Source organism: Nocardia shimofusensis NBRC 100134 (assembly GCF_001613125.1).
GTDB classification, from domain to species: domain Bacteria; phylum Actinomycetota; class Actinomycetes; order Mycobacteriales; family Mycobacteriaceae; genus Nocardia; species Nocardia shimofusensis.
In genome coordinates this window covers 1-55,331 of the sequence record NZ_BDBT01000034.1, presented here as the reverse complement: position 1 = coordinate 55,331, position 55,331 = coordinate 1, and the positions used below count along the sequence as shown (strand labels likewise).

61 protein-coding genes and 1 tRNA gene (1 of these 62 running past the window's edge) are annotated in these 55,331 nt (G+C 69.5%); 34 read left to right on the top strand and 28 right to left on the bottom strand.

Annotation, left to right across the window (positions count from 1 at the left end):
* The 3 genes from NS3_RS25150 to NS3_RS25140 all read right to left on the bottom strand — a co-directional run.
* Positions 1–182, bottom strand: partial view of a VOC family protein gene (locus NS3_RS25150; RefSeq protein ID WP_067864530.1) — the 5' portion only. It extends 172 nt beyond the left edge of the window; only the first 182 of its 354 coding nucleotides appear in the window; it begins with the start codon at positions 180–182; the stop codon falls past the left edge of the window.
* 104 nt (positions 183–286) lie between these two features.
* Positions 287–1,096, bottom strand: a complete 810-nt coding sequence (locus NS3_RS25145) for a MerR family transcriptional regulator (protein WP_067864527.1) — start codon at positions 1,094–1,096, stop codon at positions 287–289.
* Between the two features lie 48 nt (positions 1,097–1,144).
* Entirely contained in the window at positions 1,145–1,633 is a 489-nt protein-coding gene (locus tag NS3_RS25140) for a hypothetical protein (RefSeq protein WP_245649799.1), read from the bottom strand.
* 398 nt (positions 1,634–2,031) lie between these two features.
* Between NS3_RS25140 and NS3_RS25135 the strand changes: the two genes are divergently transcribed.
* Both NS3_RS25135 and recR read left to right on the top strand, forming a co-directional pair.
* Positions 2,032–2,364 carry a YbaB/EbfC family nucleoid-associated protein gene (locus NS3_RS25135; RefSeq protein ID WP_067864524.1) on the top strand — a complete coding sequence of 111 codons (333 nt, stop codon included), beginning with the start codon at positions 2,032–2,034 and terminating at the stop codon, positions 2,362–2,364.
* A 15-nt stretch (positions 2,365–2,379) separates the two neighbouring features.
* Positions 2,380–2,988 (top strand): recombination mediator RecR, encoded by a 609-nt coding sequence (gene recR, locus NS3_RS25130; RefSeq protein ID WP_067864521.1) that lies wholly within the window; start codon positions 2,380–2,382, stop codon positions 2,986–2,988.
* Between the two features lie 60 nt (positions 2,989–3,048).
* Here recR and NS3_RS25125 read toward each other — a convergent pair whose 3' ends face one another.
* Together NS3_RS25125 and NS3_RS25120 are read right to left on the bottom strand one after the other, a co-directional pair.
* A complete protein-coding gene (locus NS3_RS25125; protein WP_067864518.1) occupies positions 3,049–3,696 on the bottom strand; it encodes a hypothetical protein in 648 nt (215 codons plus the stop codon).
* 101 nt (positions 3,697–3,797) lie between these two features.
* Positions 3,798–4,004, bottom strand: a complete 207-nt coding sequence (locus NS3_RS25120; protein ID WP_067864515.1) for a hypothetical protein — start codon at positions 4,002–4,004, stop codon at positions 3,798–3,800.
* A 116-nt stretch (positions 4,005–4,120) separates the two neighbouring features.
* Here NS3_RS25120 and NS3_RS25115 point away from each other — a divergent pair, with 116 nt between their 5' ends.
* Together NS3_RS25115 and NS3_RS25110 are read left to right on the top strand one after the other, a co-directional pair.
* Positions 4,121–4,393, top strand: a complete 273-nt coding sequence (locus tag NS3_RS25115) for a type II toxin-antitoxin system Phd/YefM family antitoxin (RefSeq protein ID WP_067864565.1) — start codon at positions 4,121–4,123, stop codon at positions 4,391–4,393.
* Complete coding sequence (locus tag NS3_RS25110) at positions 4,390–4,764, top strand: type II toxin-antitoxin system VapC family toxin (RefSeq protein ID WP_067864512.1); 375 nt, start codon at positions 4,390–4,392, stop codon at positions 4,762–4,764. Before NS3_RS25115 ends, NS3_RS25110 begins: the two co-directional genes overlap by 4 nt.
* 1 nt (position 4,765) lies before the next feature.
* Here NS3_RS25110 and NS3_RS25105 read toward each other — a convergent pair whose 3' ends face one another.
* From NS3_RS25105 to NS3_RS25090, 4 genes are all read right to left on the bottom strand, one after another.
* Positions 4,766–5,476 (bottom strand): type 1 glutamine amidotransferase, encoded by a 711-nt coding sequence (locus NS3_RS25105; RefSeq protein WP_067864509.1) that lies wholly within the window; start codon positions 5,474–5,476, stop codon positions 4,766–4,768.
* 154 nt (positions 5,477–5,630) lie between these two features.
* The gene (locus NS3_RS25100; protein ID WP_067864506.1) at positions 5,631–6,863 is read right to left on the bottom strand and encodes a Mur ligase family protein; all 1,233 of its coding nucleotides are present in this window, start codon (positions 6,861–6,863) and stop codon (positions 5,631–5,633) included.
* A 143-nt stretch (positions 6,864–7,006) separates the two neighbouring features.
* Positions 7,007–8,695: a hydroxysqualene dehydroxylase gene (locus NS3_RS25095; protein ID WP_245649798.1), complete on the bottom strand. Its 1,689-nt coding sequence runs from the start codon at positions 8,693–8,695 to the stop codon at positions 7,007–7,009.
* Between the two features lie 132 nt (positions 8,696–8,827).
* A complete protein-coding gene (locus NS3_RS25090) occupies positions 8,828–9,901 on the bottom strand; it encodes an EamA family transporter (RefSeq protein ID WP_084495903.1) in 1,074 nt (357 codons plus the stop codon).
* A gap of 128 nt (positions 9,902–10,029) precedes the next feature.
* On the opposite strand from NS3_RS25090, the gene NS3_RS25085 reads away from it, so the two are divergent.
* Positions 10,030–10,926 carry a LysR family transcriptional regulator gene (locus tag NS3_RS25085; protein WP_067864500.1) on the top strand — a complete coding sequence of 299 codons (897 nt, stop codon included), beginning with the start codon at positions 10,030–10,032 and terminating at the stop codon, positions 10,924–10,926.
* A gap of 124 nt (positions 10,927–11,050) precedes the next feature.
* Here the strand turns inward: NS3_RS25085 and NS3_RS25080 are convergent, their stop codons facing one another.
* The gene (locus NS3_RS25080) at positions 11,051–12,877 is read right to left on the bottom strand and encodes a MinD/ParA family ATP-binding protein (protein ID WP_067864497.1); all 1,827 of its coding nucleotides are present in this window, start codon (positions 12,875–12,877) and stop codon (positions 11,051–11,053) included.
* Positions 12,878–13,184: 307 nt separating this feature from the next.
* Positions 13,185–15,002, bottom strand: a complete 1,818-nt coding sequence (gene leuA / locus NS3_RS25075) for a 2-isopropylmalate synthase (RefSeq protein WP_067864562.1) — start codon at positions 15,000–15,002, stop codon at positions 13,185–13,187.
* Between the two features lie 212 nt (positions 15,003–15,214).
* Between leuA and NS3_RS25070 the strand changes: the two genes are divergently transcribed.
* The 4 genes from NS3_RS25070 (at position 15,215) to NS3_RS25055 (ending at position 20,553) form a co-directional block, all read left to right on the top strand.
* Positions 15,215–15,982 carry a sulfite exporter TauE/SafE family protein gene (locus tag NS3_RS25070; protein WP_067864494.1) on the top strand — a complete coding sequence of 256 codons (768 nt, stop codon included), beginning with the start codon at positions 15,215–15,217 and terminating at the stop codon, positions 15,980–15,982.
* Between the two features lie 75 nt (positions 15,983–16,057).
* A complete protein-coding gene (locus NS3_RS25065) occupies positions 16,058–17,857 on the top strand; it encodes an alpha/beta hydrolase (protein ID WP_245649797.1) in 1,800 nt (599 codons plus the stop codon).
* Between the two features lie 70 nt (positions 17,858–17,927).
* Positions 17,928–19,568: a GMC oxidoreductase gene (locus NS3_RS25060; protein WP_444980684.1), complete on the top strand. Its 1,641-nt coding sequence runs from the start codon at positions 17,928–17,930 to the stop codon at positions 19,566–19,568.
* 94 nt (positions 19,569–19,662) lie between these two features.
* The gene (locus tag NS3_RS25055) at positions 19,663–20,553 is read left to right on the top strand and encodes an ion transporter (protein ID WP_067864485.1); all 891 of its coding nucleotides are present in this window, start codon (positions 19,663–19,665) and stop codon (positions 20,551–20,553) included.
* A gap of 13 nt (positions 20,554–20,566) precedes the next feature.
* On the opposite strand, the gene NS3_RS25050 is transcribed toward NS3_RS25055, so the two are convergent.
* Positions 20,567–21,022, bottom strand: a complete 456-nt coding sequence (locus NS3_RS25050) for an SRPBCC family protein (RefSeq protein ID WP_067864482.1) — start codon at positions 21,020–21,022, stop codon at positions 20,567–20,569.
* A gap of 395 nt (positions 21,023–21,417) precedes the next feature.
* On the opposite strand from NS3_RS25050, the gene NS3_RS25045 reads away from it, so the two are divergent.
* On the top strand, positions 21,418–22,002 hold the full coding sequence (locus NS3_RS25045; protein ID WP_067864479.1) for a dihydrofolate reductase family protein: 585 nt from the start codon (positions 21,418–21,420) through the stop codon (positions 22,000–22,002).
* Positions 22,003–22,045: 43 nt separating this feature from the next.
* Here the strand turns inward: NS3_RS25045 and NS3_RS25040 are convergent, their stop codons facing one another.
* Complete coding sequence (locus NS3_RS25040) at positions 22,046–22,459, bottom strand: secondary thiamine-phosphate synthase enzyme YjbQ (RefSeq protein ID WP_067864559.1); 414 nt, start codon at positions 22,457–22,459, stop codon at positions 22,046–22,048.
* Between the two features lie 188 nt (positions 22,460–22,647).
* On the opposite strand from NS3_RS25040, the gene NS3_RS25035 reads away from it, so the two are divergent.
* From NS3_RS25035 to NS3_RS25010, 6 genes are all read left to right on the top strand, one after another.
* A complete protein-coding gene (locus NS3_RS25035; RefSeq protein ID WP_067864477.1) occupies positions 22,648–23,631 on the top strand; it encodes an alpha/beta hydrolase in 984 nt (327 codons plus the stop codon).
* Between the two features lie 40 nt (positions 23,632–23,671).
* Positions 23,672–24,505, top strand: coding sequence for an SDR family NAD(P)-dependent oxidoreductase (locus NS3_RS25030; protein WP_067864474.1), 834 nt, complete (start codon positions 23,672–23,674; stop codon positions 24,503–24,505).
* 49 nt (positions 24,506–24,554) lie between these two features.
* Positions 24,555–25,313 (top strand): hypothetical protein, encoded by a 759-nt coding sequence (locus NS3_RS25025; protein WP_067864471.1) that lies wholly within the window; start codon positions 24,555–24,557, stop codon positions 25,311–25,313.
* 112 nt (positions 25,314–25,425) lie between these two features.
* Complete coding sequence (locus NS3_RS25020; RefSeq protein ID WP_067864469.1) at positions 25,426–26,691, top strand: aspartate kinase; 1,266 nt, start codon at positions 25,426–25,428, stop codon at positions 26,689–26,691.
* Positions 26,691–27,725 carry an aspartate-semialdehyde dehydrogenase gene (locus NS3_RS25015; protein WP_157101524.1) on the top strand — a complete coding sequence of 345 codons (1,035 nt, stop codon included), beginning with the start codon at positions 26,691–26,693 and terminating at the stop codon, positions 27,723–27,725. Before NS3_RS25020 ends, NS3_RS25015 begins: the two co-directional genes overlap by 1 nt.
* An 85-nt stretch (positions 27,726–27,810) precedes the next feature.
* On the top strand, positions 27,811–28,722 hold the full coding sequence (locus tag NS3_RS25010) for an aminotransferase class IV (protein ID WP_067864463.1): 912 nt from the start codon (positions 27,811–27,813) through the stop codon (positions 28,720–28,722).
* Between the two features lie 144 nt (positions 28,723–28,866).
* Here the strand turns inward: NS3_RS25010 and NS3_RS25005 are convergent, their stop codons facing one another.
* Both NS3_RS25005 and NS3_RS25000 read right to left on the bottom strand, forming a co-directional pair.
* Entirely contained in the window at positions 28,867–30,219 is a 1,353-nt protein-coding gene (locus tag NS3_RS25005) for a serine hydrolase domain-containing protein (protein ID WP_067864460.1), read from the bottom strand.
* 119 nt (positions 30,220–30,338) lie between these two features.
* Positions 30,339–31,604, bottom strand: coding sequence for an APC family permease (locus NS3_RS25000; RefSeq protein WP_067864457.1), 1,266 nt, complete (start codon positions 31,602–31,604; stop codon positions 30,339–30,341).
* 317 nt (positions 31,605–31,921) lie between these two features.
* On the opposite strand from NS3_RS25000, the gene NS3_RS24995 reads away from it, so the two are divergent.
* The 8 genes from NS3_RS24995 (at position 31,922) to NS3_RS24960 (ending at position 35,914) form a co-directional block, all read left to right on the top strand.
* Positions 31,922–32,353, top strand: coding sequence for a Fur family transcriptional regulator (locus tag NS3_RS24995; protein WP_067864454.1), 432 nt, complete (start codon positions 31,922–31,924; stop codon positions 32,351–32,353).
* A gap of 744 nt (positions 32,354–33,097) precedes the next feature.
* Positions 33,098–33,547: an Asp23/Gls24 family envelope stress response protein gene (locus NS3_RS24990; RefSeq protein ID WP_067864556.1), complete on the top strand. Its 450-nt coding sequence runs from the start codon at positions 33,098–33,100 to the stop codon at positions 33,545–33,547.
* A 1-nt stretch (position 33,548) separates the two neighbouring features.
* Positions 33,549–33,878, top strand: a complete 330-nt coding sequence (locus NS3_RS24985; RefSeq protein ID WP_067864451.1) for an Asp23/Gls24 family envelope stress response protein — start codon at positions 33,549–33,551, stop codon at positions 33,876–33,878.
* A complete protein-coding gene (locus NS3_RS24980) occupies positions 33,875–34,165 on the top strand; it encodes a hypothetical protein (RefSeq protein WP_157101523.1) in 291 nt (96 codons plus the stop codon). The genes NS3_RS24985 and NS3_RS24980 overlap by 4 nt, the downstream gene beginning before the upstream one ends.
* A gap of 47 nt (positions 34,166–34,212) precedes the next feature.
* Positions 34,213–34,392, top strand: coding sequence for a hypothetical protein (locus tag NS3_RS24975; RefSeq protein WP_067864445.1), 180 nt, complete (start codon positions 34,213–34,215; stop codon positions 34,390–34,392).
* Positions 34,385–34,768: an Asp23/Gls24 family envelope stress response protein gene (locus NS3_RS24970; protein WP_067864553.1), complete on the top strand. Its 384-nt coding sequence runs from the start codon at positions 34,385–34,387 to the stop codon at positions 34,766–34,768. Before NS3_RS24975 ends, NS3_RS24970 begins: the two co-directional genes overlap by 8 nt.
* The gene (locus tag NS3_RS24965; RefSeq protein WP_067864442.1) at positions 34,765–35,337 is read left to right on the top strand and encodes a DUF6286 domain-containing protein; all 573 of its coding nucleotides are present in this window, start codon (positions 34,765–34,767) and stop codon (positions 35,335–35,337) included. Before NS3_RS24970 ends, NS3_RS24965 begins: the two co-directional genes overlap by 4 nt.
* Before the next feature lies 1 nt (position 35,338).
* On the top strand, positions 35,339–35,914 hold the full coding sequence (locus NS3_RS24960) for a hypothetical protein (protein ID WP_067864438.1): 576 nt from the start codon (positions 35,339–35,341) through the stop codon (positions 35,912–35,914).
* 107 nt (positions 35,915–36,021) lie between these two features.
* Here the strand turns inward: NS3_RS24960 and NS3_RS24955 are convergent, their stop codons facing one another.
* Together NS3_RS24955 and NS3_RS24950 are read right to left on the bottom strand one after the other, a co-directional pair.
* Complete coding sequence (locus tag NS3_RS24955) at positions 36,022–36,234, bottom strand: DUF4287 domain-containing protein (protein WP_067864434.1); 213 nt, start codon at positions 36,232–36,234, stop codon at positions 36,022–36,024.
* A 91-nt stretch (positions 36,235–36,325) separates the two neighbouring features.
* Positions 36,326–37,294 carry a helix-turn-helix transcriptional regulator gene (locus tag NS3_RS24950; RefSeq protein ID WP_067864432.1) on the bottom strand — a complete coding sequence of 323 codons (969 nt, stop codon included), beginning with the start codon at positions 37,292–37,294 and terminating at the stop codon, positions 36,326–36,328.
* Between the two features lie 179 nt (positions 37,295–37,473).
* Between NS3_RS24950 and NS3_RS24945 the strand changes: the two genes are divergently transcribed.
* Positions 37,474–37,827, top strand: coding sequence for a RidA family protein (locus tag NS3_RS24945; RefSeq protein ID WP_067864550.1), 354 nt, complete (start codon positions 37,474–37,476; stop codon positions 37,825–37,827).
* Between the two features lie 136 nt (positions 37,828–37,963).
* On the opposite strand, the gene NS3_RS24940 is transcribed toward NS3_RS24945, so the two are convergent.
* From NS3_RS24940 to NS3_RS24930, 3 genes are all read right to left on the bottom strand, one after another.
* Positions 37,964–38,037: transfer RNA gene (locus NS3_RS24940), tRNA-Pro, on the bottom strand.
* Between the two features lie 60 nt (positions 38,038–38,097).
* On the bottom strand, positions 38,098–38,844 hold the full coding sequence (locus NS3_RS24935) for a DUF8017 domain-containing protein (protein WP_067864430.1): 747 nt from the start codon (positions 38,842–38,844) through the stop codon (positions 38,098–38,100).
* A 451-nt stretch (positions 38,845–39,295) separates the two neighbouring features.
* Positions 39,296–40,273, bottom strand: coding sequence for a metallophosphoesterase (locus NS3_RS24930; protein WP_067864427.1), 978 nt, complete (start codon positions 40,271–40,273; stop codon positions 39,296–39,298).
* A gap of 179 nt (positions 40,274–40,452) precedes the next feature.
* Between NS3_RS24930 and NS3_RS24925 the strand changes: the two genes are divergently transcribed.
* Entirely contained in the window at positions 40,453–40,917 is a 465-nt protein-coding gene (locus NS3_RS24925) for a GatB/YqeY domain-containing protein (protein ID WP_067864424.1), read from the top strand.
* A 36-nt stretch (positions 40,918–40,953) separates the two neighbouring features.
* Here the strand turns inward: NS3_RS24925 and NS3_RS24920 are convergent, their stop codons facing one another.
* On the bottom strand, positions 40,954–43,311 hold the full coding sequence (locus tag NS3_RS24920) for a penicillin-binding protein (RefSeq protein WP_067864422.1): 2,358 nt from the start codon (positions 43,309–43,311) through the stop codon (positions 40,954–40,956).
* A gap of 375 nt (positions 43,312–43,686) precedes the next feature.
* On the opposite strand from NS3_RS24920, the gene NS3_RS24915 reads away from it, so the two are divergent.
* Positions 43,687–44,010, top strand: a complete 324-nt coding sequence (locus NS3_RS24915) for a WhiB family transcriptional regulator (protein WP_067864419.1) — start codon at positions 43,687–43,689, stop codon at positions 44,008–44,010.
* 101 nt (positions 44,011–44,111) lie between these two features.
* On the opposite strand, the gene bagB is transcribed toward NS3_RS24915, so the two are convergent.
* Positions 44,112–45,224, bottom strand: coding sequence for an ATPase BagB (bagB, locus tag NS3_RS24910; protein WP_067864417.1), 1,113 nt, complete (start codon positions 45,222–45,224; stop codon positions 44,112–44,114).
* Entirely contained in the window at positions 45,221–46,258 is a 1,038-nt protein-coding gene (gene bagA / locus NS3_RS24905) for an ATPase BagA (protein ID WP_067864414.1), read from the bottom strand. The genes bagB and bagA overlap by 4 nt, the downstream gene beginning before the upstream one ends.
* A gap of 106 nt (positions 46,259–46,364) precedes the next feature.
* Here bagA and sp36 point away from each other — a divergent pair, with 106 nt between their 5' ends.
* The 3 genes from sp36 to NS3_RS24895 all read left to right on the top strand — a co-directional run bounded on the left by sp36 (position 46,365) and on the right by NS3_RS24895 (position 47,954).
* Entirely contained in the window at positions 46,365–46,520 is a 156-nt protein-coding gene (gene sp36, locus NS3_RS29320) for a Sp36 family protein (RefSeq protein WP_085998926.1), read from the top strand.
* Positions 46,521–46,539: 19 nt separating this feature from the next.
* On the top strand, positions 46,540–47,013 hold the full coding sequence (locus NS3_RS24900; RefSeq protein ID WP_067864411.1) for a RidA family protein: 474 nt from the start codon (positions 46,540–46,542) through the stop codon (positions 47,011–47,013).
* 149 nt (positions 47,014–47,162) lie between these two features.
* Complete coding sequence (locus NS3_RS24895) at positions 47,163–47,954, top strand: MBL fold metallo-hydrolase (protein WP_067864408.1); 792 nt, start codon at positions 47,163–47,165, stop codon at positions 47,952–47,954.
* Positions 47,955–48,087: 133 nt separating this feature from the next.
* Here NS3_RS24895 and NS3_RS24890 read toward each other — a convergent pair whose 3' ends face one another.
* On the bottom strand, positions 48,088–48,762 hold the full coding sequence (locus tag NS3_RS24890; RefSeq protein ID WP_019044571.1) for a Crp/Fnr family transcriptional regulator: 675 nt from the start codon (positions 48,760–48,762) through the stop codon (positions 48,088–48,090).
* 171 nt (positions 48,763–48,933) lie between these two features.
* Complete coding sequence (locus NS3_RS24885) at positions 48,934–49,161, bottom strand: hypothetical protein (RefSeq protein ID WP_083883645.1); 228 nt, start codon at positions 49,159–49,161, stop codon at positions 48,934–48,936.
* Positions 49,162–49,440: 279 nt separating this feature from the next.
* Between NS3_RS24885 and nth the strand changes: the two genes are divergently transcribed.
* The 4 genes from nth (at position 49,441) to NS3_RS24865 (ending at position 52,866) form a co-directional block, all read left to right on the top strand.
* Positions 49,441–50,121: an endonuclease III gene (gene nth, locus NS3_RS24880; RefSeq protein WP_157101522.1), complete on the top strand. Its 681-nt coding sequence runs from the start codon at positions 49,441–49,443 to the stop codon at positions 50,119–50,121.
* Positions 50,122–50,126: 5 nt separating this feature from the next.
* Positions 50,127–50,747 (top strand): TlpA family protein disulfide reductase, encoded by a 621-nt coding sequence (locus NS3_RS24875; protein WP_067864547.1) that lies wholly within the window; start codon positions 50,127–50,129, stop codon positions 50,745–50,747.
* 209 nt (positions 50,748–50,956) lie between these two features.
* A complete protein-coding gene (locus NS3_RS24870) occupies positions 50,957–51,676 on the top strand; it encodes an NUDIX hydrolase (RefSeq protein WP_067864405.1) in 720 nt (239 codons plus the stop codon).
* Entirely contained in the window at positions 51,673–52,866 is a 1,194-nt protein-coding gene (locus NS3_RS24865; protein ID WP_067864401.1) for a MarP family serine protease, read from the top strand. The genes NS3_RS24870 and NS3_RS24865 overlap by 4 nt, the downstream gene beginning before the upstream one ends.
* Before the next feature lie 79 nt (positions 52,867–52,945).
* On the opposite strand, the gene NS3_RS24860 is transcribed toward NS3_RS24865, so the two are convergent.
* The 3 genes from NS3_RS24860 to NS3_RS24850 form a co-directional block, all read right to left on the bottom strand.
* On the bottom strand, positions 52,946–53,896 hold the full coding sequence (locus tag NS3_RS24860; RefSeq protein ID WP_157101525.1) for an alpha/beta fold hydrolase: 951 nt from the start codon (positions 53,894–53,896) through the stop codon (positions 52,946–52,948).
* The gene (locus NS3_RS24855) at positions 53,893–54,399 is read right to left on the bottom strand and encodes a phage holin family protein (protein WP_067864395.1); all 507 of its coding nucleotides are present in this window, start codon (positions 54,397–54,399) and stop codon (positions 53,893–53,895) included. The genes NS3_RS24860 and NS3_RS24855 overlap by 4 nt, the downstream gene beginning before the upstream one ends.
* A gap of 448 nt (positions 54,400–54,847) precedes the next feature.
* The coding region (locus NS3_RS24850; protein ID WP_157101521.1) for an AMP-binding enzyme at positions 54,848–55,331 on the bottom strand (484 nt) is incomplete at its 5' end.

Sequence of the window (55,331 nt, the reverse complement as noted above, 5' to 3'; positions counted from 1 at the left end):
GGGTTGCGCTCGCCGACCTTCAGAAACATCAGGACAGGCTCCTCGCCGGAGGTGCGGCCGATGGAGGCGAAGAACTCGCTGGCGTCGGGATCGACGGCGCGACCGAGCAGTTCGCTCCAGAAGCGGGCTTGGGCGGCGGCGTCGATGCAGTCGAAGGTGACTGCGGCGATGGACAGGGACATGTCGTTCTCCTCGGGTGTCGTCGAGATGGGGGGCGTCGAGATGGGGATGTCGTCACGATAGAGCTGGCGTAGAGATACCGATGCCGTCGAGACAGGGGTGTCGCTCAGAGGACGGGCCAGCAGATCTCGGTGCGGTAGTCGGCCGGATCGGCGGTGTCGCCGGGGCCGGCGAGATAGATCTCGCGCACGGGCTCGGACAGTGCGCGATCATGTTCGGCGACATGGGTTCCCAGCGCGCCGTAGGTGCGGTCGATCTCGTCGAAGGAGCCGCGGTGCAGGGCGATCGCGGCTCGGTGGGCGGGTAGCTCCACCAGCTCGAGTCCGGCGGCGGCGGGTATCGCCTCGCCGCGGGGCACCGGAACATAGGCGAGTACTTCGGCCGCGTCGTCGGCGAAGTAGTCCAGCGGGTAGGTCGCGCCCGCCGGACCGGCCGGCGCGGATCCCGACCGGGCGATCGCCGCGTAGATACGGGGGTAGGCCGCCGCGCACCATCGGTCGATATCGGGCTTGGCGACGACCTCGCGCACGGCCAGCACCCGTGTCGACGGCAGGGCGCGGTATTCGATGTCCAGCGGCGAAGCCGGGGTGAGCAGGGCGCGCAGCGAGGCCACCACGGTCCTGGTGCGCTGTAGCTGTTCCTCCATGCGTTCCAGGTGCGCGCGCAGGGCGGCGTCGCGAGCGGCGATACCGGGGGCCGTCAGCACGTCCTCGATCTCGGGCAGCGGCATGTCCAGCAAGCGCAGCCTGCGGATCAGCAGCGCCTGCTCGACCTGGTCGGTGCGGTAGCGGCGATAGCCGGACCTCGGGTCGATCTCGGCGGGGGCGAGCAGGCCGATGTCGTGGTAGTACCGCAGCGTTTTGACGCTCAGATGCGAAAGACGGGCGAACTCCCCGATGGCGACGGTCGCGGTCATGGGGACAGCAAACACTCTCCAGCACGGGGAGAGTCAAGCCGGATCCGGTCAGTTCGCGAGCGCGAAGGCCAGCAGCAAGGTGTCCGTACCCGCCTCGCGCCACCACGAATAGCCGAGCCAGACGCCGGGGACGACCTCTCTGATCTCGTCGTAGACCTGTGGCGTGGGGGAGGGGGCGTAGTTCAGAACCCAGGTCGGGTCGCCGTCGGCGATCGAGGGTGCGCGATAGATCTCGGCGGGCCAGGCGTCGGTGCCGTCGGCCAGCCGGTTGGTGAGGCTTCCGCCGTCCGGGCCGGTGGCGAACGTCTTACCGGTCCACACCATCGGCGCCAGATCGCTGCCGTACCCCGGCCGGATGACCCGGCCCCTGGTGTATCCCGACGGCGCCGCGCCCGGGTCCGCGGCCGAGTAGATCGCGGCCTGCTGCTCCGGCGTACACCGGGTGCGCAGCGAAGCCAGGGTGGCGACCTTGTCGGTGGGATCGAGCACGCAGCCGCCGCCGAAGTCGACGGACGCCGGTTGGGCGCCTGCGCTCACGGCGCCGCCGAACAGGAGCGCGCCCGCCGCCAGTGCGAGTGCGCCGCTGCGCAGCCCGGTCCTGGTGCCCCCGGCCCTGGTACCCCCGGTAGTGATGTCCCCGGTAGTGATGTCCCCGGTAGTGATGTCCCCGGTAGTGATGTCCCCGGTAGTGATGTCCCCGGTAGTGATGTCCCCGGTAGTGATGTCCCCGGTAGTGATGTCTCTGTGCTGTGAAGAAAGAACTCGTGTCATGCCTGTCGCTGATCCAAACCTGTAGCCAATCCAGTTCTCGCTCCGGCTTCCCCGCAGACGCGAGTCCAAACCCCCACGGCCCGCCGCGACCGCAAGGCCGCGGCGACTAGGCTGAACATCGACGAACCCCGAAACCTCGACACCCCTGCCAGAGAGGACATGCCGTGCAGCCCGGTGGCCAATTCGACATGCAGCAGTTACTCGCCCAGGCACAGCAGATGCAGGAAGCGGTGATGCAGGCGCAGGCCGAGATCGCGGCCGCCGAAGTGACCGGCCAGGCGGGCAACGGGCTGGTCACCGTCACACTCAAGGCCAGCGGCGAGGTCGTCGCGCTGACCATCGACCCGAAGGTCGTCGACCCCGACGATGTGGAGGGTCTGCAGGATCTGATCATCGGCGCGGTCAACGACGCCTCCGCTCGCGCCCAGCAACTGGCCGCCGAGCGTCTGGGACCGCTGGCGGGTGGCGGCTCGCTGCCCGGCCTGCCCGGTTTCTGATCGAGGACACGTCGGTTGTACGAGGGGCCGGTACAGGATCTGATCGACGAACTGGGCAAACTGCCCGGCGTCGGTCCCAAGAGCGCGCAACGCATCGCCTTCCACCTGCTGCAGGTCGAGCCGCCGGAGATCGACCGGTTGCAGGCCGCGCTGCAGAAGGTGCGCGACGGGGTGCGCTTCTGCGCGGTGTGCGGCACCGTCGCCGACGGAGAACTGTGCAGGCTGTGCGCCGACCCGCGCCGGGACCGCACGATGATCTGCGTGGTCGAAGAACCCAAGGACGTGCAGGCGATCGAGCGGACCAGGGAGTTCCGTGGGCGCTACCACGTGCTCGGCGGCGCGCTCGACCCGCTCAGCGGCATCGGCCCCGACCAATTGCGGATCAGGGAACTGCTGACACGTATCGGCAATCAGGAAGACGGCGTGGACGTCTCCGAGGTCATCATCGCCACCGACCCGAACACCGAGGGCGAGGCGACCGCCACCTATCTCGTGCGGATGCTGCGCGATTTCCCCGGGCTGTCGGTCACCCGCCTGGCGTCGGGGCTGCCGATGGGCGGGGATCTGGAATTCGCCGACGAACTGACGCTGGGGCGGGCGTTGTCCGGGCGGCGCGCGCTCTGAGCGCGCCTTGCTCGCCTCGCCTGTGCCCCCGGCAGTGCCCGGCGACGGCGACCGGCGCGATCAGAAGTCGACTCGCTCCCAGGTCCGTGCCTGCACGCTCGCCTGATCTCCGCGGGCCCAGGCCCAGATGATCGCGGCGACGTCGCGTGGCTCGGTCAGGGTGAGGGCGTAGTGCCGGTCCGGTCCGCCGTCGCGGTACTCGACGGCGAATTCGCCCGGAGCGGTGCGGAAGGTCTGGATGTAGTGCTGCGGAGCCCGCTCGGCGATGAGATACGGGCCGGTCCCGGCGAGCTCGGGCACCCACTGGTGGACGAGAGTCTCTGTCAGATAAGGGAATTCGCCCGCCCCGCCGTGGGTGACGGTGACTTCCGCGCGGTCGGCGGGGTCGATCAGCCAGGCCAGTTGCGGATCGTAGAGGGCGTAACCGCGCGGCGTGCCGACCTCGAACAGCAGAGCGCGCACGTGCCCGATGGCGTCGTAGGGGCAGGCCACGTGCAGCACCGACCCGGTCGCCTTACCGCCAACTTCGGCATCGTCGGCCAGGAAGGAGTCCTCCTCCGGCAGCGCGGCATTGCGCTCCTCGATCACCGCGGCCATGGCGGCGACCGCCTCCGTCTGCGGCAGACCCTGTTGCGCTGTCAGGTAGTCGTCCACCTCGGACGAGGTGCGCGCGACACCGGAGGGCAACAGCACGTGGTCGTAGTTCACCCGGCCAGCCTAGTGACGGGCCGGTCGCCGGTGCGCGCCCGGTTCCGTGGCCTGAGCTCGGCCGCGCGTGTCGCGGTTCGAGAGGTCACGCGGCCTTCGCGTCATGCGCTGCGGCGCTGTCCGCGTTCCTCGGCGCAGGCGCATCCGCCCGCCACATCGGCGCAGTCGACGACGAAGGTGTGCCGAGCCCGGTCGAGGTCCACGCAGTCCGGCTCGGTGCACTCCGCCGACCAGTCCTGATGCACGACCAGCGTCCCGTGACAGTGGTCGACCCCGGTGTCGCATCCCCCGCAACCCGGTGCGCGCATGTGCCCTCCTGACTGGAATATCGGTTCATCGGTCGACTAGATGACAACACATGCCTCCGACACGAAGCGCCACCGGCGCGCTGTGGACTAAGCTCTTAGCTAAGGAGGTGGTTCACGTGAGCAGTGCCGCTGAGCAGTTCGACGACGCTCGACAGTTCAACGTCCATGAGGCCAAAACTCACCTGTCGCGGATCCTGGAGCGGGTCGAGCGCGGTGAGGAGATCGTCATCAGCCGTGCGGGCCATCCGGTCGCCAAGGTGGTCCCGCTGGTTCGCGCAGTGGATCGCCTCGGCGGCGGGTCGCTGCGCGGCCAACTGGTGCTCGACTCCGATTGGGACTCCGAGGAGACCAACGCGGAGATCGCGGCGGATTTCGGACACGCCTCGTGAGCCTGCTGCTGGACACTCATGTCGTCCTTTGGTGGTTCGCGGCCGAACCCCGGCTGTCGGATGAGGTGAAAGCCCGGCTGGACCACGAACCCGACGTCCACCTCAGCGCGGTGACACTCTGGGAGATCGCGATAAAGCAAGCGCTGGGAAAACTCGCCGGCCCCGAGGATCTGCTGGAGCGGATACGAGCGGCCGGATTCGTCGAACTGCCGATCCGACACGATCATGCCGTGGCGGCAGGACGACTGCCCCTCATTCATCGAGACCCGTTCGACCGAATGCTGGTCGCGCAGGCGAACTGCGAGGGTCTGACGCTGGTCACCGCAGACCCCTGGTGTCAGAAGTACGACGTTTCGCTGCTCGCGCCCTGATTCAGGCGCGGAGGCGTTCGCGGCGCAGCTGTTCGACCTCGGGGAGGTCGAGGGGAGACAGGGAGTCGACGCCGAGCGCGCGGGCCAGGAGGAGGTCGGCGAGTTCGGGGTTGCGGGCCAGGGCGGGGCCGTGCATATAGGTGCCGAAGACCGAACCCTGGACGACGCCTTCGAGGCCGTCGCCGACGCCGTTGCCGACACCCCGGGTGACGCGGGCCAGGCCCTCGGCGTCGGGGCCGAGAGTGGTGCCGCCGCGGTGGTTCTCGAAGCCGGTGAGGGGAGCGCGCAGGCCGGGGACGATGGGGGCGGTGACGACCTCGCCGATGGCGCGCTTGTCCTGTGGGGAGGTGGTGACGTCGAGCAGGCCGACGCCGTCGACGCGCTCGCCCGAGGAGGTCTCGTACCAGTTGCCGAGCACCTGGATAGCCGCGCAGATGGCGAGCACGGGGGCGCCCTTGGCGGCGGCCTGCTGCAGGCCGGGGTACTGGCGCAGGTGGCGGGTGGCCAGGCGCTGGGCGGAGTCCTCGGCGCCGCCGAGGGTGTAGATGTCCAGTGATTCCGGGACCGGGTCGGTGAGGTTGATCTCCACGATCTCGGCGTCGTGGCCCCGCATGCGCAGGCGCTGGCGCAGGACGAGCGCGTTGCCGCCGTCGCCGTAGGTGCCCATCACGTCGGGCAGCACCAGCCCGATCCGTACCGTCGACTCGCTCATGATTCGTTCCCCACAGTGCTGTCAGCGGTGCGCACAGTGCCGTTGCTCGTGCGCACAGTGCCGTTGCTCGTGCGCACAGCGCTCTTGCTCCTGGCGCTCTTGCTCTTGGCGCTCTTACTCTTGCTCGCCGTGCCGTCGGCTGTCGCGCGCGTGCTCACCGCGACTCGAGATCCCGGTTCAGGTCGCGGAAGGCCGTGTAGTTGGCCAGTACCTCGACCTGTCCCGGCGGGCAGGAGGCGATGGCGCGCAACGGATCCGCCACCGTGGTGTGCCGCACGCCCGCGTAGGTGAGCCGGACCGCGAGGTCGGTGGCGCGTTCGCCCGCGGCGACCACCTCGAGATCCTCGAAGTGCTCGAAGCGCACGTCCCACAGCCAGGACAGGTCCTCGCCGTCGGGTACCTGGCCGTTCACCGCGATGACCAGCCCGGACGCGGAGCGGTCGATCATCGACAGCGCCTCCTGCCAGCCTGCCGGGTTCTTGGCCAACAGCAGCCGGGCGGAATGCTCGCCGACCTGCACCGTCTTGTAGCGGCCCGCGATCTCGCGCACGGTGCCCGCCGCCACCGCGGCCTTGGCGGGCTCGGCGCCGAGCGCCACCGCCGCCGCGACGGCCTGGGCCGCGTTGCCGCGGTTCGCCCGCCCCGGCAGGGCCAGGTGCAGCGGGTAGCGGGTGCTGTCGGGGCCGACCAGATCTTCGCCCTCCAGCGACCAATCCGGTTCGGGGCGTTGAAAATCCGTGCCCGTGCTGTGCCAGTGCGAGCCTTCCCAGATGATCGGCTCGCCACTGCGCGGGCAACTGGTGGCGTCCATCGCCCAGCCGCTGCCCGCGGCCACCCAGATCACGTTCGGGTGGTCGTAGGCGATGGAGGTCATCAGCACGTCGTCGCAGTTGGCGATGACCACCGCGTCGGGGTGCCGGGTCAGGCCCGCGCGCAGCCTGCGTTCGATCATGTTGATCTCGCCGACCCGGTCGAGCTGGTCGCGGCTGAGATTGAGCAGCACGATCGCCGCGGGTTTCAACGCGTCGGAGACGTGCGGGAGATGCAATTCGTCCACCTCGATGGCGGCCAGCGGCACGCCGGGGTGCTGACTCAGCGCGGCGACGATGCCCGCGTCCATATTGGCGCCGTCGGCCTGGGTGGCGACCGGGCCGAGCGTGCTCAGCGCGGCGGTGGTCATCCTGGTGGTGGTCGACTTGCCGTTGGTGCCGGTGATCAGCACCGTCCGGCGGCCGCGACCGAGCTGGGCCATGATCGTCGGATCGATCTTCAGCGCGATCAGGCCGCCGATCATCGAGCCGTTGCCGCGCCCGGCGCGTCGCGAGGCCCACGACGCCGCCGCCGCGGCCCGCAGGGCGATCCGCCCGCGTATCGAAAAGTCCGCCACGCAGGCGAGTGTATGTGTGAGCGGCGCGATGGGCGCGTCCCGGGTCGGCGCCCGGAGCCGATCGCGTCCCGCGGACGACAGTGCGCACCGGTCATCGGCGCGCCGGCGATCGGCGCTTCCCGTGGCCTGCCGCGAGCGTCTTCTCAGATGTCCAGGGCGTTGGGCAGGCCAGCGGCGTAGCGGTCGGCGTCGATGCGGCGCAGCGGTTCCAGCTCGGCGGCGCGGTACAGGGTGTACATCGCGCACCTCGGCGCGTTCGAGCCGGTCGTCTCGAGCAGGGCGTTCACGGCGGCGCGCGCGGACTCGTTGGCGCCTTCCATGGTCGCCAGATCCACATTGGTGCGCACGTAATCTCCCGCCAGGAACAGGTTTTCGAGCGCGCCGTGCGGTTCCGGGCGCAGGTCCCACGATCCGGCGGTGTTGATGAGCAGCGGGTCGGCGTTGGTGTTGCGGCCGGACTGCGCCTGCCAGACGATCGCCGGGTCGAGGAACCAGGAGTGCAGGTCCGCATCGCGCAGCAGTTCGGCGCGATCGTTCAGATGGGCCTTCATCTGGGCCCATACCTCGCGGGCGATCTCCTCGTGCGTGCACTCCATCGCGGGCTTGCCGTAGAGGATGCCCGGGGTGTGCCAGTCGGAGATGTCCACCGACAGGCAGTCGCGCACGGTGCCGTCGCCGTATTCGGGCAGCTTGCGCGCCCACAGGTGGTTCTGGCTGATCGAGGTCAGCGACCACGGCGAGTCGATGTAGGCGGTGTGGCCGGGGGAGATGTCGGGGCTGGAGCGCAGGTAGTACTGGATGCCGGTCATCCAGTCCACGGTCAGCCGGTGCATGCCCTCGAGTTCGGGGCGCACCGCGAGCACCTCCGGTGACCACAGTTCGCGCGCCTGTTCGGCGGCCAGCGCCACCACGACGTGATCAGCGTCGATGGTGCGGGCCACACCGGACTCGTCGATGATGCGCACCCCGGTGACCCGCCGATCGCGGACCTCGAGGCCGCGCACCTCGGCGCCGAGGGCGAAGCGCACGCCGAGCCCGCGCATGTGCTCGGTCCACGGATCGATCCAGGTGAGATTGGTGTGGCCGTTGAGCACCCGGTCCAGCGCGCCGTCGTTGCCGATGCCGAGCGGGTTGCCGAGGAACTGCTCGCCCATGGTGCCGATGGTGCGCACGCTGGCCATGTGGTCCTTGGCCGCGACCATGATGCTGGTCAGGGTGCGCGAGAGCAGAGCGCGGAATTCGTGCGAGCGCTCGTGGCCGCGCACGAAATCCAGCCAGGACATGTATTCCCACTGCCGCAGTCGCCGGGCGTCGCAACTGGTGTTGAACACCAGCAGCCGGTTGGCGAAGAACAGTCCTTCCTCGGGAGTGATCTTCATCGCGGTCGCCAGTGTGGCGCCCAGGGTTTCGGAGAAGCCCGGCTTGCTCGGATCGGGGGGAGCGCCGAAATCCAGGGCGACCCGGAAATCCTCGCCGTCGCGTCGGGCGAATCGCGCCTCCGGCACCGCGACCAGGTTGTTCCACACCCCGTCCGGGTTCGAGCCGAACGGGATCCGCCGCATGGTGTCGGGGATGTGCTGGTAGAAGCCGGGGAAGAAGCGGAAGCCGTGCTCACCGGGCAGCTCCGGCCGCCCGCCGGTGGCGCTGCCGGGGACCGGGATGCTGCGCGCCTTGCCGCCCAGCGCGCGGCGCTCGTAGACGGTGACCTCGAAACCGCGTTCGGCGAGCTCGTGCGCCGCTGTCAGCCCGGCGACGCCGCCACCGAGGACCGCGACCCGTTTACCGCCCGCCGCCGCGGAGTACCCGGCTCGCCAGCCCGCCCCCACCGTCATCGCGCCTACCGCCGCCGCCCCGCGAAGAACTGTTCTCCGGGATACGGCCCACCGCTGATCCGCCATTCGCAATTCGCTGCCCAGCCTCGTCAACCTGCACCGTCGCACACACTGTAGGGATCGGACCAGGGGCTATCCCACCCGCCCCCGTCGCGACCCGCGACCGCCGACACCGATCACGGGATCGCAGCCCCCGGGCGTCGCGCTGTCGGCGACACTACCGGGCACCGCGGTCACGCGCGCGATTTCGCCCATCCCCTCGGTACTTTCGTCACCGCGGGCCTCCGGTCGTGCGGGGCGCCGCATCCCCGGCGGGGACGCCGAGGCCGACACGGTGACGAAAGCTCCCGCGATCACCACGGCCGCGCCGACCAGCTGTGCCGCGGTGGGGGTCTCGTCGAGGACCAGCCAGGCTGCGGCGATGCCCACCACCGGGACCAGCAACGACAGCGGGGCGACGGTGCCCGCCGGATAGCGGCTCATCAGGTATGTCCACAGCCCGGAGCCGCCGACCGTGCCGAGGGTCACCAGGTAGGCGAGGCCGAGCAGGGCGGCGGGCCCGGTCGGGGCGGCGAGATCGGTCAGGGCGCGCAGGCCGGTCGCCGGGCCCTCGGTCATGGCCGACAAGACGAACAGCGGCACCGGGGGTATCACCGTCATCCACAGGGTCAGAGACAGCGGGTTGACCGGCGGCTCGGACCCGGGCGTGGCGGTCGTCGCCAGCCGTGAGCCGATATTGCCCAACGCCCAGCCGAATCCGCCCGCCAGGGTGAGCAGCATCGGCAGCAGCGCCGCCTCGCCCATCCGGTCCGCACCGATCACCGCGATGCCCGCCGAGGCGACCGCCAAGCCGATCAGCTGACGCGGGCGCAGCCGTTCGCGCAGCAGCAGCGCGCCGAGCACCACGGTGAACGGAGCGGAGGTCTGCAACACCAGCGAGGCCAGGCCGGTCGGCATCCCCGTCCGCATGGCGGTGAACAGGAAGGCGAACTGCAGGATGCCGAATCCGATGCCGTAGAGCAGCAGCCAGCGCAGCGGTACCCGTGGGCGGGGCACGAAGATCAGCACCGGGATCGCCAGCACGGCGAAGCGCAGCGCGGCGAAGAACAGGGCGGGGAAATGGTCGAGTCCCGCCCGGATGGCCAGGAAGTTCAGGCCCCAGAGGACGACGACGGCCGAGCCGAGCATGCGGTCGCGAGTGGTCACCCGGTGATCGTGGGCTGCGCGATTGATCAGAACAATCGAATAATTATTGATAGATAATGTAGCGGAGCTTTATTGATGAGGTGGGAGGGCCGGTGGCCGACGACGGTGTGGCGGGGCTTACCCCGGGCATGTCCCTGGAACGGCTCCGGGTGTTGCGAGCGTTCGCCGATCGGGGCACCGTGGCGGGTGCTGCGGCCGCGTTGTCCATGACATCCTCGGCGGTCTCGCAGCAATTGAAGGTGCTGGCCAGGGAGGCCGGCGTCGGCCTGCTCGAACCGGACGGCAGGCGGGTGCGGCTCACCGACGCCGGTCACGCCCTGGTGGTGCGTGCCGATGAAGTGCTCGCCGCGATGGACCGGGCCGTCGCCGAGATGGCGCGCTATCGGGAGTCCCCGCGCGGCCGGGTGCGTGTCGCGTTGTTCCCCTCCGGCGCGGCCCTGCTGCTGCCGCTGGTCCTGCCCGCGCTGGCCGGCGGCGAGGTCGATGTCGTCGCCCGAGACGAGGACGTGCCGCCGGGCGAGGTGCCGGGACTGCTCGCCGATTACGACATCGTGCTCACCCACCGCGACGAACGCTCCCGCCCGTTGACCGGGCCGCGGGTCGCGAGCCGGTTCCTCATGCGCGAACCCATCGACGTGGTGGTCGCGCCCGGCCACCGGCTCGCCGGTCAGCGTGCGGTCGCCCCGGCCGAGCTGGCCGACGAGAGCTGGCTGAGCGTCCGCGGCGGCTTCCCGGTCGACGATGTTCTGGAATCCATCGCCACCGTCACCGGGGTTCAGCCGCGAATCGCACAGCGCATCAACGACTTCCGGGCGATCGAGGCGCTGGTCGCGGTCGGGTACGGCGTCGCGTTGATGCCGCGGTTCGCGGTCACGCATCCGGCGCTGGTGGTGCTGCGGCTGTCCGGGGTCCGGGCGGCCCGCCACTACGACCTGGTCACGCGGCCACGCGCGCAGACACAGCCCGCCGTGGCGACCGTCCTCGCAGCCTTCGAGCGGGCGGCCCGCCGGATCACCGCCGAGTGAGCCCACCGGCGCTGTCCCCGGCCGGGCGGCGGCGCCGGATCGGGCCATCGACGCACGTCCGCGCTCGCGTTGTCGGCGGCGATCCGTCGGCGAGGCCGCGGTACCGCTCGGTCGCCGATGCTGCTCAGTGCTGCGGCGGCGGACCGGGGTACTGGTAGGGCTGCTGCTGATAGTGCTGCGCACCCGTGTAACCGAAGTCGTCGGCCACCATGGCGGCCAGCTCCAGCAGGGCGCGCCGGGTCGGCTTGCTCACCAGTTCCAGGTCGATCTCGGCGCCCTCGGCCAAGTGGTCGTCGAACGGGACGACCTGCACCGCGCGGGTGCGGTCCAGGAAGAGTTTGCGCAGCTGGTCCAGGTCGACGGTGGAAGCGCCGCGCCGGGAAGCGTTGACCACCACCACGGTTCGCTCGACGAGCTTGCCGTAGCCGTGGTGCTCGAGCCAGTCCAGGGTGGCCGAGGCGCTGCGTGCGCCGTCGATGGCCGGGGAGGTCACCAGCACCAGTGAGCTGGCCATGTCGAGTACACCCGCCATCGCCGAGTGCATCAGACCGGTACCGCAGTCGGTGAGGATGATGTTGTAGAACGACTGCAGGATGTTGATGGCCTTGCGGTAGTCGGCCTCGCTGAAGGCCTCCGATACCGCCGGATCTTGTTCGGAGGCGAGCACTTCCAGCCGGCTCGGCGCCTGCGACGTGTGCGCGCGCACGTCCGAGTACCGCGAGATGTGTTGGTCTTCGAGCAGATTGCGCACCGTGGAACGGGTCTGGCGTGGCACCCGGTGGGCCAGGGTGCCCAGGTCGGGATTGGCGTCGATGGCGATGACCCGGTCACCGCGCAGCGAGGCGAAGGTCGAGCCGAGGCCCACGGTGGTGGTGGTCTTGCCGACGCCGCCCTTGAGCGACAGGATCGCGATCCGATAGTCGCCGCGCACCGGCTGATTGACGCGCTCGACCAGATCGCGGTGCACGATGTCGGCCGCGGACTCACCGGGATTGATCATGCCGCCGGAGGCCTTGTGCATGGCGCGCCGCCAGCCGCTGCGCGGGGCGCGACGGGCGCGCTTGAGCAGGTTCAGGTCGTTGACCGAACTGCCGGGCGCGGGCATCTGGCCGTAACCCTGCGGTCCGGCGGGCTGCTGCCCGAACTGGCCGGGCTGCCCGAATTGTTGCGGCCGGCCCACGTTTTGGGGTCCGCCGGGCTGCTGTCCGAACTGGTCGGGCTGCCCGAACTGCTGCGGGGGCGGGCCGGGCTGCGGCTGACCGAGCGGCGGCGGTCCGGGCTGGGGCTGCGGCTGACCGGGCAGGCCGAACTGCTGGTTCTGATCGAATTGCTGCTGGGCGGGGTCGAATTGCTGCGGCTGCTGTGGCTGCTCGAACTGCGGGGGCTGCTCGAACTGCTGGGGAGCCTGTCCGAACTGTGGTTGCTGGAACTGCTGCGGCCCGTTCTGCCACGGTGGGGCGGGGGCGGTGTCCGGGGCGAAACCGGGTGGCGCGAAACCCTGCTGGGGCGGCATGGGTGCGGAAGGCGGCGGCGGGGGAGCCCAGCTGTAGATGGGATCGCCGTTACCGTCCGGGGCCGCGCCGTTCGGGGCGGCAGCGTGTGCATCGGGAACAGGGTAGGGCGCTCCCGGCGGCGGAGGCGCGAAGCCGCCGGACTCCGGGCCGGTCGCCTGCGCGAATTGCCCACTGCCGTAGGCGTCGAACTGTTCGGGGGCGGGCGCGTCGGGGCCGGGCGCGACCGCGTGACCACCGGTGTTCGCGGGAGCGCTCTGCTCGACGGGGTCGGCCGGACGCGACGCGGCCGAGAAGTCGCCGCGCTCCGCGGAATCCGAATCGGGGCCCGCCTGCTCGTGTTCGCCCTGCGCCGTCGGCGATGCGGAGGCCTCGGCCGTGTCCGCCGAATGGCCTTGGAGCCAGGGCGGAGAGGTCGGATTGTGGTCGTTGTCTGTCACAGGTTCCCCCATCTGCTCTTCGAAATCGAGCAGAGAGCTCGGCGCTTGCGTGCGAATCAACGCTAGCAGGTGGGAGCGGTTGCTCGCAGAGCATGCCCTGGTCGCCGGTCAGCCGTCCTGGCCTGCTGGTTTCCAGATTGCGGGCACACGAACAGCGGGCTGCGGGCAGGTAGCGCGGCGGAGCGCCGCACGCGGTGAGATCTCTTGTGCCGCTGCCCCATCGGCCCCGGAAAGGGGACGGAGACCGATTTCCGTGGAAACGGCGACGGCCGGGATCGGTGTGATCCCGGCCGTCGTGCGGAATGCCTCAGCTGGCCCGGTTGACCGCCGAGACCACCGCGCGCAGCGAGGCGGTGGTGATGGAGGTGGCGATACCGACGCCCCAGACCACCTTGTCGCCGATCGCGCACTCCACGTACGCGGCCGCCTGGGCGTCGTCACCAGCGGACATGGCGTGCTCGGAGTAGTCCAGCACCCGTACGTCGAAGCCGACGCCGGCGATCGCGTCGACGAACGCGGCCAGCGGGCCGTTGCCCTGACCGGTGACTTCCTGCTCGACGCCGTCGACCTTGACCACCGCGGTGATCGAGTCGACGCCGCCGTCGGTCTCCGAGGCGGTCACCTTCTGCCGGATGCGCTCCAGCGGACGGATCGGGGCCAGGTACTCCTCGTGGAAGACGTCCCACATCTCCTTCGGGGTGACCTCGCCGCCCTCGCCGTCGGTGATCCGCTGCACCGACTGGGAGAATTCGATCTGCAGCCTGCGCGGCAACACCAGACCGTGATCGGTCTTCATGATGTAGGCGACGCCGCCCTTGCCCGACTGCGAGTTCACCCGGATGACGGCCTCGTAGGTGCGTCCCACGTCCTTCGGGTCGATCGGCAGGTAGGGCACCTCCCAGACGATGTCGTCGACGTCGGCGTCGCGCGCGTCGGCGGTCGCCTTCATCGCGTCCAGGCCCTTGTTGATGGCGTCCTGGTGGCTGCCGGAGAACGCGGTGTAGACCAGGTCGCCGCCGTAGGGGTGGCGCTCGTGCACGGGCAGCTGGTTGCAGTACTCGACCGTGCGGCGGATTTCGTCGATGTCGGAGAAGTTGATCTGCGGGTCGATGCCGCGGGAGAACATGTTCATGCCCAGGGTCACCAGGCAGACGTTGCCGGTGCGCTCACCGTTGCCGAACAGGCAGCCCTCGATGCGGTCGGCGCCCGCCTGGTAGCCCAGCTCGGCGGCGGCCACCGCGGTGCCCCGGTCGTTGTGCGGGTGCAGCGACAGCACGATCGACTCGCGGCGGGCCAGGTTGCGGCTCATCCATTCGATCGAGTCGGCGTAGACGTTGGGGGTGGCCATCTCGACGGTCGCGGGCAGGTTGATGATCAGCGGCTTGTCCGGCGTCGGGGCGATGATCTCGGAGACCGCGTCGCAGACCTCCAGCGCGTAGTCCAGTTCGGTGCCGGTGTAGGACTCCGGGCTGTACTCGTAGCGCCAATTGGTGTCGGGGTAGCGCTTCTCGACCTCCAGGCACAGCGTCGCCGCGTCGGTGGCGATCTTCTTCACCTGTTCGCGATCGGCGCGGAAGACCACGCGGCGCTGCAGGATGGAGGTGGAGTTGTAGAAGTGCACGATCACATTGGGCGCGCCCGCGCAGGCCTCGAAGGTGCGCTCGATCAGTTCCTGGCGCGACTGGGTCAGCACCTGGATGGTCACGTCGTCGGGGATCGCGCCGTCCTCGATGATCTCGCGGACGAAGTCGAAATCGGTCTGACTGGCCGAGGGGAAGCCGACCTCGATCTCCTTGTAGCCCATCCGCACCAGCAGGTCGAACATGCGGCGCTTGCGGGCCGGGCTCATCGGGTCGATCAGGGCCTGGTTGCCGTCGCGCAGGTCCACCGCACACCAGCCCGGTGCGCGGTCGATGATCTTGTCCGGCCAGGTGCGTTCGAAGGGAGCCGGCCCTGCGCCGATTGCCGGGCTACCGCCGGGGACCTCTTCGGCGAAAGGCCGGTACCGGTAGGCCGGCATCGAGGAGTTCTTCTGCGCGTTCCATGCGGGTTGATCGGCAGGAGCCGGCTTCGAGGGCGCGGTGATGGTGCGCGAGCCGGATACGAAGGCGTCAGCGGGGGACATGCAATTCTCCAGGGTGTGGTGGAATCCCAATGGTGGGTCGACCGGCGCGGCGAAACCCCGCGACGGGAGCCGGTCCGATCAGAACCCGTCGCGGCGGCCGAGAAGAAGAGCCCGCTGCATGATGGTGCCAGTTTAGCGCCTCAGCGCGCGGGCGGGTGAGCCCGGGTGCCGATGGCCGTGGATGAACTCGCGGGCCGATAGCCTCCCTGATCATGACCTGGCTCGAACAACTGGCGATCCTGGCGGCCGGTGTGGCCGCCGGTGGCATCAACACCATCGTCGGGTCGGGCACCCTGATCACCTTCCCGGTGCTGCTGGCCTTCGGGCTGCCCCCGGTCACCGCGAATGTGTCCAACACCGTCGGTCTCGTGCCCGGTTCGGTCAGCGGCGTGATCGGGTACCGGCGCGAGCTCAGCGGTCAGCGCGACCGGTTGCTGCGGCTGGGCGCGGCCTCTCTGCTCGGCGGCATCACCGGCGCTGTGCTGTTGCTGTGGCTGCCCTCGGAGGCCTTCGACGCGATCGTGCCGGTGCTGATCATCATCGCGCTGGTCCTGGTGGTGGTGCAGCCGCGGCTGGCCGCCTGGGTGAAGCGGCGGCGCGAGGAGGGGACCGACGCGGCTCCCGAGCACGGCGGGTTGATCCTGTGGATCGCGGTCTACGGCACCGGCATCTACGGGGGTTACTTCGGCGCGGCCCAGGGCGTGTTGCTGCTCGGCCTGCTCGGCGTGCTGGTGCACGAGGACATCCAGCGGCTCAACGCCGTGAAGAACGTGCTGGCACTGCTGGTCAACGCGATCGCGGCAGCCGTCTTCATCATGGTCGCCGAGGTGAACTGGCAGGTGGTCGCGCTGATCGCGGCCGGAGCGATCGTCGGCGGGCAGCTGGGCGCGCGGGTCGGGCGGAAGATGCCCCCTAACGTGCTGCGCGCGGTCATCGTCGTGGTGGGCACCATCGCGGTCGTGCGACTGTTGATCACATGAGCTCGACACGACACGAACCGGATCTCCTCATCGAGGATGACGCCATCGGCGGCTGTCGCAGCGCAGGATGTGCACGTGCGTAGGTGGAAGATCGCGCTGGTGGCTCTGGCCGTGCTGGCCGGGCCCGCGCTGGCGGCCGGATGCGCGCAGTCCGCGCGCGAGCTCACGGTGCCCGCCACGCTGGCTGCGCACGCCGACGCGGCGCCGACGCCACAACTGGACTGGACCGACTGCGCGGACGAGCGGCTCGCGGGGTACCGCTGCGCGGTCGCGACCGTCCCGCTGGACTACAGCAGGCTCGACGGGCCGACGATCGAGATCGCGGTGGTAAAGCAGTCCGCGACCGAACCGGACCGTCGCGTCGGCACGCTCTTCGCGGCCGCGGGCGGGCCGGGTGATTCCGGCTTGGACTGGGCGCGGCGCGGACCCATGTTCGCCGGGGAGATCAGCCGCCGCTTCGACATCGTCACCTTCGACCAGCGCGGCGTCGGGGCCAGCACGCCGGTGCGCTGTTTCGCCGACGCCGCCGAGCAGGAGCGGTTCTGGGAGACCCTGGTGCTGCCGCCGCTCACCGAGGAGCAGCAGCGCGCGGCCGCCGAGGCGAGCCGGGCCTACGCCGAGGGATGCGCCCGGCACAGCGGGGAACTGCTGCCACATCTGACCACCGTCGACGCGGCCCGCGACCTGGACCTGCTGCGCCGGGCCGTCGGCGAGGACCAGCTCACCTTCACCGGTGGCTCCTACGCCTCCTACCTCGGTCAGGTCTACGGCGTGCTGTTCGGCGACCGGGTGCGCGCGCTGCACCTGAGCTCGCTGATCGATCCGCGGGCCTACAGCGTCGACACCAGGACGCAGGTCGCCTCCACGGCGGCGGGCACGCACGAGGTGTTCGAGGAGTTCCTGCGGTTGTGCGCGCAGGCAGGCCGCGACGGGTGCGCGTTCGTGGCGGGCGGCGAGCGCGGCGACCTGACCGGCAACCCGGCGCCGTCCGGCGCGCAGAATCCCGGCTCCGAACAGTCCGGCACCGTGCAGCCGAGTCCGGACCAGCCGGCTACCGGACAGCCTGGCGGCGACGTGCCGGGCGGCGACGTGCCGGGCGGCGCATCGCCCAGCACCGAGAAGGCCGGAGGTTCCGGGGGCGCCCGGGTGACCACCACCCTCGAGACGCCGGTGCCCGACGAAGAGATCGACCGGCTGCGCGAGCGCGATGCCGCGCTGTTCGATCGGCTGCGCGAGGGCCCGATCGTCGTCGGCGCGGGCGAGCGCGCGGTCGCGGTCGACTACGCGCAGGCGGTGCGGGCGCACGCGCTGCTGCTCTACGACGCCGAGCAGGGCTGGCCCGCGCTGGCCGGGCTCCTCGCCGAGCTGGAGCGAGGTCAGGCAGGTGACCCGGAGATCGCGCGGCAGGCCCTGGCCGTCGACGTCACCGATCCGGACTTCCTGGACTCCTTCCTCGCGATCACCTGTGCCGACACCGCGCTGCCCCGCGATCCGGATCGCTGGCCGGAACTGGCCGCCCAGACCCCGCAGAACTCCCCGCCGTTCGACGATTTCTGGCTCTACGCCCGCCAGCCGTGCGGCGCGTGGACCACCGCCGAAGACGATCCGCGCCGCGGCGTGACGCCATGGACGCTCATCTCGGAGAAGCCCGCGCTACTGGTCAGCAATGAGTTCGACCCGGTGACTCCGCTGGCCTTCGCCGAGCGGGCACAGCAGGAACTGGTCAACGCCAGACTGGTTGTCGTCGAAGAGGGCTACGGTCACCGGCCCGCCGGAGACTGCGTGCGCAATCTGCGCGAGCGCTACCTGATCGACCTGCGGCTGCCCGCGCCCGGGGCCACCTGCTCGACCCAACAGCTGCCTTTCAGCAACTGAGCCCCCGGTCACACCCCGGATTTCCCGGTTCCGCCGCGCCATGGGGCGCGTTATCCTGCCTCCGCCATGCGTGATTGATGGAGGTGGCCTGGTGCGCAGACGCGCCCTGTTCGAGGCGGCGGGTCTCGCGGCGTTGTTCGCCGGAGCGAGTTCGATTTCGGGGGTACCGCACGCCGCGGCGATACCCGGCTGGCACGACCTGTTCCGGGAGTGGGTGCCGGAGATCTTCGGCCGGCTGCCCGAGCCGCCGAGCCATTCCACCGCCCTGGTCATCGGCTCCGGGTTCGGCGCGGCGGTCACCGCGTTGCGCCTGGCCGAAGCCGGGGTCCAGACCTGCGTGCTCGAACGCGGCTCGCGCTGGCCCAACGATCCGTGGCGCGAGATCTTCACCGGCGACGACCTGCCCGACGGCCGCGGCTTCTGGCATCGCACCAGCTTCACCGGCGTCACCAAGGTGCCGATGACCTTCTCGTCCTTCGGCGGCGTGCTCGACTGCACCGAGTACCCGGGCATCGACGTATGGCGCGCGGCGGCGGTCGGCGGCGGCTCGGTGATCTTCAGCGGCGTGATGATCGCCCCGCAGCGCGCGATGTTCGACGAGGTGTTCCGCGGCGTCGTCGACTACGGCGAACTCGACCGCGTCTACTACCCACGGGTCCGGCAGATGCTGCGGCTCGACCCGATGCCCGCCGACATCTACCGATCCGCGCCGTTCGCGCATTCGCGTGCCTGGGATCAGCAGGTGCGCGCGGCAGGCTACGAGCCCCAGCCCAACGACTCGATCTTCGACTGGAACATCGTGCGCGCCGAACTGTCCGGAGGGGTGCGCCCCTCCGCGACGGTGGCCCGCAGCAACCTCGGAAACTCCAACGGGGCGAAGTTCGACCTGAACCAGAACTACCTGAAGTACGCCGAGGCCACCGGCAAGGCCGCGGTCTATCCGGGGCAGCGGGTCGACGCGATCGCCCGCGAATCCGGCGGCCGGTACGCGGTCACCGTCACCACCCTCGACCCCACCGGCGCCGAACTCGGTACCCGCACGCTGACCTGCGACAAGCTCTTCCTCGGCGCGGGGTCGATCGGCACCTCCGAACTCCTGGTCCGGGCGCGGGCCACCGGGGCGCTGCCCGATCTCGGCGAACATATCGGCGAGGGCTGGGGCACCAACGGCGATGTGGTGCTGGCCAGGGGCGCGAGCAGCCTGGACGGGTTCGGCCAGGGCGTGCCCAGCGCGAGCCGGATCTTCGACGACTCGGACGTGCCGCTGACCCTGGAGAACTGGTACATCCCCGGCATCCCGGTGGAGACCGGCGCGCTGGCCTCCCTCGGCATGGTGCTCGATTCGGCGCGCACCCGGTTCCGCTACGACTCGGCCACCGGCGAGGTCGGCCTGAGCTGGAACCCCGCCGACCGGGAACGGGTGACCGAGGCCGCGCGGGCCGTGGACGAGCGGATCGCCGCGCAGTCCGGCTCGCTGCTGGGTTTCCGCTCGCTGGGCTACGACGCCAACGGCCTGTTCACCGCGCATCCACTCGGCGGCGCGGTGCTGGGCAAGGCGACCGACGAGTACGGGCGGGTGCACGGCCACCCCGGTCTGTATGTGGTGGACGGGGCGATGATCCCCGGCAGCACCGGCACCGTGAATCCCTCGCTGACCATCGCCGCCCTCGCCGAACGCAATATCGAGCGAATCCTGCGCGACGGCCGCTGAACGGGCGAATGTGCTTCCGGCGGGCGCGGGTTCGCCCGTTGCGAGCAGGTGGTCCGGTTACCCTCGTTCGGGACCGGCGTCGAAGGGAACATCCGTGGTAGCGAGCACCAATTCGGGATACGGGGCCGCGCCGGAGCTGGAGCCGCCGGAGTCCGGGGAGTACCCGCGTAAGCCGCCCGCGCTGGCGACCGACTTCGCGATGCTCGGACTGGCGCTGGTCTCGGTGGCGCTGGTGGTGTGGATCAGCTTCTTCGACGTCCCCGAGGACACCTACCGCGCCGTCGTGATGGTGGACTACGCGATCTGCGCGATCTTCGCGGTGGAGTTCCTGTGGCGCTGGCACCGGGCGGGCTGGCCGTGGACCTTCCCGCTGATCTACTGGTACGAAGTGCTCGGCATGATCCCGGTGACCAGCCCGGTCTTCCGCAGTCTGCGGTTGCTGCGCATCGTGGTGATCCTGGTGCGCCTGGCCAGGGTCGCCGACCGGGCCTTCGGCGACCGGGTGACCGCGGTGGTGGTCGGGCGTTTCGTGCGCACCATCGTGGAGGTCATCAAGCGCCCGATGACCATCGCCGTGCTCGACGAGGTGGCCCGCGTTCTACGCACCGGGCACTACACCCGCAATATCGCGGCCGCGCTGGAGGAGAACCGCGCGGAGATGGACGAGATGATCCTCGAGTTCATCAAGAAGGATCCGCACGCGGGCAAGGTCCGCTACATCCCGTTCCACGACGACATCATCCGCCTGATCGCCGACACCACGTTCCGCATCGTCTTCCAGGTGCTGGCCGACCCGCGCACCGACGAGCTGGTCTCGGACATGATCAGGGAGAACGTCGACCAGATCCGCGGCGCGGTGCGCGACGGAGTGCAGGTCGTGCCCGCGGCGTACGGCCCCACGGCGCATCACGAGTCGGTGGCTCACAACCTCGGAAACTGCGATCCGGACGAATGCTCCGACGACCGGATACCGCCGGTCCGATAATTATGCGATTTCGCTATATCGAGTGGTATTGCTCGGATCCCGGGAAGCTCTCGGCGAATTCCGCGAAATTCTGCGCCGCCGTCTCGTGCCAGCGCTGCACGGTGCGCTTCATCAGCAGGCCGGGCAACGGCATTCGGGACTGCAATTCCATGTGGTACCAGACCTGGGTGCCCTCGCGATTCGCGGCCACCTCGAACCAGCCGCCGCCGCCGATCCCGCGCGAGCTGTCGACCACCTGCCAGGAGGCGCGGTTGCCGGTCCACTCGTATTCGAGGACCTGCAGATCGGAGCTGCCGAGCACATCGGCTGTGACGTAGACCCGGTGCGGCCTGCCGTCCTCGTGTCGAGTCGCGACCCGGGCGTCGACATACATCGACCATTCCGGGAGCATTTCTATCGCCGCCACCATGTCCAGTACTTGCTCGGGTCCGGCGTCGACCGTGAAGCGGATATCGGTTTTCGTGCGCATAACGGGTACCTCCGCCCCCCGGTGGATCGATCTGGGCCGATTCTGCACAGCGCCGTTCCGATCCGTCAACCACGGGTTTTGTGCCGATTCGAGGCTACTGGCAAGTAGTGCGATGAACCCGATTTCGCGAAAAGCTGCCGTCGGGTAGCCGTAACTGCCGATAGAAGCGCCGGACGGCTTCGTGGGTGATCAATTTCGCTACGGCGGCGGGTCCCGCATTCCGGTGATGTTTATCACAGTTTGATCACAGGATGATCAATCCGAAGTGATTGCGCCCATCGATTCGCGAATCGGCCCGCGCGGTAGGGGTGCGCATGGACGACTCTTGACGCCACTTCGATTGTAGTACTATGGTGAGACCACTTCAATTGTAGTGCAACTGAACGGTGGTCGGTATGCGAAAGCTCATCTACTTCGTCGGTATGTCGCTGGACGGCTACATCGCGGGCCCCGCCGACGAGGTCGACTTCCTTCCGGTCGCCGACGATTTCCGGGAGTGGCTGTGCCAGGACTACCCGGACACGCTGCCCACTCATGTCCGGCCGCACTTCGGCCTCGCGGCGGACGCCGCGAACCGGCACTTCGACACCGTGGTGATGGGTCGCAACACCTACCTGCCCGCGCTCTCGCTCGGCATCGTCAACCCGTACGCGCACCTGCGGCAGTATGTCGTGTCCAGCAGCCTCGAGCCGGTGGGCGATCCCGCGGTCGAGATCGTCTCCGGTGACCCGGTCGGCCTGGTGCGCCGGCTCGCCGCCGAACCCGGTCCCGAGGGGCTCGATATCTGGCTCGCCGGCGGTGGCAAGCTGGCCGCGCAACTGCTCGGCGAAATCGACGAGCTCGTCGTCAAGAGCTATCCGGTGGTGGCGGGCGGCGGCATCCCGGCCTTCGCCGACGGCTTCGATCCGACCGCCTTCACGCCCACCGCGCGCAGGCAGTTCGCCGACGGCACGCAGGTCAGCTGGTTCACCCGCGGCTGAGGCCGGATCGGCCGGGGGTCCGGGCCGGATCGGCCGGGCGCGCTCAGGAGGGGTCGGCGAGAAAGGACAGTCGCACCTGGCGGTCGGGATTGTCGACATTGAGGTCGACCAGGGCGATCGACTGCCAGGTGCCCAGTGTCAGGCGGCCGTCGAGCACCGGCACCGTCGCGTACGGCGCGATCATCGCGGGCATGACGTGTGAGCGGCCGTGCCCGCGCGAGCCGTGCGCATGGCGCCAGCGGTCGTCGGCGGGCAACAGGTCGCGCAGGGCCGCCAGCAGGTCGTCGTCGCTGCGCGCGCCGAGCTCCATCACCGCGATGCCCGCGGTGGCGTGTGGGACGAACACGTGCAGCAAGCCGTCGCCACCGATGTCGGCGGCGAACTTCGCGCACTCGGGGGTCAGATCGCGCACGACTTCGGACCGGCCGGTGTGCACGTCGATCACGATGCTCTTCATGGGCACCATGCTCGTCGCGCGCGCCGGGTCCATCAAGCGGCCGATCGGTGCGCCGACCGGCGCCGACGGGTATTGACATCACCTGATGCAACATGAATCATACGATTCATATGATGGTCCGTCCCGGGCCCGCCGCGGCCCGCGACGCTCGCCGTGCGGCGCCAGGGCGCAGCCGGAGAGGCGAAGCAATGACGCTCACCCCCGAACCCCGCCACCACCCGGAGGGTGGCCGGCCCAGTCGGCGGTCCGTGGTCGCGACGCGCCTGGTGCGCGGCTTGGTGCGCCCGGCGCTGCGCCATGTGCCCATCACCCCGCCGGTGCTGCGGGTCGCCCCGCTGATCGACCTCGCCGCCCGGCTGCTGCCGGTGCAGACCGGGATCGACGTCGAGACCGTCCGCGACGGGCAGGTCCACTGCGAGATCGTCCGGGCCGACGGCGTGGGGGAGGGCTACGCTCGCGGCTCGGTTCTCTACTTCCACGGCGGTGGCTTCGTCGCGGGTGGGTTCCACACCCACCGCCGCCTGGCCGCCGCGCTGTCGGAGCGGACCGGTCTGCCGGTCGTCCAGGCGCGCTACCGCTACCTGCCCGACGCGACGGTGCCGGAGTCGGTGAGTGACTGCCTGGCCGCCTATCGCTGGCTGCTCGGCCAGGGCATCGCCCCGGAGTCGGTGGTGTTCGCGGGCGACTCGGCGGGCGGTTTCCTCTCACTGAGCACCGCGCTCGGGTCCGCCACCGCCGACCTGCCGTCACCGGGCGCGGTGGTCGCGGTCAGCCCTTGGCTCGATCTGGACATGGCGGACAAGCTTGCCCACCGCAATGCCGCCACCGAGCCGTTCCTGCCTGCCGCCGCCTTCGCCCGGATCGCCGAACTCGGCGGCCACCTCGACGGGCACCTCGACCCCGCGCTGTCGCCGGTCAACGGTGACCTCGCCACTCTGCCGCCGACCTTGCTGCTGGCCTGCGACGACGAGTTCCTGCGGCTGGACTCCGAGGTCATGGCGTCCCGGCTGGCCGCCGCGGGCGTGCCGCACGAACTGCACATCTGGCGCGGGCAGATCCACGCGTTCCCGGTGGTGTTCCCCTTCCTGCCCGAGAGCAGGGAGGTCACCGAGGTGATCGCCCGATTCGTCCGCGAGCACGTGCGCGCCGCGGTCGCGACGCCGGCGGCCTGAGCGCCCGACCGCATCCGGCATCGACCCACCAGGGGGACCCATGTCAGACCACTACCGAAACCACGTCGCCGTCGTCACCGGCGCGGCCTCCGGAATGGGCCGTGAACTCGCCGTCGAGCTGGCCAGGCGCGGCGCGCGTCTGGCGCTGTGCGATGTCGACGCCGCCGGGCTCGCCGAGACCGCCGCGCGCTGCCGGGTGCAGCGCGCCGAGGTGCTGACCGAAATCGTCGACGTCTCGCAGTACGAGCAGGTGCAGCGCTTCGCCGACGCCGTGATCGAGCGCTACGGCGTGGTGAACGACCTGTTCGACAACGCGGGCGTCGGTTTCGTCGGCACCGTCGAACGGAGCGAGCTGAAAGACATCGTCCGGGTCGTCGATATCGACTTCTGGGGTGTGGTGCACGGCGTCAAGGCGTTCCTGCCGCATCTGATCGCCTCCGGGGCGGGGCGGATCGCCAACACCTCCAGCGTGTTCGGGCTGTTCTCCGCGCCCAGCCAGAGCGCCTACAACGCCGCGAAGTTCGCGGTACGCGGCTTCACCGAATCGCTGCGCCAGGAAATGCTGATCGCCGGGCATCCGGTCAGCGTGAGCGTCGTGTATCCCGGCGGCATCCGCACCGCCATCGCCGCCAACGCCACCGGGGTGGACAGCGCCGAGCTCGCCGACCTGGCCGCGCTGTTCGAGCGCAATGCGATGACCAGTCCCGAACGCGCGGCGCGGGTGATCCTCGACGGCACCGCCGCGGGCAAACCCAAGATCCTCGTCGGACCCGACGCCAAGGTCGGCGATCTCATTGTGCGTGTCCTGGGCGCCTCCTATATGCGCCTGCTCGCCAAGGCGAGCGCTCGGTTGTTCAGCGCGGGCCCCCGATAGCGCTCGACCGGCGACCACAGCCCCACCGACCCCACAACGAGGGAGCGTCATGTTCACCGAGGAGAAGTTCCAGCAGGCGCTGCGCACGCCGCGTCTGTCCCGTCCGGTCCCGGAATTCCTCAACGCCAACCGGGGCGTGCCGGTCCGTGCCATCCCCGAGCACGAACTACAGGCCACCACCAAGGCCTGGTTCGACGACTTCGAGCGCAAGATCGAGTTCTACCGCAAGCTCGACGTGGATCTGTCCTGGCTGATGGAATGGGCCAAGAAGTACTGGTGGAGCTGGATCGACCGGGACATGAGCTACAACCACGAGCTCTACGCCGCCGACATGCGTTACACCGACGTCACCACCTTCGGGCGCACGATCGTCGGCATCGAGGACTTCGTCACCTACAACATGGCCTTCTTCGACGCCATCCCGGACTGGCGCTACGACCCGCTGCCCGGCCAGATCTACATCGACGTCACCCCGGAGGGCCGGGTCCGCACGGTTATCCGCTACATCGGCAGCGGGCACTGGAGCGGCCCCCTGCGGCTGTACCCCTACGACGAGACCGCGCCGGTCCTCCACGGCACCGGCCGGTTCATCCAGTGCAGCGCCGTCGACCGCTACCACTTCGACGCGAACGGCCTGATGGAAGAGGGGGAGACTCTCTACGACTTCCTCGACGCCACTCAGCGCGCCGGAGTGCTCCCGCGCGACGACAGCTGGCAGTTCAAAGCGCTGTTCGCCGCCTCCAAACTGCCCGCCCTCGCCGAGGACGTGCGCGCGCGGCTACCCCTGCCCGGGTGGGGCAAACACTGATCGCCCCAGCGTGGCGAGGGTCACGCTGGAGGAGGTAGCCACCGGTACGGGCGGTTCCGGCCGGTAGTCTGGTCTGCTGTCAGCAGCCGCAAGCGATCTGGGAGGACCTGCCGTGGCTCTCGTTGTTCAGAAGTACGGAGGATCGTCGGTGGCCACCGCCGAACGCATCCGGCGCGTCGCTGAACGGATCGTCGAGACCAAGAAGCAGGGGCACGATGTGGTCGTCGTCTGCTCCGCGATGGGCGACACCACCGACGAACTCCTCGACCTGGCCGAGCAGGTGGCCCCCGCGCCGCCCGCCCGCGAGATGGACATGCTGCTCACCTCCGGTGAGCGCATCTCCAACGCGTTGGTCGCCATGGCGATCCACAGCCTCGGCGCGCAGGCCCGCTCCTTCACCGGCTCCCAAGCCGGCGTCATCACCACCGGGGCGCACGGCAACGCCAAGATCATCGACGTCACCCCGGGCAGGCTGCGCGAGGCGCTCGACGAGGGCACCATCGTGCTGGTCGCCGGTTTCCAGGGTGTCAGCCAGGACAGCAAGGACGTGACCACGCTCGGCCGCGGTGGCTCCGACACCACCGCCGTCGCGCTGGCCGCCGCGCTCGAGGCCGACGTCTGCGAGATCTACACCGACGTCGACGGCGTGTTCACCGCCGATCCGCGCATCGTCCCCGACGCGCAGCGCCTCGAACAGGTCTCCTACGAGGAGATGCTCGAGATGGCGGCCTGTGGTTCCAAAGTTCTGATGTTGCGCTGCGTGGAATACGCGCGCCGCTACAACGTGCCCGTGCATGTCCGCTCGTCCTACACCGACAAGCCGGGCACCTATGTCTATGGATCGATGGAGGACATCCCCTTGGAGAAAGCAATCCTCACCGGTGTCGCGCACGATCGCAGCGAAGCCAAGGTGACCGTCGTCGGCCTGCCGGACGAGCCGGGCTATGCCGCCAAGGTGTTCCGCGCCGTCGCCGACGCCGAGGTCAACATCGACATGGTGCTGCAGAACATCTCCAAGGTGGAGACCGGCAAGACCGACATCACCTTCACCCTGCCCAAGACCGACGGCGCCCGCGCGGTGGAGCTGCTCACCAAGCGGCAGAGCGAGATCGGCTTCTCCCAGGTCCTCTACGACGACCTGATCGGCAAGGTCTCCCTGGTGGGCGCGGGCATGAAGAGCCATCCCGGCGTCACGGCCACGTTCTGTGAGGCGCTGGCCGAGGCCGGTATCAACATCGATCTCATCTCCACCTCCGAGATCCGTATCTCGGTCCTGGTCAAGGACACCGAGCTCGACGACGCCGTGAAGGTGCTGCACCGCGCCTTCGATCTCGGCGGTGACGAGGTGGCCGTGGTGCACGCGGGAACGGGGCGATAATCATGGTTCGTGTAGGAGTGGTCGGCGCGACCGGTCAGGTCGGCGCCGTCATGCGCAAGCTGCTCGAAGAGCGCGACTTCCCGGCCGACGAACTGCGGTTCTTCGCCTCGGCGCGCTCGGCGGGCAAGACCCTGCCCTGGCGCGGCGGCGAGATCGTGGTGGAGGACACCGAGACCGCCGATCCGACCGGCCTGGACATCGCGCTGTTCTCCGCGGGCGCGACCATGTCCCGGGTGCAGGCCCCGCGCTTCGCGGCCGCGGGCGTCACGGTCATCGACAATTCCTCGGCCTGGCGCAAGGATCCCGAGGTGCCGCTGGTGGTCTCCGAGGTGAACCCGGAGGCGACCCGCAACCTGGTCAAGGGCATCATCGCCAACCCGAACTGCACCACCATGGCGGCCATGCCGGTGCTCAAGCCGCTGCACGACGCGGCGGGTTTGCAGCGCCTGATCATCTCCAGCTACCAGGCGGTCTCCGGTAGCGGCCTGGCCGGTGTGGAAGAGCTGGCCTCCCAGGTGCGCGCCGTGGCGGACCAGGCCGAGAAGCTGGTGCACGACGGCAGCGCCGTGCAGTTCCCCGCGCCGAACAAGTACGTCGCGCCGATCGCCTTCGACGTCATTCCGCTGGCGGGCTCACTCGTCGACGACGGCAGCGGCGAGACCGACGAGGACCAGAAGCTGCGCAACGAGAGCCGCAAGATCCTCGGCCTGCCCGATCTGGCCGTGAGCGGCACCTGCGTGCGCGTCCCGGTCTTCACCGGCCACTCGCTGTCGATCAACGCCGAGTTCGCCGATCCGCTGTCGGTCGAGCGCGCCAAGGAACTGCTGTCCAAGGCTCCCGGCGTGAAGCTGGTCGACGTGCCGACTCCGCTGCAGGCGGCGGGCATCGACGAGTCGCTGGTCGGGCGCATCCGCCAGGATCCGGGCGTCCCCGACGGCCGCGGCCTCGCGCTGTTCGTCTCCGGCGACAACCTGCGAAAGGGCGCCGCGCTGAACACCATCCAGATCGCCGAAGTGCTGCTCAGCCAGCGCTGAGGTCACCGGAACCGGATACCGACGGGTGCGCCCGGCGCGAGAAAAGGGGTTCTCTCGCGCCGGGCGCTCCTGTTAGCCTGCGCCGGTGGCGAATCCTCATGCTCAGGTCTTCCTCGGTGATCGGCTCGTAGCGGCCGAAGACGCACACCTCGGGGTGGCTTCCTCGGCGGTGCTCTACGGCCTCAGCGTGTACACGGTGTTCCCCGTGCACGTGGACGGCTCGGCCCGTACCGCGTTCCGGCTCGACGATCACTTCCGGCGGCTCGAGGAGTCCTGCAAGATCATCGGCATCGACCGGTTCGCCGCGGAGTGGGATTACCCGCGGTTCGTCGCGACGGTGCGCGAATTGATCGCCGCCAACGCGCCCGCCACCGAGGTGTTCGTGCGTGCGACGGTCCACGTCTCGGCCTCGATTCCCGGCACGCGGGTGCGCGGTTGCGAGATCACCGTGAGCATGTTCGTCTACGACGCGGTGCCGATCGTCCCGCAGGACGGCATGCGCCTGAAATCCTCGCCGTGGCGTCGCATTCCGGACAACGCGATTCCCTCGCGCGCGAAAGTCAACGGCGCCTATGTGAATTCGGTGCTGGCGAAACAGGACGCGATCGACAGCGGTTACGACGACTGTATTTTCCTCGACGGCAACGGGCACGTCTGCGAACTCAGCGCCGCCAATATCTTCCTGGTCCGCGGTGGCACTCTCATCACCCCGGACGTTTCCTGCGACATTCTCGACGGCATCAATCGCCGTACCATTCTCACCCTCGCCGCCGAGGACGGGATCCCGGTCGTGGAACGCACCGTCGACCTGACCGAGTTGTACATCGCCGACGAGGTTTTCGTCACCGGAACCTCTGCCGGGGTGGCCCCGGTGATCGAGGTGGACGGCCGGATCGTCGCCGACGGGAAACCCGGTCCCCTCGCCGGAGCGTTGCGCAAGGCGCACGCCGCCGCGTTGCGCACCGACGACGTGCACGGCTGGATCACCGCGCTCTGACCCGCCCCCACGCCGACCGGCCGTCCGCGCCTGCTCGGTCGAGCTCTGACCGACGTACGCAGACGGCTCGGGCCGGAGCCAGGGGAACCGGGGTCGGTGCTACCCCACCGGTGAATCGACCCGGCCGGGACGGCCGGGATAGGATCAGCGGATGCCGGGCGTGCGCGGATCGGTGCCGAGACAGGCCAGCAGGAAGCACCCCGGCGGGGCGTCGGCGAACGGCGCGGCCAGCCGATAGTGCAGGCAGGAGAAGACATTACAGCCCGGATAGGCGGCCGGGCCGAGACCGAAGACGGCGATCAGCAGATCGGTGTCGACATACCGGCCCGGATCCGTGCGTAGCGGCGGCTCCTGGTACGGGGCGGGGTCGCCGAGCGGCCGCCCGGGCATGGCAGCGGCCAGCATGCGGAAGAATTCGTGCGACAATTCGCCGAAGTTCTGCAACACGCCCTGCGCACCGTACCGGCTGACATTGCCGAACACGCCCGTCCACATCACCACCAGATCGAGGCTCGGTACCACGAAGATGTTCTGCAGGCCGAGGCCCGAGGTCGAATAAGTGTCCGACGGCAGGAAATTCGGGATCTCCGCACAGCCGTTGCCGGTCCAGAAGAGGTAGCCGTAACAGGGGTTGGCGCGGGAAGGGGAACGTGCCTCGCGCAGGTAGTCGGCCGAGACGATCTGCCGGTCGCCCCACCGCCCGTCCGCGGCGATCAGCAGGCCGAGTTCGGCGAAGTCGTCCGGTGGGATCATCAGATGCGCGTACCCGTAGGTATTGCCCGAGCGGTCTTTGGCCCAGTAGTAGTCGCCGCGTTCGATGCCGAGCGGATCGAACAACTCGCGTTGTGCGAACTGCTGCAACGGTTCCCCCAGCGCGAGTTCGATGACATAGGCGAGCAGGTCGACATTGCGCTGGCTGTAGCTGAACACCGTGCCGGGCGCGTTGACCAGCGGCACGCCGAGCGCCTGCACCGCGCTGTTCGGGTCGATGGGGACAGCGCCGGTGATGCCCTCGGTCACCACGGCGGCCTTCATGCCCGAGGTTTCGGTGAGCAGATTGTGCACGGTGATCGCCCGATGTGCGGCGTCGCCCAGTCCGGCGGGCAGGTAGCGGTCGATGGGGGCGTGCAGGTCGAGGGCGCCGCGGTCGATGGCCATGCCCGCCAGCAACGAGACGACGCTCTTGGTGGAACTCCAGACATTCCACGGGACGCGGCCGGTCTCGGTGTTGTTCGGTCCCTCGCCGATCAGGCAGTTGTTCCGGAAGATCTGTACATTGAACCGATTTCGCCCGGCGGCGAAACGCAATGCCGCGTCCAGTCCTTCGGCGTCGAACCCGGCGGCCTCGGGGGTCGCCCGTTGTGGCTCCCGGCCGGAATCGACGGCACAGTGGGCGAGCGGTTGCGCCTGTGCGGCACCGGAAACCGCTCCGGACATCACCGCCGTCCCCACCACCAAAGCCATCGTCGCCACCGCGGCGGGCCATCTTCGCCCCATGGGCCATGAGGCTACCGGCCCGCGGGCCCGGCGCGCGCCGTCTCGGCGGCGTCATGCCCCGGCGGCCGAGACGGCGTGCCGCTCCCGGCCCCGGCACCGCCGCGGGTGTCCGCCGCACCTCAGCTCGCGCGGGCCGAACGCCGGCGGGGGCCGCGCAGCGCGTACCACCCCGCACCCAGGGCGAGCACCGCGAGACCGGCCAGCACCGAGTGCAGCGGCAAGGCGAACGCCACCACCACGCACCCACTCGCGCCGGCGAACGGAATCCAGCGCGGTGGACGGCCCTCCTCCGGACGCAGCGTGCTCGCCGAGAGATTCGCGACCAGGTAATAGGCCAGCACCGTGAACGAGGAGAACCCGATGGCCGCGCGCAGATCGAACAGCAGCACGGCCACCGAAACCACCGCGCCGACCACGATCTCCGCGCGATGCGGCACCCCGAATCGCGGGTGCACCGCCGAGAGCGCCGCGGGCAGATGCGCGTCGCGCGCCATCGCCAGAGTCGTCCGGGAGACGCCGAGCAGCAGCGCGAGCAACGAGCCGCCCGCCGCCAGTACGGCCGCGATCCTCACCAGCGGCGCCAGCCACGGCGCACCCGCCGCGGTGACCACCTGCGCCAGCGGGTCGGCGGCCGCGGCGAGCCCGGCCGAACCGAGCGTCAGCAATGCCGCGCTCGCCACCAGGGCGTACACCACCAGCGCCAGGCCGAGGGCGATCAGGATCGCGCGCGGAATCGTGCGCTCCGGCGCCCGGACCTCCTCACCGAGCGTGGCGATCCGCGCGTAACCGGCGAAGGCGAAGAACAACAGTCCGGCCGCCTCGAGCACGCCGCCCGGCCCGATCCGCTCCGGCAGCCGGGCCGCGCTCGCGTGCTCACCGGCGAAACCCGCCGCCACGACAGCCAGCAGCACGGCCAGTGTCGTGCCCACCAGAATCCGGGTGGCGAACGCGGATCTCTGCACCCCGGTGTAGTTCAGCGCGGTGATCGCCACGACCGTGGCGACCGCGACGTATCTCGCGTACTCCGGCCAGGCGTAGTACCCGACGGTCAAGGCCATCGCCGCGCAGGAGGCCGTTTTGCCGACCACGAACCCCCAGCCCGCCAGGTATCCCCAGAACGGTCCGAGCCGTTCCCGGCCGTAGACATACGCGCCGCCGGAGACGGGATAGCGGGCGGCCAGCCGGGCGGTGGAGGTCGCGTTGCAGTAGGCCAGCAGCGCCGCCACCGCCAGGGCGAGCAGCAGCCACCGGCCCGCCGCGCCCGCCGCCGGGGCGAGCGCGGCGAAGATGCCCGCGCCGACCATCGAGCCGAGACCGATGGTCACCGAGTCGGTGAGGCCGAGTCTGCGGTGCAGCGCCTCGCCTGAACCGGATGCCGAAGTCATAGGTGCATCCTGGCCTGCGATGCGGGCCGGGGCGTGCCGAACAAGCGAACAGCGGTGGTCGGAACGGAAGAAGCGCCGCCAGGTCCGGGGGGTAGACCTGGCGGCGCTTCGGGTGTCGGCGCCCCACAAGCGCCTCTCGGCGAGTGGTCGCACGCAGCGACGAAAAGGGGTGAGGCCCGGGGCTGTCCGGACGCCGACAGCCTCTACAACCAGCGGGTCCGCGGCGACATTCCGGCGCGGGGTCGTGTCCTATCTCACCCGGCGATATCGGCCACCTTTACTTGATCGACTCCAATTGTTTGCCGAACTATGGAGTCATGCACACCGACACCGTCGAACCCCGCGAGTGGCTGCGCGCCGCCGGCCTGCGCGTGACCGCTCCGCGTATCGCGGTGCTCGAAGCCGTCGTCGCGCGCCCCCATTCCGATGCCGACACCATCGCCGCCGACGTGCGCGCGGCCATCGGATCGGTGTCCACCCAAGGCATCTACGACGTGCTGCACGCCTGTGTCGGCGCCGGCCTGCTGCGCCGGATCGAGCCCGCGGGCTCGCCGGCGCTGTTCGAGGCCCGCATCGGTGACAACCACCACCACCTGGTCTGCCGCCGCTGCAACGCGGTCACGGACGTGGATTGCGCGATCGGCCCCGCCCCCTGCCTCGACCCGGCGGACACCCACGGCTATGCCGTCGACGAAGCCGAAGTCGTGTTCTGGGGTCTGTGCCCGCGGTGCCGAGCCGCGCAGAACTGACGATCATCTTTCGATACACGGCCGACGAAACACTACGGGCGAGTGCGCATCCGCACTCGCCCGTTTTTCCTTTCTAGAGCAGGCCCCACCAGTACAGAAGGCTGGCCAGCAGCCATACCACCACGGTTTGCATTGTCACTCCCATCGTCATCGCGCACTCAGATCATCGCCCGCGTAGCCACCTCTTGTTAGCAGAACGCCGACTGCCTGCCCATATCGGCCGTACAAGGTCTTCTTAAGTGCCTGTCAAGAAGCAGGTCGCATTGTCATACCCAACACCGGGTCCCCCGGAACCGGTGCCGAGGTCACAAGACCTCCACACACCACCACCGGGGTGGGAACCGAGGCACGACCTGTCTTTTCGAGGGGTGGCAGGTCGTGGCCTCGGCGGTGCAACCGGCCGGGTCGGTCCACGAGGGGTGACCGACCCGGCCGGTCCATTTCACCGGTGATGGCGCTTCCCGGAGCTCGCGGCGATCCGCCGCTGCCGACGGTAACCACGCCGCCGCGCCGAACCCACCGCCACCGGGCGGGCCGGTTCACGAGGGGTAGCCGGCCCGCCCACGAGGATTCGGGGCTGTCCGCGCAACCGTGACCATCCGCGCCGCGAAATGTGGTTGATCCGGAATTTTTCGGCAATTACCCGACTGTGTGTCGCATGCCCCTCGAATCGAGGCGTTCGGAGCACTCGCGGTCCACCGACGGAATCTGTGCATCAACCGCAACGAGGAAATGAGGACACTGATGACGACGCCCCAGCCGACCAAGTCCACAGCCGCCGGCGGCGACTCCGAAAAGTCGCTCCTGGTCAGCTCGCAGGGCACGACCACCGTCGCCGATACGGTCGTGTCCAAGATCGCAGGCATCGCGACGCGCGAGGTCAGTGGTGTCTATGCCCTCGGCGGCGGGGCGCAGCGCATGGTGGGTGCCCTGCGCGAACGCATCCCCGGCGCCAGCGTGAACCAGTCGCAGGGCGTCTCGGTGGAAGTGGGGGAGAAGCAGACCGCGATCGATGTCGACATCGTCGCCGAGTACGGGGTGTCGATCACCGATCTCGCCTCGGGGATCCGTCGCAATGTGATCGCGGCGATCGAACGGATGACCGGGCTCCAGGTCACCGAGGTCAACATCGTCGTTCACGACGTGCACCTGCCGCAGGACGAGTCCGAGCCCGCGCCCCCTCGGGTGCAGTGACATGTCTGCCCCTGCGCATCCGGTGGCCGACCGGGACGGCGCGGACGGGCGTGCGGATCGCATCGCCGCGGCCGTCGTCGCGGTCCCCGGCGTCGCCGCCCTGCACCCGGGGTTGTTCGGTGAGGTCGCCACGTATCTACCCGGTCGTCGCGTCGCCGGGGTCCGGGTCAGGGAGCACGGCGTGGACATCCACGTCAGCGTCCGGTTCGGGGTTCCGATCCGGCAGGTGGCGGAGCGGATACGGACTGCGGTCGGCGCGATCGAATCGGGCCCGATCGCCGTCACCGTGGAGGACGTGGTGCCCCCCGCGGACAGCGACGACGGCGCGTGATGTCGCCGCGGTGGGAGCAGTACTGCAGTCGCGCCGCCGCCCGCAGAGCGGCGGCTCAGCTGCTGCACCCCGACCGTGGCGGTGATCCTGCCGAGTTCGTCGCCGCGCTGGCAGCGATCGACCGGGCGTTTCCCGACGATTCGTCCGCGCGGCAGGCAGGGGAGACGAGGACTGTGGTCGTGGTGCGCCGCGCCGCCGCGGGCACATGGAGGCAGCGCGTCCACCGCTTTCGCGTCCGGACCGGGCGCACCGTGCGCGTGCGGAGACGGCGCTACATCGCACTGTGAACGCCGTTGCGTGTGTGGATCCCCTGCTCGGCACTACGGAGGTAGAAATGACAACTTCGTCCCTCGGCCTGATGGCGGGCCTGCTGCTCGGTGTCGCCGCTGCCGCAGGCGGTTTCGGCGGATTTCTGATCGCGCTGCTGCTCGGCGCGATCGGCTACGTGATCGGTGCGCAGCGCGATGGTGAGATCGACCTGTCGGCCGCGTTCCGTGGTCGCGACCGTGGTTAGCCCGGTTCCCGGCTCGCTCGCCGAGGAGGACGGTGCGGGCGGCCGTGGCAACTTGGAGATCCGGGATCGGGCCGTCAAGCGGCTGGCCGAACGCGCCGCTCTCGACACTCCTGGAGTCCAGGCGCACGCGGGCGGTCTCGACAAGATCACCGGACGCGATCTGCCGAGATCGCGGGCAGTGACCTCGGCCGACCGGGTCCGGGTGTGGCTGGAGATCGCCGTCGTGTGGCCGGCCCCGGTGGCCACGGTCGCTCGTCAGGTACAGCGCAACGTCACGGCCGCGCTGGGCGACTACGCCGGACTGCGGGTCGACGGCGTGGACGTCGCGGTGGCACAGGTGCTCGCCGACGAATCGCCGACGAGGAGTATCGAATGACCGGTCACATCTCCAGCATCGAACCTGGCCAGGCCGCGCGTCCGGGCCGCCGCCCGCTGGCGGCGCCTGCTGTCGGCTACGCGGGCGCGCTGCTGGCGATCGCGCTGCTCGCCGCCGCCGCGGTCGCCTTGCGCGATGCCGTGATCTCCGCGGGCTGGCTGAGCGGCACCCGCTGGATCGATTCCGCGATCGAATGGCTCGACGGCTTGTCCTTCGCCGCCTGGATGATTCCGGTGGGCATCGCCGCAGTCCTGGTCGGGCTGTGGTTGCTGATCCTCGCCGTGCTGCCCCGGCGTCCAACCGCCGCGCGAGCCGACGCCGAGTCCTCGGTATGGATCGAGTACGACGACCTCGCGCGGGCGGCCACGCACCTGGCCGCGACGGTGCCCGGCGTGCTCCACGTCCGGTCGAAGGCGAAGCGGCGCAGGATCAGGGTCGTAGCCGAGGTGACCGACCCCGGGAGTCGATCGATGGCCGAAAGCATCGAGAACTCGGTGCGTACCGGATTGTCGGAGATCCTCACGGATGTGCCCGCGATCCGGACTCGAACACGGACGGGAGGGCACTGAGATGACTCGTCTGGCCGGTGCGCTCGACCGATTCGCCGCGTTCGTCGCCGGTGTGGCTCTCCTCGGTCTCGGCATAGCGCTGCTGTTGTGGAACACCGATGTGGTGGAGCAGGTTCCGGAAACGGTGACCGCGCCGGGGTTGATGTCCGCGACGGACACGGCGTGGTGGCCGTGGGCTCTGGCGGGTGCCGGCCTGGTGTGCGCGCTGCTCGCCATCCGATGGCTGTTCAGCCACACACCCGCCTCGTCGGCCGGAACTCTGCGGCTCGCCGATCCGGACGGGCTGGGCCGAGTGTCCATCGACCTGGGCTCGCTCGCCGCCGCTGCCGCCGCCCACCTCGCCGCGCGGCCCGACGTCTCTTCGGCGAAGGGCAAAGCCGTGGTCGAACGCGGCGTGCGGACGATCGAACTGACCGTCAAGGCCCGATCCGTCGAAGACCTGGCAACACTCGTGGCAGCCGCGAACGAGGTGAGCTCCGAACTGGCCCGCAGCCTCGAAGACCGATCGGTCGCCGTTCGCTCCCTCCTCGGACTCGAACGCGGCCGCGGCGGCAAGTCGGCCCGGCACCTCCGATAGGCCGTCGCCGCGGCCTCGTGGCCGGACCGACCGACCCGGGTCGGCGGCCTCTGATGTGCGACCTCTCGTGTCTGCGACCCCACGTCCGGATCTCGTTCCCCGCCCGCTCAGTCGGCAGCGCGCTCAGCGAGAGTATGGGCGACGAGGGCGTTGGCGTGACCGTGCCCGAGGCCGTGTTCGGCTTTCAGCCAGTTCACCAGTTCCATGTGCTTGGTCAGAGGTGAGGCCTCGATGAGGGCCTGCCACTCGGCGATCGGGCGACCGTACTTCTTCTCGATGGAGGGGAAGTAACTGGCCGGGCCCTTGGCGGTAGCGGTCATGGCGATCGTCCTGTCTGTCCTGGTGTTGTTCGGCTTCGCAGGTTGGACGGCGGGACAGCACCGAAATCATCGGTGCCGCAGATGAGCTGCGTCACTCGCGGTAGCGATCGGCGATCGCGGTGGCGCGCTCGCGCAGGGAAGTGCGCAACGACAGCGGGGCAAGTGCTTCGGCATCCGTGCCGAGCTGCCACAACGCCCATTCGGCATGACGCGAATCCTGAAAGGTCACCTCCAGCCGCAGTCGGCCCTCGGCGTCGAGTTCCTCGGTGCGGATGTCCAGCGCGGTGCTCACCAACTCCTCCCGGCGCGCCGGGTTCACCCGTACCAGCACGGCGATCTGATCGCCGCCCCTGCGGAACCGCGTACTGCGTTCCTGCCAGGCCAGATCAAGATCGACCCGTTCCGAACGCTGCGCAGGCTCGGGCAGTACCTCCGCCGCCAACACCCGCGACAGCCGGTAGGTACGGTCCGCGCCGGATCGCGTGGCCAGCAGGTAGCCCTGGTCGCGGACGATGACCAAGCCGATCGGATCCACCGTGCGCCACTTCGGGTCTCGGTCGACAGCCGCATAGTGGATGCGCAGCTTGTTTCCGGCGAGCACCGCCCGTCGGATCTCGGCCGATATGGTGCCGGGCACTTCCTCGGCGACCAGCCGACGCGACAGCAGATCGGTCTCCGGGTCGATGAGCAATCGCTCGGCCACGCCGGCCGCGGTGTCCCGATAGCTCGCGGGCAGCGCGTCGACCACCTTGAGCATCGCCGAGGCGAGCGCCGAGCCGAGACCGAATGCCTGTGCGCCGCGCCGAGATCCGGCGACCAGCAGCGCCAGCGCCTCGTCGTGGTTCAGCCCGGTGAGCTCGGTCCGAAACCCGGGCAGCAAAGCGAACCCGCCGTGCCGCCCACGTTCGGCGTAGACCGGGACGCCGGCCACCGACAGCGCCTCGATGTCGCGCAACACGGTGCGGGTGGACACCTCCAGCTCGTCGGCCAGCTCGGCCGCGGTCAGCCGACCGCGCTGGCGCAGCAGCAGCACCAGCGACACCAACCGGTCGGCGCGCATCCAGAAAACTTTAGCGAAATACACGACACAAGATGTCGTGAATCCCGGTGAAGCTGACCACTACGGCGTCACCGACAAGCGGCCGATGGGCCGGGAGACGTCCGTACTTCGACGAACCGAATGGAGCTGATGTGGTAGCGCAACGAACCGTGGTCAACCCGGTCACGTGGTCGGTGGACATGGGATTCAACCAGGGCGAACTCGTCTCCGGCCAGACCCGGACCCTGTACTGCTCGGGTCAGACCGCGATGAGCGTCGACGGCAAGCCCCAGCACGCCGGCGACATGGCGGCGCAGTTGGCGCTGAGCCTCGACAACGTGGAGGCCGTGCTCGGCGAGGCCGGCATGTCGTTGGCGAACCTGGTACGGCTCAACGTCTACACGACCGACGTCGAACTGCTTTTCCAGCACTACGGCGTACTGGCGTCGCGATTGGGCGCTGCCGGGGTGGCGCCGGCCACCACGATGCTCGGTGTCACACGGTTGGCGATCCCCGGCCAGATGGTCGAGTTGGAGGGCACCGCCGTCGACTGATGTCGCCGCGCAGCCTCCGGCTCTGCTCGTATCGAAAGATCGGCATCGTACGAACCTTCGATTCCGAGCCGCCGGATGAACAGAGGCCCTGACCGGACAACCGGTCAGGGCCTCTATCGTGTCTCAACCACACGAGTCGGGGTGACAGGATTTGAACCTGCGACCTCTTCGTCCCGAACGAAGCGCGCTACCAAGCTGCGCCACACCCCGTGGAGTGAACCTGAAGTAGCTTACAACAGGGCGGGCTCAGTCGTTAAACCGGCAGGTCGATCACGGTTTATAGGGGCGGATGCTGGCGAAGATGCGGCGGGCGGTGGCGGGGTCGACGGCTCTGGGGACCCCGGTGTCGGCGGCGATGACCATGACGAGACTGCCGGTGTCGGCACTCGTGGCGAAGGTGTAGACGGAGAATTCCGGGGCGCAGCCGGGGGCGGGGTCGGTGATGCGGCCGCGGGCCTCGACGAAGGTGCCGTGCTGGCCGCCGTCGAGGGACGTCAGTGGCTCGGTGGCGGCGGGGACGGCCTCGATGGCGTAGGCGACGCGGGCGGTCCTGGTGGCGGTGTCGAGGGCCGCGGCGGTGGCGTCGGTGTCGGGGGAGCCGGTGAGGAAGGAGACGGTGCGGGTGGAGCCGGGGCAGTAGTCCTTGCCTTCGGAGGCGTAGCCCTTGCCGCCGATGGTGTCGGGGGAGTTGCCGAAGCCGCCGGAAAAGCCGGGGGAGGCGATGGTCCAGTCGGCGGGGACGTCGTAGGCGGCGTCGCTGTCGGGAGCGACGACGGCGCGGTAGCCGGGGACGAGGGCGGCGGCGGAGATGACGGGCTCTTCCGGCTCCTCGGCGCGGGAGTGGGCGGACTGGGTCAGGGCACTCACCATGCCGGGGGTGTCGTCGGCGGCGGAATCCGAACCGTTGGCCGAGATCGCGACAGCGGCTCCGGCGACGAGCGCCACGGCCGCCACGCCTGCGCCGACCCAGCGGTATCCGCCCGAGTCGGGGCTGTAGAGGGCTCGGGCGACTTCCATGTCGTCGAAGGCGGAGGGGGTAGCCGAAGAGGTTGCGCCGTAACCGGGTCGGTGTGGACTCGAAAGGGCGTGAACCGTCTCGGGGCGGCGCGCATCGAGACCGCTCGGGCCCACCGGACCGGGAGCGATCCGGTGGGCATCGACGTCACTCGGCGTGAGCGAACCAGGTGCAGGCGCGGACGAGGCAGGCGCCGTCGACGCGCCGGGCGGGCCGAAGGCCGAAGTCGCTTGCTGCGGTGGGTGATCGGTGTGCGCGACCGCCGACCCCGTGTGCGTGTTCCGAGTGAATCCAGTGCTCATCGTCGTCCCCTCCTACGACCGACGTTCGTTCCCGGCACGCGACCCTACCGACGAGTCCGGCTGGATGCCTACTCGCCACCCCGGTATTCGGATCGTCGTGCCGCGGATCGAAGCGCGAAACCGCTACGCGCGGTTCCCCTTTCGCGCTTGTTCAGCTCGCCACGGACTGCGAGGAAGCGCGCCCCTCGCTGGTCTCGGCGATCGGGCGCTTCGGCGGCGCGGCGACCAGGGTGAGCAGGGTGGCCTCGGGGCGGCAGCAGAACCGGTACGGGGCCCACGGCGAGGTGCCGATGCCCGCGGAGACGTGCAGCTGGGTGTGGGCGCCCCAGCGCGATGGGCCCTTCACCCGCGACCTGTCGATGCCACAGTTGGTCACCAGCGCGCCGTAGCCCGGCAGCGCCAGCTGGCCGCCGTGGGTGTGACCGGCCAGCACCAAGTCGTAGCCGTCCTCGGCGAAGCGGTCGAGCACCCGGGGCTCGGGGGAGTGGGTGAGGCCGATGCTGAGGTCGGCCAGCGGGTTGGGGGCGCCCGCGATGGTCTCGTAGCGGTCGCGGCGCAGGTGCGGATCGTCGACGCCCGCGGTGGCGATGCGGATGCCCGCCACCTCCAGGTCACGGCGCACGTGGGTCAGATCCATCCAGCCGCGCTCGGAGAACGCCGCGCGCAGATCCTTCCACGGCAGCGGCGCGCCGTACACGCGGCGGTGATCGTTCTTGAAGTACTTCAGTGGGTTCTTCGGCACCGGCGCGAAGTAGTCGTTGCTGCCGAAGACGAAAAGGCCGGGGCGGGCGAGCAATCCACCGAGGGACTGCACAACCGCGGGCACCGCCTTCTGATGCGAGAGATTGTCGCCGGTGTTGACGACCAGATCGGGCTCGAGTCGATCCAGTTCGCGCAGCCACTGCTGCTTGAGCTTCTGGCCGGGCATCATGTGCAGATCGCTGATGTGCAGCACACGCAGGCTCGATGATCCGGGCGGCAGGACCGGCATGGTCGCCTCGCGCAGCACGAACGCGTTGCGTTCGATCAGCGAGGCGTAGCCGATCCCGGCCACGGCGGCCCCGGTAGCTCCCAACGCGGTACGGCGGACCAACGCGGTTCGGCGGACAGAGGTCGAGATCACGGGCATTTGCCCAGCATAGGTGAGCCCGATGAAGATCGCTGAGTGTGTTTACGCACACGCTCGGCGAAAAAGGGCATATCCCCCGCGTGTCACCGCCCGCGGGCGCGAACCCCCAGGCAGGCCGGGCGACGGCGCGGACGAAAACTCAGCGGATGCCCGGTCGGCGAGCGACTACCGTGAGCCCCATGTCGGAACTCAAAGAGCGCCTGCGCGCGGACATGACCGCGTCGATGAAAGCCAAGGACACCCTCCGTCTGGCGACCCTGCGCATGCTGCTGGCCGCCATCCAGAACGCCGAAGTCGCCGGAACGCAGGCGCGCGAACTCTCCGATGCGGAGGTCGTCGCCGTCCTGCAGAAGGAGGCGAAGAAGCGCAACGAGTCGGCCGAGGTCTACACCCAGGCCGGGCGCGGGGAGCTGGCGGCCAACGAGCACGCCGAGGCGCACATCATCGACGAGTATCTGCCCACCCAGTTGACCGAAGCCGAGGTGGCCGATCTCGCCGACACCGCCATCGCCCAGGTCGCCGAGGAGCTCGGAGAGCGGCCCGGCATGCGGCAGATGGGTCAGGTCATGAAGATCGCGACCGCGCTTGCCGAGGGCAAGGCCGACGGCTCGCGGATCTCCGCGGCCGTCAAAGCCCGCCTCTGAGGAGTTGCTCCCCTGCCCGCCCCGGCGGAGGCGGTATTACCTGGGCCACCACGGTGGCAGTGGGAAGTTCGGCAGCGCCGGCGGCGGTCCGGGAGCCGCCGGGGCGGGCGCGCTCGGTGTCGGCACCTGCCGCTGGGTTCCGTCGCTGATGTAGATCGTCACGACCGAGCCGGGGATGGCCGAACCGTTCGGCGCCATGCTGGTCACGCTGCCCTTGGGCGGCGGACCGGCTCCGTCGACGGCCGAGACCTGGAAGCCCGCCGAAGTCAGGGCGCGGGTCGCGTCGGCCTGCGACATTCCCACCACATCGGGGACCTGGGCGTTGTTCGCTCCGCGCACGTATTTGTCGTCCAGTGGCGGCAGCACCGGCGGCGGGAACTCGCCGACGACCGCCTTCATGGCGGAGAACCAGGTGCGGGCGGGCTCGTTGCCGCCGAACAGGTTGCCGCTGCCGCAGCTGCGCAGCGGGAACGAGCAGATCTCGCTCGGGGTCGGGCTGTCGCCGTAGATATAGGTCGCGGCGGCCAGCGAGTTGGTGAAACCGAGGAACGCCGAGGAGCGGTGGCTCTCGGTGGTGCCGGTCTTACCGGCGACCGGCAGGTTCCAGCCGGTCGCCTGCGCCGCGCCCGCCGCGGTGCCGGAGGTGTCGTCCTTGCTCATCGCGTTGGCCAGGGTGTTGGCCAGGCCCGGCTCGACGACCTGCTCGCAGGCCTGCTCGGTCAGCGGCACCGGCTTGCCGTACCGGTCGACGACCTCGGCGATCGGCGAGGGTGGGCACCAGCGGCCGCCGGAGGCCAGTGTCGCGGCCACGTTGGACAGCTCGAGCGGATTGATCGCGACCGGCCCGAGGGTGAACGAGCCGAGGTTCTGCTGCTTGACCATCTCGGCCACACTCTGGTTGCCGTACCCGGAAGTGGCCGGCTTGGTGAACGAGCGCATACCCAGCCGGATCGCCATGTCGACGGTCGGCGTGACGCCGACATCCTGGATCAGTTTGACGAAGGTGGTGTTCGGCGAGGTGGCCAGCGCCTCGGTCACCGACATGGGCGATCGGTAGTTGCCCGCGTTCTCGACGCAATAGGTGGCGGGCGGGCAGCCGCGCGCGCCGCCGTCGCCCATGCCCCTGGCCTCGTAGCGGCCGGGCACATCGAGCTGGGAGTTGATGCCCATGCCCTTCTCCATCGCCGCCGCGGTGGTGAAGAGCTTGAACACCGAGCCCGCGCCGTTGCCGACCATGGAGAACGGCTGCGGTTGCACGGTCTCGTGGGCGTCCTGGTCCAGGCCGTAGGTCCGGCTACTGGCCATCGCCAGCACCGGATGCCGATCCTGGCCGGGCGCGACCACCGACATCACCTCGGCGACATGCGGCACATCCGGCTTGGCGTGATCGTTGATCGCGCGCTTGACCGAATCCTGCACGCTCGGATCGAGGGTGGTCCGGATCAGGAAGCCGCCCTTGTCGATCTGCTCGCGACCGATGCCCGCATCGGCCAGATACTGCAGCGCGTAGTCGCAGAAGAAACCGCGGTCGTTGGCCGCGATGCAGCCGCGGGGGAGCCCCTTGGGTTCGGGCAGCACACCCAGCGGCTGGGACATGGCCGCGCGGAACTCCTCGGCGCGGTCAGGGATGTTCTGCACCATCGTCTGGAGCACGGTGTTGCGGCGTTCGCGCACGCCCTGCTCGTTGGTGTAGGGGTTGAGCTTGGAGCTGGACTGCACCATGCCGGCGAGCATGGCCGACTGCGCCACGTTCAGGTCGGCGGCGTCGATGCCGAAGTAGGTCTGCGCGGCGTCCTGGATGCCGTAGGAGGAGTTGCCGAACGGGACCAGGTTCAGATACCTGGTCAGGATCTCGTCCTTGGTCAGTTCCTTGTCCAGGGTCAGCGCCATCCGGATCTCGCGGATCTTGCGCGCGGGAGTGGTCTCGATGGCGGCGCGGCGCTCGGCGTCGGTCTTGGCGACCACGAGCAGCTGGAAGTTCTTCACGTACTGCTGATCGAGGGTCGAGGCGCCCTGCTGGACCTCGCCGCTGCTGGTGTTGGTCAGGAAGGCGCGCACGGTGCCCTGCCAGTCGACGCCGTCGTGGTCGGCGAAGCGCCTGTCCTCGATCGAGATGATCGCCAGCTTCATGTTGTTGGAGATCCGCTCGCTGGGAACCTCGAAGCGCCGCTGCTCGTAGAGCCAGGCGATCGGGTTGCCGTCGGCGTCGACCATCGTCGAGACCGCGGGGACGGTGCCCTCGACCAACTCGGCGGAGACGTTGTCCACCGCGTCGGCGGCGCGATTGGAGACGAATCCGAAACCACCGGCGAGAGGGAACAACAGTCCCGCCACTAGCACGGCGGCCAGCACGCAGCTTCCGGCGAGCTTGGCGAGCGTATGTGTGATCGGCACGTTCGACACGGTGCCAAGACTACGGGGTGCCCCCGACGGGCCTGTGAGTGTGTTTGCCCCGCTTCGAAGTATTCGTCCGCAATACGGCGAGTCCGCGTGTTCTCCGGGCATGTCCGGCGTGTCGCTCCCGCGTGTCCAAATCCTCAACCGACCGACTGGTCTTGTTTGAGCAGATGCATGGACGGGCGTACCAAAAGATCACGCCGCGGTCTTGCGCTCGAGCCATACCTTTACCTAGATTGAGACCCAGTGTGATGGAGCTAACACTCAAAGTGGAATGTGGTTCAGTCCGCAGCAAAGGGACGGGTAGCTGCGACTGACACGCGATTCTGGAGCGCCGTTTACCGGTGTTCGGACTGCAAAGGGGCACACCAAATGCAAATGACAACCCCCATCGCTCGATTGGACGTGGAGCAGGCCGAAGCACGTATCGCCTGGGTTTCCCAGGCCCGATGCAAGGAAGTCGATCCCGATCAGTTGTTCGTCCGCGGCGCGGCGCAGCGCAAGGCGGCCACCATCTGCAGGCACTGCCCGGTGCTCATGCAGTGCGGAGCCGACGCTCTGGACAATCGAGTGGAATTCGGTGTGTGGGGCGGCATGACCGAACGGCAGCGGCGCGCGCTGCTCAAGCAGCACCCGGAGGTGACCTCCTGGGCCGATTTCTTCCAGGCCCAGCGCCAGCATCAAGTGGCCATGTGAGCCGCAGGCGGTAGAGCCACACGGAAAGATCCACACAAAGACACCTCGAGCCCGCGAGCCGATCGCGGGCTCGACGGCGTCCGGGGTGGCGATGCGCACGGCTAGACGGTCGCGGACGCGCCGGTGAGCTGGTCGGCGACCGCGCGCAGGGCGTCGAGATCGGCGACCTCGAACGGCAGTGCCGTCACCGCCGCGATGCTCACCCGCGGATGCGCGCCGGTGAACCGCACCAGCAGATGACGCTCTCGTTTGGCCATGGCGACCCGATCGGCGTGGATGCGCAGGATCGCCGTGGTCAGTGGATCCTCGTCGGCCAAGTGGTCGGCGGCGGTGAGCGCGTGATCGCCGGGCAGCGTGCTCAGTACCGGATGCGTCCGGTTGAGCACCAGGCCGGCCAGCGGCATGCGTTCGGTGGAGAGCCGGTCGACGAAGAACGACGCCTCGCGCAGCGCGTCCGGTTCGGGTGCGGCCACCACCAGGAAGTGTGTGCCGGGAGTGGAGAGCATGGCGTAGGTGCGGTTCGCGCGCTCCTGGAAGCCGCCGAACATCGTCTCCAGCGACTGCAGGAAGTTCGAGGCATCCTTGAGCATCTGCCCGCCGACGATCGTGGACACACCGCGCATGGCCAGGCTCATCGCGCCGGTGACGAACCGGCCGACCCCGCGCCCCGGCGCCATGATCAGCCGGATCATCTTGCCGTTGAGGAAGGTGCCCAGTCGCTTGGGCGCGTCGAGGAAGTCCAGCGCGTTGCGCGAGGGCGGGGTGTCCACGACGATGAGGTCCCATTCGCGCCGGGACGCGAGCTGGCCGAGCTTCTCCATCGCCATGTATTCCTGCGTCCCGCCGAAGGACGAGGCCACGGTCTGATAGATCGGGTTGGCGAAGATCTGCTCGGCCTTGTCCGGGCTGGTGTGCTCGAGCACCATGTCGTCGAAGGTGCGCCGCATGTTCAGCATCATCGCGTGCAGTTCGCCCTTGGCCTCCGGCCCGAGCTTCACCCGCTGCGGCGCGTTGTCCAGGTCGGCCACGCCGAGCGACTGGGCCAGTCTGCGGGCCGGGTCGATGGTCAGCACGACCACCTTGCGGCCCCGCTCGGCGGCGCGCAACGCGATGGCCGCGGCGGTGGTGGTCTTGCCGACACCGCCGGAGCCGCAGCAGACGATGACGCGGGCGGTGGGATCGGCGATGATCCCGGAGATGTCGAGGGTGTTCATCGCACTCCCTGCGCGCTCAGGTGTTCGGCGAGTTCGTAGAGCGCGCCGAGATCGATACCGTCGGTGAGGGCGGGCAGATGCATCTGCGTGACGCCGAGTTCGTTCAATTCGGCGGCGCTGGCGTCCTGTGCCCGCAGCCGGATCGCGTGCTCCACGGTCTCGGTGATCAGGCCGTCGAGATCGTCGTCGGTGACGGTGATGCCCGCGCGGTCGAGGCCCGCGCGGATCGCGTCGCGGTCCAGGTCGCCCTCGGCGGCCCGGTCGCGCAGGTCGGTCGGCAGGTGCCCCTCGCTCGCGCGATTGACGACGACCGCGCCGATGCGCAGATCGTTGGCGGTGAGCTCGGCGATCGCATCGGCGGTCTCCTGCACCGGCAGCGCCTCGAGCAGGGTGACCAGGTGGATCATCGTCTGATCCGAATGCAGCAGCGCCGACACGCCTTCGGCCTGGGCGGCGATCGGCCCGCCCTTGGCGATCTCGGCCATCGCCTTGGTGACGTCGAGGAAGCTGTTGATCCGGCCGGTCGGCGGAGCGTCCACCACGATCTCGTCGTAGACCGGCCTGCCCGCCTTGTCCACGCGGACCGCGCACTCCTTGATCTTGCCGGTGAGGATCACATCACGCAGACCGGGCGCGATGGTGGTGACGAACTCGATGGCGCCCATCCGGCGCATCGCCCGGCCCGCGAAGCCCAGGTTGTAGAACATGTCGAGGTATTCCAGGAAGGCGTGCTCGATGTCGAGCGACAGGGCCACCACCTCGCCGCCGCCGTCGGCGGTCGCGATCTTGGTCTCGGTGGGCGGCAGCGGCGGCAGGTCGAACAGCTGGGCGATGGACTGCCTGCTCTCCACCTCGACGAGCAGCACCCTGCGCCCCCCGGCGGCCAGCGCCAGTGCCAGCGCCGCGGCGACCGTGGACTTGCCGGTCCCGCCCTTGCCGGAGACGTAGTGCAGACGGGCCTGTTCGGCCCGCTTCGGCCACCCCTTGTCCGGCTTCGGCTCGGCCGAAACGGGATCAGCAGTTGGTACTCCCACGCTCGCGAGCCTATAACTCGCGGGCAGCGTGTGGCGTGAGGACGGCTGCGACGGCCCGGAATCGCCCGGCCCGCACGGCCGTCCCACGGGTCAATACACTCGGCCCATGACGACATGGGAATACGCCACCGTGCCCTTGCTGACGCACGCCACCAAGCAGATCCTCGACCAGTGGGGAGCCGACGGGTGGGAGTTGGTGACGGTGCTGCCCGGCCCCACCGGTGAGCAGCACGTCGCGTACCTGAAGCGCCCGAAGGCCTAGGCGACGGGAGGTGACGGCGATGACGGAACCGGCGACTCGCTGGCAGGAGAACCTGGAGCGGCTCGGCGTGCGGCTGCCCGCGGTGGCGGCGCCGGTCGCGGCCTATATTCCGGCGGTGCGCACCGGCTCGCTGGTCTACACCTCGGGGCAGTTGCCGTTCGTGGACGGCGAGTTGTCCGCGATCGGCAAGGTCGGCACCGAGGTCACGGCCGAGACCGCGAAGGAGGCCGCTCGGTTGTGCGCGCTGAACGCGCTGGCCGCGGTGCACGACCTGATCTCGCTGGACGAGGTGGTGCGGATCGTGAAGGTGGTCGGCTTCGTGGCCTCCGCGCCGGGTTTCACCGATCAGCCGATCGTGATCAACGGCGCCTCGGAATTGCTCGGCGAGGTGTTCGGCGAAGCGGGCGTGCACGCCCGGTCCGCGGTCGGTGTGGCCGAGTTGCCGAAGAACGCGCCGGTCGAGGTGGAGCTGATCGTCGAGGTCCGCGGCTGAGTTCTGGACGTGACCGAGGGCGTTCTCCGGCGGCGCCGAGGTGCGCCGTGCGGTTGCTCGCGGCAGGGCCGGATTCCGGCCCTGCCGCGGCGGTGCCTGCGGGACTAGCGTGGATCGTGCCCGACGGCATGTGAACAGAGGTGAGAGCGATGGCGGCGACACATCCCGCGTACGGACAGGTGCGCCAGGTGACGCCGTCGGCGGCGGTGCTGCTGGCGGACAATCCAGGGCGGATGACCCTGGACGGGACGAACACCTGGCTGCTGCGCGCGCCGGGCGCGTCGGGGTACGTGGTGGTCGATCCGGGCCCGAAGGACAAGAAGCACAGCGAGGCGATCGCCGCCGCGACCGATGGCGATATCGTGCTGACGCTGGTCACCCACCACCATCACGACCACACCGCCGGTCTCGATCGGCTGGTGAAGCTGACCGGTACGCCGGTGGCCGCCGCGCACTCCGGCTACCTCGCCGGCTGGGAAGCCCCGCTCGCCGACGGCGAGGTGCTCGAAGCGGCGGGCCTGAGGATTCGCGCGCTGGCAACCCCGGGGCACACCGCCGATTCGATGAGCTTCGTGCTCGACGACGCCGTGCTGACCGGCGACACCATCCTGGGCGCGGGCACCACGGTGCTGGAGTCGCGGTCCGGCGCGCTGGCCGATTATCTCGGCTCGCTGGACCGGCTGCTCGAGGCCGGGGCGGGCCGAGCGCTGCTGCCCGCGCACGGTACCGAGCACGCCGATCTGGAGCCGGTCGCCCGGTACTACGTCAAGCATCGGCACGAGCGGTTGGACCAGGTGCGCGCGGCGCTGCGCGAGCTCGGTGAGAACGCGGGCGCGATGTCGGTGGTCCGCAAGGTGTATGCCGATGTGGACAAGCGGCTGTGGCCCGCGGCCCGCAGTTCGGTGCAGGCGCAGCTGGACTACCTGCGTTCCCATGGCTAGGTCCGCGCTTCAGAGCTAGGTCCGCGTCAACCCAGCCGACCATCTCGGCACGGACACGCGAAGGCCCGGCCGGACCCCCAGAGCATGGGTCCGGCCGGGCCTTCGCGTGTGCGACCGAGAACTGTGGCCCGGGTCAGCGGGCGCGGCGGGCGAGGCGCTCGGAGTCGGAGATGAGCACGCTCTTGCCCTCGAGGCGCAGCCAGCCGCGATGCGCGAAGTCGGCCAGCGCCTTGTTCACGGTCTCACGGGAGGCGCCGACGAGCTGGGCGATCTCTTCCTGGGTCAGGTCGTGGGTGACCCGGAGGGCGCCCGCTTCCTGGGTGCCGAAACGCTGAGCGAGCTGCAGCAGCGCTTTGGCCACGCGACCGGGAACGTCGGTGAAGATCAGGTCGGCGAGGTTGTTGTTGGTACGCCGGAGACGGCGGGCCAACACGCGTAGCAACTGCTCGGCGATCTCGGGGCGCTGATCGATCCACGCCTTGAGCGCGTCACGGTCCATGGTGACCGCGCGGACCTCGGTGACCGTGGTCGCGGTCGAGGTACGCGGACCCGGGTCGAAGATCGACAGCTCGCCGAACATGTCCGACGGCCCCATGATGGTGAGCAGGTTCTCCCGGCCGTCCGGGGAACGGCGGCCGATCTTCACCTTGCCCGAGGTGATGATGTACAGCCGGTCACCGGGTTCGCCTTCGTTGAAGATGACGTGACCGCGCGGAAAGTCCACGGGCTGCAGCTGTTTGGCGAGTGCCGCCACCGCGGTGGGCTCTACGCCTTGGAAGATGCCTGCTCTGGCGAGGGCCTCGTCCACGAATGTGCTCCTTTGGGAAATGGCTCTAGTCCTGGACCGAAGCGAATCGGCCGAAAGCGCAGTCTACGCGGACGTGCGCCTGGGTAGTGACAGACACCACGTTACAAGTGAGTTCCGTGAACGGACGAGGCGGAGGCGAAAGCGACGCGCGCCGACACGCGCGAAGCGACGTCAGCTCGCGCGAGCGACGTCGAGGTCGCCGCGCGCGGAGCCGCGCTTGCGCATCTTGGCGACGGCGGCGGGCACGCCGAGCTCGGTCAGTTCGTCGACCTCGGCGTTGCTCGCCTTGTCCAGGTATTGCTGAACCTCCGGGTCCGGTTCGAGAAGTTTGCGGAGCCGATTCTCGAGCCGCTCCATACCGAGGGCGAAGATCATCAACGCCATCGGGAAGAGCACCACAGCGAGTCCTTGCATAGCGTGGAGTAAACACGGTGAAGGTCTCGGATGGAACACGTGGGCCGACGGGAAGGGATCTGTGTCACCCCGATTCCGTATGGTGAACCCGTGCGTGTCTCCCCGTCGTCCACCGTCGCCACAGGGTCTCCGGCCGCCGGTTCGCCGGGCGTCACCCCCTCGGTCCCGGATGTCGAATCGCCCGCTCCCGGGGCACCGCGCAAGCGCGGATCCCGCTCGCGACAAGGGGAAACGCGGCTGGGGTTGGTGCGCAGAGCGCGCCGGATGAATCGTGTTCTGGCCGAAGCCTTCCCGGGCGCGCACTGTGAACTCGACTTCACCACGCCGCTCGAATTGGCGGTCGCGACAATCCTTTCCGCGCAATGCACCGACGAGCGCGTGAATCTGACCACACCGGCGTTGTTCGCCCGGTATCGCACCGCCCGCGACTACGCCGAGGCGAACCGAGCCGAACTCGAGGAATTCATCCGGCCGACCGGTTTCTTCCGGAACAAGACCTCGTCGCTGATCGGGCTGGGGCAGGCGTTGACGGAAAAATACGACGGTGAACTGCCTCACACCCTCGAAGAATTGGTGAAATTGCCCGGAATCGGGCGGAAAACGGCCAATGTCATCCTCGGTAACGCCTTCGGCGTGCCCGGGATCACGGTGGACACCCATTTCGGCCGGTTGGTTCGTCGCTGGGGCTGGACGAGCGAGGAGGATCCGGTCAAGGTCGAGCACATCGTCGGCGAACTCGTCGAACGCAAGGAGTGGACGATGCTCTCGCACCGGGTGATCTTCCACGGCCGCCGCGTGTGCCATTCCCGCAAGCCCGCGTGCGGCGCGTGCGTGCTCGCCGCGGACTGCCCGTCCTTCGGCCTCGGCCCGACCGACCCGGCCGCGGCCGCCGCACTGGTCAAGGGCCCTGAGCGTGATCACCTGCTGCGGATGGCGGGGCTGTGAGCCGGTTGTCGGTGTCCGCGCGGCTGGCGCTCGCGGCCCTGATCACGGTCGTCGCGCTGGCAGTCGCGCTGTGGCCGCGTGAGGGCGGTCGGGACTCGGCCGAGCGGACGGCTCCGTCCGACGGCGCCATCCCCGCTCAGCTTCGCGAAGAGGCGGCGTCGGCCCCGTGCCCGCGACCTGCCGACGGTGGCGTGGGCCAGGGGCCGCTGGCCGGTCTCACACCGGTCTGTCTGGCCGACGGCGTCCCGGTCGACTTGGCCGCCGCGCTGGCGGGCAAACCCGCGCTGCTCAATCTGTGGGCGTACTGGTGTGGGCCGTGCGCGCAGGAACTGCCGCATCTGCAAGACTTCGCGGACCGGGCGGGCGCGGCGATCACCGTGCTCACGGTGCACAGCGACCCCGACGAAGCGAAGGCGTTGTCCCGGCTGGCCGGTCTGGACGTGCGATTGCCGGGCGTGCTGGACCCGGACGCGCGGGTGCGCAGCGCGGTCGGGGCGCCCGCGGTGCTGCCGATCTCGGTGCTGCTGCGCGCCGACGGCTCCGTCGCCGAGGTGGTGGTGCGGACGTTCACCGGCGTGGACGACATCGCGAACACCGTGGATCGAGTCCTCGGGGTACGGATGTGAGCGCGATATGGGCGGCTTCGTGAGAAAGTCGACCACATAGGAAGTTCACACAGGAAGCTCACGGAGAAGCTTCGGATAGGCATCTCGCAGCGTCTGTTGCGGGCGGACAGATGGTTTGTGGAGGTGATGGTGCGCACGTTCAGCGGAGCCGGTGATCCGGCGGCCAGATGCTTGCGCGTGAGTTGCTCCGCTCCGAAGGGAACGGGCGCATGACCATCGAGCTCCCGCCGGACACGCCGGTCTGGCTGCGTGGCGTCACCGAGCCCGCCTCGATGGAGCGAGGCGACAACTCGTCCAAGGTGCGCGTGCTGCGCCGCCTCATGACGCTGACCTCCCCCGCGCGTGAGGCGGCCGTGCTGGTGCTGTTCGAGGGCTCGCCCGAACCCGGCACCGGCGCGCCGGGCGGGCTGCCCGCCGACGCTCACGTCCTGCTCACCCAGCGCGCGTCGACCATGCGTCAGCACCGCGGACAAGTGGCCTTCCCCGGCGGCGCCACCGACCCGGAGGACGAGGGGCCGATCGACACCGCCCTGCGCGAGGCAGCCGAGGAGACGGGCCTGGAGCGCGCGGGCGTGCAGCCGCTGACCCTGTTGCCGAAATTGTTCGTGCCGCCGTCACGCTTCGACGTGACCCCGGTGGTGGCCTACTGGCGTGAGCCGAGCGAGGTACGGGTGGTCGATCCCGCCGAGACCGAACGGGTGGTGCGGGTGCCGATGTCCGGCCTGCTCGATCCGGCCAATCGGTTCCAGGTCCGCAGTCCGCTCGGGTATTCGAGTCCGGCCTTCCAGGTCGACGGGATGCTCGTCTGGGGGCTGACCGGCGGCATCCTCGCCGGGCTGATCACCGGCGCGGGCTGGGAGCTCGACTGGGACCGCTCCGACGTGCGGGATCTGGAAACCTCGCTGGCCGCGCTGGGCATGACCTTATGAGTTCCTCGATCTGGCTCGACGTCGTCGTGCTCGTCCTGGCGCTGGCCGCCGCGACCTCGGGGTGGCGGCAGGGCGCGGTCGCCTCGGCGCTGGCCTTCCTGGGCGTGGTGCTCGGCGCGGTCGCGGGCATCCTGATCGCGCCACACATCCTCGTGCACGTCGACGAGGGCCGTACCCGGGTGCTGACCGGTGTACTGCTCATCGTGGTGCTGGTGATCGTGGGCGAGGTGGCGGGCATGGTGCTCGGCCGCGCGGCCCGCAGCGGCATGCGCCATCCGTTCACCCGCAGCGTCGACAGCGTCGTCGGCGCGGTATTGCAGGCGGTCGCGGTGCTGGTCACCGCCTGGCTGCTGGCCCTGCCGCTGGCCACCTCCTCGCAGCCGGCGATCGCCTCGGCCATCAACGGCTCGCGGGTGCTCGCCGATGTCAACGAGGTCGCGCCCAACTGGTTGCGCAAGGTGCCCAACGAGTTCTCCCGGCTGCTGAACACCTCCGGTCTGCCGGACGTGATCGGGCCGTTCGGCCGGGCCCCGATCGCTGCGGTCGAACCGCCCGATCCGAGCGTGCTGGCCAGCCCGGTCGCGGCCTCGCTCCAGCAGAGCGTGCTGCGCATCCGCGGGGTCGCGCCCAGTTGTCAGCGTGCCCTCGAGGGGTCGGGTTTCGTCATCGCTCCGGAGCGGGTGATGACCAACGCGCACGTCGTCGCCGGAACGACCAGCGTGACCGTCGATACCGCGCGTGGACCGCTGGATGCTCGAGTGGTGCTGTTCGATCCGTCGAAGGACGTCGCCGTGCTCGCGGTGCCCGGCCTGCTCTCGCCGGTGGTTCCGCAGGCCCCACGGGACGCGGAATCCGGCGACAGTGCGATCGTGCTCGGATATCCGGGGGGCGGCCCGTACACGGCCAGCGCCGCGCGCATCCGCGAGACGCTCGATCTGACCGGCCCCACGATCTATCGCAACGGGACCGTGGAACGCGAGGTGTACACGGTGCGCGGCCTGGTGCGGGCGGGTAACTCCGGCGGTCCGCTGGTGGACAGCGGGGGCCAGGTACTCGGCGTGGTGTTCGGCGCGGCTGTCACCGACGACGACACCGGCTACGTGCTGACCCTGGACGAAGTGCGCACCGAACTCGACGCCGCGACGGGCGCTGAGGTCGAGGTCGATACCGGAGCTTGCGTCCTGAGCTGAGCCTCCTGGGGCGACCTGCGAGCCGGTCGCCCCAGCAGGCCGGTTGTCCTGGCGAGGATTCGATCCGGGTGATGGCGGCTCAGGCCAGGAATTTGGCCAGTTCGGTGGTCACCACGTCCGGATTCTCCTGGTGGGCGTAGTGCCCGGCGTCGGGCACCGTGACCAGCCGCCGTCGCGGAGCCCACTTGCGCGCCCGATGGAAGGTGGCGCGCAGCAGGTATTCGTCGTGCTCGCCGCGCAGCGACAGCACCGGCACCTCGATCGGCACCCGCATCGTCGCCATGAACCGGCGACCGTCCGGACGCCACTGACTGCGGAAGGCCCACCGCTGGTACTCCAGCGCGCAGTGCACGGCGCCGGGAATGCGGATCGCCGAACGCATCCTGGCGGCGGTGTCGGCGCACTCCTCGGTCGCGCCCCAGCGTGCCCCGGATCGCTGCCGCAGCAGCCGCTCCACCTCGGCGCCACCGTCGGTGGTCAGGCGGTACTCGGGATAGCGGGGCGGCTGACACCGCAGGAACGCGGGCAGCCAGGCGCGACGCTGTCGCCGGTCGCGCAGCACCGCGCTCTTGAGCCCGGCCGGATGCGGGGAGGCGACGACCGCGATGGAGCGCACCAGCCGGGGATGCAGCACGGCGGTCGCCCAGCACACCAGCCCGCCCTCGGCATGCCCGACCAGGACCGCCTCGGTGTGCCCGAGTGCGCGAATCAGGCCGGCGACGTCACCGGCCAGTGTCCAGCCGTCGTATCCGCGCGGCGGTTTGTCCGTGTCGCCGTAGCCGCGCAGATCCACCGCGACCGTGCGGTAGCCGAGATCGGCCAGCGCGGTCAGCTGGTGGCGCCAGGACCACCAGAAGTCGGCGAAGCCGTGCAGCAACAGCACCAGCGGCGCTTCCGGGGACGCGGCCGCGAATCCCGGTGCCGCTTCGACGACGTGGAAGCGGATGCCGTTGGCATGGACGTCGCGGTGCGTCCACGGACCCTCGTAGCGGACCGTGGACGGATCGGGCGGGTTCGTGGACACGCTCAGTTCGTGCGCTTGATCAGCGCGACGTGCTCGCCGTGCGCCGACTGGCCGAAGCCCGCAGGCAGTACCGTGCGCGCCTGCTTGAGCGAATCGATCGTCTTCTCCGGCGCGCGCAGCTTCTTCACCCGCAGATAACCGAGCAGCGCGAACGCGACGGTCGTCAGGATCATCAGCGCGAACACGATCAGGAACGCCGCCCAGCGCGCCAGCCACACGTCCAGCAGTTCGGCGAGGAAGAAGAAAAAGAAGAACGAGCTGAACAGCAGCACCGTCAGCGCGAGCAGGAAGAAGACACTGCCCTGCAAGCCCTTCTTGATCTCGCCGGTGACCTCGGCCTTGGCGAGCTCGACTTCGGCGCGAACCAGCGTCGACATCTGCTCGGTGGCGTCGCGGACCAGGGTGCCGAAGCTCGCGGAACCGGGCGGATTGGCATCCGTCAACGGAATCGAGCTCACTGTGCTCCCGCCGCGCGCGTCGTTCCCGTTACCGCCCTGGGTGAAACTCACTTGGTCGACCCTTCTCCCTGTCCCGGCACATTGCTATCGGAGGCTACCGCCTTTCGGCGGATCACTGTTGTCGCACTCGTCCGGTCACGGCTCGCGCGTGTCCGGTCCGGCGCGATGGGGCACGCCCACGCCGCAACAGTAGCGCCGGCCCCGGCAGCGCTGCCGTCAAGGAGGTCATCAGGATTGCGGCCTCGGTCGATTCGAGCGATTCACCGCCGCCGGCGTCGCTCGACGCGAACTCGGCGACACCGAATCATATTGTTGTCCAGCCGAACCCGGAGATGCCGATCTCGCCCCGGCAGCCGGCCGAGGACGATCGATTGTCGATAGGCGACCGATCGTCGCCCGCCTACGGACTTTCCGGTGCACCAGTGGCGATTCCGGCGACGACCGGCGGCGGAATCGCCACCGGTCGTCGCCGGGGACCGAGGAGCCGTGGATTCGCGGGTCAGGCGTTTCCGGCGCGGATCTGCTCGAAGACGGTCGGGTCGACCAGAGTGCTGGTGTCGCCCAGCGGCCGTCCTTCGGCGACATCGCGCAGCAGGCGGCGCATGATCTTGCCGCTGCGGGTCTTCGGCAGTTCGGAGACGATGAAGATGTCCCGCGGCTTGGCGATCGGCGAGATCTCCGTGGACACGGTCTTCTTCAATTCCGCGACCAGTGCGTCTTTGTCGGTGTCGGTATTGCCCGTGCGCAGGATGACGAAGGCGACGATGCCCTGGCCGGTGGTGGCGTCGGTGGCGCCGACGACGGCGGCTTCGGCGACGGCGGGGTGGGAGACGAGCGCGGATTCGACTTCGGCGGTGGAGATGCGGTGGCCGGAGACGTTCATGACGTCATCGACGCGGCCGAGGATCCACAGGGCGTTGTCGGTGTCGATTCTGGCGCCGTCGCCTGCGAAGTACCAGCCCTGGGTGCGGTAGCGGTCCCAG

Excerpts from the sequence above, each read along its gene's own strand:
- NS3_RS25120 (WP_067864515.1), bottom strand. The coding sequence starts at position 4,004 with ATGCGCGCACCGGGTTGCGGGGGATGCGACACCGGGGTCGACCACTGT.
- NS3_RS24995 (WP_067864454.1), top strand. The coding sequence starts at position 31,922 with ATGCACACCGACACCGTCGAACCCCGCGAGTGGCTGCGCGCCGCCGGC.
- NS3_RS25095 (WP_245649798.1), bottom strand. The coding sequence starts at position 8,695 with ATGACGGTGGGGGCGGGCTGGCGAGCCGGGTACTCCGCGGCGGCGGGC.
- NS3_RS25005 (WP_067864460.1), bottom strand. The coding sequence starts at position 30,219 with ATGGGGCGAAGATGGCCCGCCGCGGTGGCGACGATGGCTTTGGTGGTG.
- NS3_RS25000 (WP_067864457.1), bottom strand. The coding sequence starts at position 31,604 with ATGACTTCGGCATCCGGTTCAGGCGAGGCGCTGCACCGCAGACTCGGC.
- NS3_RS25085 (WP_067864500.1), top strand. The coding sequence starts at position 10,030 with ATGTCCCTGGAACGGCTCCGGGTGTTGCGAGCGTTCGCCGATCGGGGC.
- NS3_RS25035 (WP_067864477.1), top strand. The coding sequence starts at position 22,648 with ATGACGCTCACCCCCGAACCCCGCCACCACCCGGAGGGTGGCCGGCCC.
- NS3_RS24915 (WP_067864419.1), top strand. The coding sequence starts at position 43,687 with ATGCAAATGACAACCCCCATCGCTCGATTGGACGTGGAGCAGGCCGAA.
- NS3_RS25105 (WP_067864509.1), bottom strand. The coding sequence starts at position 5,476 with ATGAGCGAGTCGACGGTACGGATCGGGCTGGTGCTGCCCGACGTGATG.
- NS3_RS24895 (WP_067864408.1), top strand. The coding sequence starts at position 47,163 with ATGGCGGCGACACATCCCGCGTACGGACAGGTGCGCCAGGTGACGCCG.
- NS3_RS24865 (WP_067864401.1), top strand. The coding sequence starts at position 51,673 with ATGAGTTCCTCGATCTGGCTCGACGTCGTCGTGCTCGTCCTGGCGCTG.
- NS3_RS24955 (WP_067864434.1), bottom strand. The coding sequence starts at position 36,234 with ATGACCGCTACCGCCAAGGGCCCGGCCAGTTACTTCCCCTCCATCGAG.
- NS3_RS24935 (WP_067864430.1), bottom strand. The coding sequence starts at position 38,844 with ATGGAAGTCGCCCGAGCCCTCTACAGCCCCGACTCGGGCGGATACCGC.
- NS3_RS25025 (WP_067864471.1), top strand. The coding sequence starts at position 24,555 with ATGTTCACCGAGGAGAAGTTCCAGCAGGCGCTGCGCACGCCGCGTCTG.
- NS3_RS24925 (WP_067864424.1), top strand. The coding sequence starts at position 40,453 with ATGTCGGAACTCAAAGAGCGCCTGCGCGCGGACATGACCGCGTCGATG.
- nth (WP_157101522.1), top strand. The coding sequence starts at position 49,441 with ATGAATCGTGTTCTGGCCGAAGCCTTCCCGGGCGCGCACTGTGAACTC.
- NS3_RS24985 (WP_067864451.1), top strand. The coding sequence starts at position 33,549 with ATGTCTGCCCCTGCGCATCCGGTGGCCGACCGGGACGGCGCGGACGGG.
- NS3_RS24960 (WP_067864438.1), top strand. The coding sequence starts at position 35,339 with ATGACTCGTCTGGCCGGTGCGCTCGACCGATTCGCCGCGTTCGTCGCC.
- NS3_RS24990 (WP_067864556.1), top strand. The coding sequence starts at position 33,098 with ATGACGACGCCCCAGCCGACCAAGTCCACAGCCGCCGGCGGCGACTCC.
- NS3_RS24900 (WP_067864411.1), top strand. The coding sequence starts at position 46,540 with ATGACGGAACCGGCGACTCGCTGGCAGGAGAACCTGGAGCGGCTCGGC.
- leuA (WP_067864562.1), bottom strand. The coding sequence starts at position 15,002 with ATGTCCCCCGCTGACGCCTTCGTATCCGGCTCGCGCACCATCACCGCG.
- NS3_RS25050 (WP_067864482.1), bottom strand. The coding sequence starts at position 21,022 with ATGCGCACGAAAACCGATATCCGCTTCACGGTCGACGCCGGACCCGAG.
- NS3_RS25040 (WP_067864559.1), bottom strand. The coding sequence starts at position 22,459 with ATGAAGAGCATCGTGATCGACGTGCACACCGGCCGGTCCGAAGTCGTG.
- NS3_RS24945 (WP_067864550.1), top strand. The coding sequence starts at position 37,474 with ATGGGATTCAACCAGGGCGAACTCGTCTCCGGCCAGACCCGGACCCTG.
- NS3_RS24950 (WP_067864432.1), bottom strand. The coding sequence starts at position 37,294 with ATGCGCGCCGACCGGTTGGTGTCGCTGGTGCTGCTGCTGCGCCAGCGC.
- NS3_RS24965 (WP_067864442.1), top strand. The coding sequence starts at position 34,765 with ATGACCGGTCACATCTCCAGCATCGAACCTGGCCAGGCCGCGCGTCCG.
- NS3_RS24870 (WP_067864405.1), top strand. The coding sequence starts at position 50,957 with ATGACCATCGAGCTCCCGCCGGACACGCCGGTCTGGCTGCGTGGCGTC.
- NS3_RS24930 (WP_067864427.1), bottom strand. The coding sequence starts at position 40,273 with ATGCCCGTGATCTCGACCTCTGTCCGCCGAACCGCGTTGGTCCGCCGT.
- NS3_RS25030 (WP_067864474.1), top strand. The coding sequence starts at position 23,672 with ATGTCAGACCACTACCGAAACCACGTCGCCGTCGTCACCGGCGCGGCC.
- NS3_RS25045 (WP_067864479.1), top strand. The coding sequence starts at position 21,418 with ATGCGAAAGCTCATCTACTTCGTCGGTATGTCGCTGGACGGCTACATC.
- NS3_RS24975 (WP_067864445.1), top strand. The coding sequence starts at position 34,213 with ATGACAACTTCGTCCCTCGGCCTGATGGCGGGCCTGCTGCTCGGTGTC.
- NS3_RS25070 (WP_067864494.1), top strand. The coding sequence starts at position 15,215 with ATGACCTGGCTCGAACAACTGGCGATCCTGGCGGCCGGTGTGGCCGCC.
- NS3_RS25145 (WP_067864527.1), bottom strand. The coding sequence starts at position 1,096 with ATGACCGCGACCGTCGCCATCGGGGAGTTCGCCCGTCTTTCGCATCTG.
- sp36 (WP_085998926.1), top strand. The coding sequence starts at position 46,365 with ATGACGACATGGGAATACGCCACCGTGCCCTTGCTGACGCACGCCACC.
- bagB (WP_067864417.1), bottom strand. The coding sequence starts at position 45,224 with ATGAACACCCTCGACATCTCCGGGATCATCGCCGATCCCACCGCCCGC.